Source organism: Neisseria sp., from assembly GCF_030523955.1.
Classification (GTDB): Bacteria; Pseudomonadota; Gammaproteobacteria; order Burkholderiales; family Neisseriaceae; genus Neisseria.
The window spans coordinates 1-41,582 of the sequence record NZ_JAUNHL010000023.1 but is presented as its reverse complement, the minus strand read 5'-3'; the positions used below and the strand labels follow the sequence as shown (position 1 = coordinate 41,582).

The 41,582-nt window shown below is 47.7% G+C and carries 43 protein-coding genes, 1 tRNA gene and 2 pseudogenes; 17 read left to right on the top strand and 29 right to left on the bottom strand.

The annotated features are described in order from the left end of the window. Nucleotides 1-455 precede the first annotated feature (455 nt). Nucleotides 456-1,244 carry a hypothetical protein gene (locus tag Q4C79_RS06605; protein ID WP_303090232.1) on the top strand — a complete coding sequence of 263 codons (789 nt, stop codon included), beginning with the start codon at nucleotides 456-458 and terminating at the stop codon, nucleotides 1,242-1,244. A 248-nt stretch (nucleotides 1,245-1,492) separates the two neighbouring features. After that, a protein-coding gene (locus Q4C79_RS06600) for an IS630 family transposase (RefSeq protein ID WP_303090231.1) occupies nucleotides 1,493-2,346 on the top strand; the annotation gives its coding sequence in 2 pieces (ribosomal slippage) (nucleotides 1,493-1,808 and nucleotides 1,808-2,346; 855 coding nt in all). Nucleotides 2,347-2,501: 155 nt separating this feature from the next. Here the strand turns inward: Q4C79_RS06600 and Q4C79_RS06595 are convergent. From Q4C79_RS06595 to Q4C79_RS06575, 5 genes and pseudogenes are all read right to left on the bottom strand, one after another. Further along, a complete protein-coding gene (locus Q4C79_RS06595; RefSeq protein ID WP_303090230.1) occupies nucleotides 2,502-2,957 on the bottom strand; it encodes a hypothetical protein in 456 nt (151 codons plus the stop codon). A gap of 1 nt (nucleotide 2,958) precedes the next feature. Then, on the bottom strand, nucleotides 2,959-3,306 hold the full coding sequence (locus tag Q4C79_RS06590) for a molybdenum ABC transporter ATP-binding protein (protein WP_303090229.1): 348 nt from the start codon (nucleotides 3,304-3,306) through the stop codon (nucleotides 2,959-2,961). 60 nt (nucleotides 3,307-3,366) lie between these two features. Further along, nucleotides 3,367-4,131, bottom strand: a complete 765-nt coding sequence (locus tag Q4C79_RS06585) for an N-6 DNA methylase (RefSeq protein WP_303090228.1) — start codon at nucleotides 4,129-4,131, stop codon at nucleotides 3,367-3,369. A gap of 69 nt (nucleotides 4,132-4,200) precedes the next feature. Further along, nucleotides 4,201-4,596, bottom strand: coding sequence for a phosphoglycerate kinase (locus tag Q4C79_RS06580; RefSeq protein ID WP_303090227.1), 396 nt, complete (start codon nucleotides 4,594-4,596; stop codon nucleotides 4,201-4,203). A gap of 348 nt (nucleotides 4,597-4,944) precedes the next feature. Continuing rightward, nucleotides 4,945-5,696 (bottom strand): annotated as a pseudogene (locus Q4C79_RS06575) (IS5 family transposase). 496 nt (nucleotides 5,697-6,192) lie between these two features. Between Q4C79_RS06575 and Q4C79_RS06570 the strand changes: the two are divergent. Further along, a complete protein-coding gene (locus tag Q4C79_RS06570) occupies nucleotides 6,193-6,528 on the top strand; it encodes a hypothetical protein (RefSeq protein WP_303090226.1) in 336 nt (111 codons plus the stop codon). A gap of 114 nt (nucleotides 6,529-6,642) precedes the next feature. Here the strand turns inward: Q4C79_RS06570 and Q4C79_RS06565 are convergent, their stop codons facing one another. The 3 genes from Q4C79_RS06565 to Q4C79_RS06555 form a co-directional block, all read right to left on the bottom strand. Beyond that, the gene (locus Q4C79_RS06565) at nucleotides 6,643-6,885 is read right to left on the bottom strand and encodes an AbrB/MazE/SpoVT family DNA-binding domain-containing protein (RefSeq protein WP_303090225.1); all 243 of its coding nucleotides are present in this window, start codon (nucleotides 6,883-6,885) and stop codon (nucleotides 6,643-6,645) included. Between the two features lie 530 nt (nucleotides 6,886-7,415). Further along, a complete protein-coding gene (locus Q4C79_RS06560; protein WP_303090224.1) occupies nucleotides 7,416-8,189 on the bottom strand; it encodes a hypothetical protein in 774 nt (257 codons plus the stop codon). A gap of 5 nt (nucleotides 8,190-8,194) precedes the next feature. After that, the gene (locus tag Q4C79_RS06555; protein ID WP_303090223.1) at nucleotides 8,195-8,413 is read right to left on the bottom strand and encodes a helix-turn-helix domain-containing protein; all 219 of its coding nucleotides are present in this window, start codon (nucleotides 8,411-8,413) and stop codon (nucleotides 8,195-8,197) included. 118 nt (nucleotides 8,414-8,531) lie between these two features. Here Q4C79_RS06555 and Q4C79_RS06550 point away from each other — a divergent pair, with 118 nt between their 5' ends. The 3 genes from Q4C79_RS06550 (at nucleotide 8,532) to Q4C79_RS06540 (ending at nucleotide 11,714) form a co-directional block, all read left to right on the top strand. After that, a complete protein-coding gene (locus Q4C79_RS06550) occupies nucleotides 8,532-9,215 on the top strand; it encodes a S24 family peptidase (RefSeq protein WP_303090222.1) in 684 nt (227 codons plus the stop codon). 568 nt (nucleotides 9,216-9,783) lie between these two features. Continuing rightward, complete coding sequence (locus tag Q4C79_RS06545) at nucleotides 9,784-10,212, top strand: hypothetical protein (RefSeq protein ID WP_303090221.1); 429 nt, start codon at nucleotides 9,784-9,786, stop codon at nucleotides 10,210-10,212. A 1,118-nt stretch (nucleotides 10,213-11,330) separates the two neighbouring features. Then, the gene (locus tag Q4C79_RS06540) at nucleotides 11,331-11,714 is read left to right on the top strand and encodes a hypothetical protein (RefSeq protein ID WP_303090220.1); all 384 of its coding nucleotides are present in this window, start codon (nucleotides 11,331-11,333) and stop codon (nucleotides 11,712-11,714) included. On the opposite strand, the gene Q4C79_RS06535 is transcribed toward Q4C79_RS06540, so the two are convergent. Then, nucleotides 11,662-12,231, bottom strand: a complete 570-nt coding sequence (locus Q4C79_RS06535) for a hypothetical protein (protein ID WP_303090219.1) — start codon at nucleotides 12,229-12,231, stop codon at nucleotides 11,662-11,664. The genes Q4C79_RS06540 and Q4C79_RS06535 overlap by 53 nt on opposite strands. Before the next feature lie 183 nt (nucleotides 12,232-12,414). On the opposite strand from Q4C79_RS06535, the gene gltX reads away from it, so the two are divergent. From gltX to Q4C79_RS06490, 9 genes and pseudogenes are all read left to right on the top strand, one after another. After that, the gene (gene gltX, locus Q4C79_RS06530) at nucleotides 12,415-13,809 is read left to right on the top strand and encodes a glutamate--tRNA ligase (RefSeq protein ID WP_303090218.1); all 1,395 of its coding nucleotides are present in this window, start codon (nucleotides 12,415-12,417) and stop codon (nucleotides 13,807-13,809) included. A gap of 449 nt (nucleotides 13,810-14,258) precedes the next feature. Beyond that, on the top strand, nucleotides 14,259-14,414 hold the full coding sequence (locus Q4C79_RS06525; protein ID WP_303090217.1) for a hypothetical protein: 156 nt from the start codon (nucleotides 14,259-14,261) through the stop codon (nucleotides 14,412-14,414). A 19-nt stretch (nucleotides 14,415-14,433) separates the two neighbouring features. Then, nucleotides 14,434-14,610: a hypothetical protein gene (locus Q4C79_RS06520; RefSeq protein WP_303090216.1), complete on the top strand. Its 177-nt coding sequence runs from the start codon at nucleotides 14,434-14,436 to the stop codon at nucleotides 14,608-14,610. 90 nt (nucleotides 14,611-14,700) lie between these two features. Further along, nucleotides 14,701-15,234 (top strand): TrbM/KikA/MpfK family conjugal transfer protein, encoded by a 534-nt coding sequence (locus Q4C79_RS06515; RefSeq protein ID WP_303090215.1) that lies wholly within the window; start codon nucleotides 14,701-14,703, stop codon nucleotides 15,232-15,234. Between the two features lie 178 nt (nucleotides 15,235-15,412). Beyond that, nucleotides 15,413-16,171 (top strand): conjugal transfer protein TraL, encoded by a 759-nt coding sequence (locus tag Q4C79_RS06510; protein ID WP_303090214.1) that lies wholly within the window; start codon nucleotides 15,413-15,415, stop codon nucleotides 16,169-16,171. After that, entirely contained in the window at nucleotides 16,171-16,611 is a 441-nt protein-coding gene (locus Q4C79_RS06505; protein ID WP_303090213.1) for a hypothetical protein, read from the top strand. Before Q4C79_RS06510 ends, Q4C79_RS06505 begins: the two co-directional genes overlap by 1 nt. Nucleotides 16,612-17,116: 505 nt before the next feature. Continuing rightward, nucleotides 17,117-17,374 carry a lipopolysaccharide heptosyltransferase gene (locus tag Q4C79_RS06500; protein WP_303090212.1) on the top strand — a complete coding sequence of 86 codons (258 nt, stop codon included), beginning with the start codon at nucleotides 17,117-17,119 and terminating at the stop codon, nucleotides 17,372-17,374. A 5-nt stretch (nucleotides 17,375-17,379) separates the two neighbouring features. Then, nucleotides 17,380-17,514 (top strand): annotated as a pseudogene (locus Q4C79_RS06495) (helix-turn-helix domain-containing protein); the annotation flags it as partial. Nucleotides 17,515-17,582: 68 nt separating this feature from the next. Further along, nucleotides 17,583-18,593, top strand: coding sequence for a site-specific integrase (locus Q4C79_RS06490; RefSeq protein ID WP_303090211.1), 1,011 nt, complete (start codon nucleotides 17,583-17,585; stop codon nucleotides 18,591-18,593). Between the two features lie 43 nt (nucleotides 18,594-18,636). On the opposite strand, the gene Q4C79_RS06485 is transcribed toward Q4C79_RS06490, so the two are convergent. The 13 genes from Q4C79_RS06485 to ptsN all read right to left on the bottom strand — a co-directional run bounded on the left by Q4C79_RS06485 (nucleotide 18,637) and on the right by ptsN (nucleotide 30,585). Next, nucleotides 18,637-18,712 (bottom strand) — tRNA-Ile (locus Q4C79_RS06485). 81 nt (nucleotides 18,713-18,793) lie between these two features. Further along, nucleotides 18,794-20,602, bottom strand: coding sequence for a bifunctional chorismate-binding protein/class IV aminotransferase (locus Q4C79_RS06480; RefSeq protein ID WP_303090210.1), 1,809 nt, complete (start codon nucleotides 20,600-20,602; stop codon nucleotides 18,794-18,796). Nucleotides 20,603-20,732: 130 nt separating this feature from the next. Further along, complete coding sequence (locus Q4C79_RS06475; protein WP_303090209.1) at nucleotides 20,733-21,185, bottom strand: chemotaxis protein CheX; 453 nt, start codon at nucleotides 21,183-21,185, stop codon at nucleotides 20,733-20,735. A 6-nt stretch (nucleotides 21,186-21,191) separates the two neighbouring features. Further along, nucleotides 21,192-21,554, bottom strand: coding sequence for a response regulator (locus Q4C79_RS06470; protein ID WP_303090208.1), 363 nt, complete (start codon nucleotides 21,552-21,554; stop codon nucleotides 21,192-21,194). A gap of 51 nt (nucleotides 21,555-21,605) precedes the next feature. Continuing rightward, nucleotides 21,606-23,738 (bottom strand): ATP-binding protein, encoded by a 2,133-nt coding sequence (locus Q4C79_RS06465; RefSeq protein ID WP_303090207.1) that lies wholly within the window; start codon nucleotides 23,736-23,738, stop codon nucleotides 21,606-21,608. Between the two features lie 495 nt (nucleotides 23,739-24,233). Continuing rightward, complete coding sequence (locus tag Q4C79_RS06460) at nucleotides 24,234-25,247, bottom strand: pseudouridine synthase (RefSeq protein ID WP_303090206.1); 1,014 nt, start codon at nucleotides 25,245-25,247, stop codon at nucleotides 24,234-24,236. Nucleotides 25,248-25,459: 212 nt separating this feature from the next. Beyond that, a complete protein-coding gene (locus tag Q4C79_RS06455; RefSeq protein ID WP_303090205.1) occupies nucleotides 25,460-26,095 on the bottom strand; it encodes an SMC-Scp complex subunit ScpB in 636 nt (211 codons plus the stop codon). Between the two features lie 52 nt (nucleotides 26,096-26,147). Next, on the bottom strand, nucleotides 26,148-26,498 hold the full coding sequence (locus Q4C79_RS06450; protein ID WP_303090204.1) for a hypothetical protein: 351 nt from the start codon (nucleotides 26,496-26,498) through the stop codon (nucleotides 26,148-26,150). A gap of 150 nt (nucleotides 26,499-26,648) precedes the next feature. Next, nucleotides 26,649-27,221, bottom strand: a complete 573-nt coding sequence (locus tag Q4C79_RS06445) for an N-acetyltransferase (protein WP_303090203.1) — start codon at nucleotides 27,219-27,221, stop codon at nucleotides 26,649-26,651. 153 nt (nucleotides 27,222-27,374) lie between these two features. After that, nucleotides 27,375-28,310, bottom strand: a complete 936-nt coding sequence (gene ylqF / locus Q4C79_RS06440) for a ribosome biogenesis GTPase YlqF (protein ID WP_303090202.1) — start codon at nucleotides 28,308-28,310, stop codon at nucleotides 27,375-27,377. A gap of 24 nt (nucleotides 28,311-28,334) precedes the next feature. Beyond that, on the bottom strand, nucleotides 28,335-29,189 hold the full coding sequence (gene rapZ, locus Q4C79_RS06435) for an RNase adapter RapZ (protein ID WP_303090201.1): 855 nt from the start codon (nucleotides 29,187-29,189) through the stop codon (nucleotides 28,335-28,337). Next, the gene (gene hprK, locus Q4C79_RS06430) at nucleotides 29,170-30,132 is read right to left on the bottom strand and encodes an HPr(Ser) kinase/phosphatase (protein WP_303090200.1); all 963 of its coding nucleotides are present in this window, start codon (nucleotides 30,130-30,132) and stop codon (nucleotides 29,170-29,172) included. The genes rapZ and hprK overlap by 20 nt, the downstream gene beginning before the upstream one ends. 3 nt (nucleotides 30,133-30,135) lie before the next feature. Then, on the bottom strand, nucleotides 30,136-30,585 hold the full coding sequence (ptsN, locus tag Q4C79_RS06425; protein WP_303090199.1) for a PTS IIA-like nitrogen regulatory protein PtsN: 450 nt from the start codon (nucleotides 30,583-30,585) through the stop codon (nucleotides 30,136-30,138). Between the two features lie 466 nt (nucleotides 30,586-31,051). Between ptsN and Q4C79_RS06420 the strand changes: the two genes are divergently transcribed. Further along, nucleotides 31,052-32,470: a sodium:proton antiporter gene (locus Q4C79_RS06420; protein ID WP_303090198.1), complete on the top strand. Its 1,419-nt coding sequence runs from the start codon at nucleotides 31,052-31,054 to the stop codon at nucleotides 32,468-32,470. Between the two features lie 85 nt (nucleotides 32,471-32,555). On the opposite strand, the gene Q4C79_RS06415 is transcribed toward Q4C79_RS06420, so the two are convergent. From Q4C79_RS06415 to Q4C79_RS06385, 7 genes are all read right to left on the bottom strand, one after another. After that, nucleotides 32,556-33,338 carry a DeoR/GlpR family DNA-binding transcription regulator gene (locus Q4C79_RS06415; protein ID WP_303090197.1) on the bottom strand — a complete coding sequence of 261 codons (783 nt, stop codon included), beginning with the start codon at nucleotides 33,336-33,338 and terminating at the stop codon, nucleotides 32,556-32,558. A gap of 107 nt (nucleotides 33,339-33,445) precedes the next feature. Continuing rightward, nucleotides 33,446-34,351 carry a lysine exporter LysO family protein gene (locus tag Q4C79_RS06410; protein WP_303090196.1) on the bottom strand — a complete coding sequence of 302 codons (906 nt, stop codon included), beginning with the start codon at nucleotides 34,349-34,351 and terminating at the stop codon, nucleotides 33,446-33,448. Nucleotides 34,352-34,458: 107 nt separating this feature from the next. Continuing rightward, nucleotides 34,459-35,235, bottom strand: coding sequence for a ferredoxin--NADP reductase (locus Q4C79_RS06405; protein ID WP_303090195.1), 777 nt, complete (start codon nucleotides 35,233-35,235; stop codon nucleotides 34,459-34,461). Between the two features lie 86 nt (nucleotides 35,236-35,321). Beyond that, a complete protein-coding gene (msbA, locus tag Q4C79_RS06400) occupies nucleotides 35,322-37,073 on the bottom strand; it encodes a lipid A export permease/ATP-binding protein MsbA (protein WP_303090194.1) in 1,752 nt (583 codons plus the stop codon). Nucleotides 37,074-37,176: 103 nt separating this feature from the next. Continuing rightward, entirely contained in the window at nucleotides 37,177-38,586 is a 1,410-nt protein-coding gene (gene thrC / locus Q4C79_RS06395) for a threonine synthase (protein WP_303090193.1), read from the bottom strand. Between the two features lie 100 nt (nucleotides 38,587-38,686). Further along, nucleotides 38,687-39,061 carry a hypothetical protein gene (locus Q4C79_RS06390; protein WP_303090192.1) on the bottom strand — a complete coding sequence of 125 codons (375 nt, stop codon included), beginning with the start codon at nucleotides 39,059-39,061 and terminating at the stop codon, nucleotides 38,687-38,689. A 118-nt stretch (nucleotides 39,062-39,179) separates the two neighbouring features. Continuing rightward, nucleotides 39,180-39,785, bottom strand: a complete 606-nt coding sequence (locus Q4C79_RS06385) for a sugar O-acetyltransferase (protein WP_303090191.1) — start codon at nucleotides 39,783-39,785, stop codon at nucleotides 39,180-39,182. A 284-nt stretch (nucleotides 39,786-40,069) separates the two neighbouring features. Between Q4C79_RS06385 and Q4C79_RS06380 the strand changes: the two genes are divergently transcribed. Next, nucleotides 40,070-41,377 carry a replication-associated recombination protein A gene (locus tag Q4C79_RS06380; protein ID WP_303090190.1) on the top strand — a complete coding sequence of 436 codons (1,308 nt, stop codon included), beginning with the start codon at nucleotides 40,070-40,072 and terminating at the stop codon, nucleotides 41,375-41,377. Nucleotides 41,378-41,582: the final 205 nt, after the last annotated feature.

The following is a 41,582-nucleotide window of genomic DNA, read 5'->3' as shown; positions in this document are numbered from 1 at the left end:
CGGTATAGTCATATTAATGCTTATATCCGGCTATTGCAGAACAGCGGTGTGTTAAGTGTGCCTGAGCGGCAAGACGAGATCAGGAAAAAGCTTTTTCATTAAGGGTTTGCAGCAAATTTCAACGTTATTCACACAGTACAAAGTGTTATCAAAAACAGTGGCGGTTTAATATCAAGCTGACGGGAGTTGATTCGGTATGCAATCAGTTTCCCTTACAGATCGAACCGATGCCGAGTGACGATTATGTGTGCGATAGATCGTATACAGGAAAGGTTTAGCCGCCGCCGCATTTTTTTCGTTTCCAAAAGTCTGTGCACTCAATTAAAAATGATCGCAGCATACTTGGCCTCTGCTATTCAAACAGACTGAACGAGCTGCCTTTGTTATTAAATTAAATATGAATAATTTTGATGTAAAATGAATTTGCATATTTAATTTAATAACAAAGGAGGAGCATGATGTCCAAAGTAATGTATGATGAGTTTTATTTTCCCCCAATCAACGATAACGAAAAATTCGAGGTGCTTGAGGAATTTTATAAAACGTATGATAGCCGGGGAAAGTATGACGGAAATATATTCTGCCCCGAATGCACAAAGGCTGAACTGAAATTTACGCCTGAAGCAAAGAGCCACCGAGCTTTTTTAAGCGCGATTGATGCGAACCAGCATGATCTAGGCTGTTCATACAAATATGACGTATCCTCTACAAGACGTACCAGAGCTTACTTTGAGCGGCTGAGTGATAGTCAGGTTCAGGATAAGATGGCCTCAATCCTGAGAATGTTAAACAGACAAAACAACGTCGGTGGTGCTGGTAGTAGTTATGTCCCCGGGCCTAGTAATAATCCGTTTGTTTTGGAGTTCGACGATAATCAATCCTCCCGTGTTCGCCGCTCTCTTCCGCGCCGGAATCTTGATAAAACATTAAAAAAAGAAGACGCTGATTTACTGTATGCTTTTTATGCAAAAGGAGCAAAACTAGAGGTTGAAATCAAACCTAATGACGATCCTGCGAAAAAAACTATTTTCTATCTGCACATCGAGACTACCAGTGGTAAAAAATATCGAATTTATCGGGGGATTCATCAAGATGATGTTTCTACAAACAGTCTTTATGACGTTGTGCTTATCGGAAGTTTCCAAGAGCAAACGCTATCCTTTGCTCGCAAGCACATCAATCTGATAGAGCGTGAAACTAAGTACGGTCTTAAGCCGAATCAGTTTGCCATTGCTATTCAATAACTAATTCCTTGCTTAACGATATAACAATTCCCGCAGGAGGGGGCAAGTCTGGCTTGGGCTTGCCTTGGAATTCCGATACCTTTTTTTCTGCCTGCCGGTTTAAAACAGAAAGGCCGCCCGAACAGGCCGGCGGCCTTTCTGTTTTTAAGGCTCGATAACACAATCTATCGTCTACCCTGTTTCAGGATATATAGTGAGTTAAAATAAGAGTTCCAAACCTTAGTCCAACCCCCTCACCGGCAAAAAAAATGGCCTACCCAATAGAACTCCGACAAAAAGCAATCGAATATTACCGGCAATGCAAAAATGCAAGCCAAGTCTGCCGTGTATACGGTATCAGCGACAAAACGCTGAGCAGTTGGCTGCGACTCTATGAACAAACAGGTTCACTGGCGCATCAAGTCAAAGGTGGTAATGCCACAAAAATAGACAGGCAACAGCTTTCAGACTATCTCGAACAGCATCCTGATGCCTACCTGCACGAAATCGCAGAACATTTAGGGTGCAGCGCCCCAAATGTCAGCTACCTGCTCAAAGTCATGGGCATCACACGAAAAAAAAGACCACCACATACAAAGAACAAAAGCCCGAACAAGTAGCCGCTTATCAACAAGCATTGAGCCAATATACTGACTATCAAGCAGTTTTTCTTGATGAAACAGGGTTCGACACCTTTTTTTACCGCCCTTACGCTTACTCGAAAAAAGGCGTACCCGTCAAAGCACAAATCAGCGGCAGAAAATACCAACGTATTTCATTGGTTGCGGCACAAATCCAAGGTAAAGGCAGCCTGATTGCACCCATGACCTATTGCGGCACCATGGACGGCAGCCTGTTCGAAGCATGGTTTGAGCAAATGCTGCTGCCCGAACTGACGGAGAAATCCGTCATCATTATGGACAATGCCCGTTTCCACCGTATGGCGGTTTTGACTGAAATGGCGCAGAAGCAGGGACATAAAGTATTGCCCCTTGCTCCTTATTCACCCGAGCTTAATCCGATTGAACAGGTATGGGCGAATATTAAAAAGCATTTGCGGAAAGTTTTACCTGCCGCGGGGGATTTTATGACTGCATTGCTACGGGGTTCTTATTTTAATTGACTATAACGCCCTAAAATCCTCTATTTTTAATTGATTTTTCATATTAAAAACACCCATATCATAAATATATTTTCTCTTTAAATTTTGGAAATGCGTTGCATTTATGCAACTTTTTAGGGTTTGGCTCCGATTTGGAACGCATTTTCCAGCAAAGCTTAAAGTTTGACATAAGGCTGTACCCCCATTTTTTCCATTTCACGCTCGAACCATGCCGCAGGGTCAATATAAAAATCAGCCGGAAAATCCAAAACCACACTAAAATCAACCGGGGTATTTTGCCAAAACCATTTGGCGGTAATGTCCAAATTGCCAAACGAATAAACTTCAACACAGCACCCGATTAAAGCAAATTCAAGCGAACCGCTAATACTTCGAATGGTGGCTGTCATCTGTACTATTCCAAATTCCCGTTCAATCTTCATCAATCCCCTTAAAGCCTGATACAAGTTTATATATCGGTCTACATCAAAAATAACAGTCATGTCCTGAAAACATTCTCCCGTACAGTCTACAATTTCTTCATCACTGGCATCGATGTTATCCAGTTCTTCATCCAATTCAGCTACAAACAAGCGGCGGCCTTTCGCGTCGTATTCAAAATGATATTTCATTTCAGATTCTCCCTATTTCGACAATTTCATGAATGCGCCCGTAAACCGCATGGCGCAAAGCGGTTTTATCTGCCGCGCAAAGTTCGTACCATTGTCCGTATTGGCTAAACAGATAACGCTTAAGCACGGGCGAAAAATCAAACATCCATCCCATCACGGGTATGCCGCGCCGTGAAAAGCTGTTGTTTCTCACGGCTCGGGTTATATAGTTTTTATCTTCACGATTCAGACAGCCGCCGCTGTTCACCTTTTCCATTAAACGCGCCGCATAGCAGTTCGTCGGCGGCTCGGCGGCGGCGGTATCGCTAAAGCGGTAGCAGACTACTTTTTGCATAAACTGATTTTTCATTGTTCCACTCCGGTCATTTTTTCTGGTGGTTTCAGACGGCTCGACGGCCGTCCGAAACCGTCAAAATAAAACAAGCTGTTCCTCAAGCGTGATGAGTTCGGCCGGTACGGCCGCCGCTGTTTCTCCGCCGCGTTCGGCGGCGATTTTTTCCTCCATAGCTTGAGCAATACCGCCCAATATCCAATCTGAAGTACACCACGCTGACCAAAATTCACGGGTTAGGCTGTCACCGTGTACGATTTTTGCGGGAATGCCGTAAAGTTGGCATTGGATAAAACACATCTGCACGCATAAAATATCGATGTCCACGCCTAGCGCTGCCATTCTCTGCGACGGCGTATAGCCCGCCTCCCGCACATGCTCGGCAAAAGCAATCAGATTCGCACCGCTGCCACACGCAGGCTCTAAAACACTGACGAACTTTTCCGTTTTCAGCTTCTCAGCTACATCCAAACCGCCCAAAGCAGCCATTAATTTGCTTATGCTGTACGGCGTAAAAAACTGCCCTCTGTTTTCGTTGCCTAGCCCCAAATCCATATACAGGCGGCCTAAAAAATCATCAAACTCCCCCTGTTTCTGTGCATTGCTTATGGCAATCACCAATAAGCCCAGCATTTCGGGGAAAAGACTGAAAACCGCTTCGGGGTATTTTCGGCGTATTTCGTGATAGCGGCTTTCCCGTTGCTCCCACTCTGTATCAAATGCGTATTGGTTGATTAAGGCAATGGCCGCCAACTCGACAAAATCCCTGAATACGTCGGCTACGCGGTAAGCCGCCCCGAAAGATTGGAAACCTTTGACTAATTCATGATGGATATTTCCCATTTCGTCTTTTCCTTTGTTGTTATTCGGGCGGCCTGTTCAGGCCGTCCGAATCAGGGTTAGAATTGATTACTACCAACTGTAGTAAAAGACGGCCAAGCCGTTCGCCAAAGCCGCGCGGGCGGCGACAATGAATTTCTTGGTTTCCTCTATATCCTTGGGATATATCTCCTTACCGCCGAAGAAAAAGCCCGGCGTATGTTCCAGCTCGTTGTTCTCCAATGCCTGTTCAAGCCGTTCCAAGTCGTCAAGTTCCAACCTGACGGTGCGGCAGTTGAATACCTCAACCCCGCCTTTTTCCCGATAGAGATTTTCCATCCATCCGTGCAGGTGGTTGAATTTCCGCCAGTAGGCAATATCGGTTATCTGTGCCTGCTCGCGCTCTTCTTCGGTGGTCGGCATAACATCGGTTTGTCTGCTTCCCGCAAACTCCGTGCGCATCGTGTAGCCGTACATATCCAGTCCCATAATTCACTCCATTTCTTATGCAAAATTAATAACAATGCTTTACAACCATCGGGGGCGGTAGCCGCCGCGTTGTGATGTCGTGAAGAATTTCAAAGCGCCAAAAGTCCAGACTGGCTTTGTGCGGCTTTCATCTTTGTCCGGTGCGCCCCTATGGCGTGGTGGAAAAGGTGGAAGACGTGCAAAGACACTCGTCTTGGTCTGGACTTTTGGCGCTTTGAAATTTAGACATCAGGAAACAACGCGGCGGCTACCGCCCCCGATGGTTGTTTATGGGACAGCCGCTTTCGCGGCGTTTCCGCCTTTGGGCGGAATTTTTAAAACGCCTTTAGGGTCTGCCGACATTCAAGTTTACCTTAATTTCAATACGGCAGCCGCAAGGTAAATATTGGCAGCAAAAGATTGGTCGGTTTTTTCTGCGCGCATCGCAATCTTCTTGAATTCTTTGAGTTTGCAAAAAAAGTTCTCAATCAAATGCCGCCAGCAATACATCATCTTGTCGTGTTCCCGCTGGGATTTACGGTTGTTACGCGGCGGAATAACCACCTTACTCCCCCTTTCGGTCAGCTCTTCGACCAGCCAGTCGGCATCAAAGGCTTTATCCGCCAACAAAGCATCAAATTCCTTGTCTTTAATCAGCGGCTCTACGCCGCAAATATCATTGCGCTGACCAGGCATTAGTTTGAAATCAATCAGGTTCCCTAAAGCATCCACCATAGCCAAAATCTTGGTCGTCATCCCGCCTTTGGATTGGCCGATGGCCTGATTTCGAGTCCCCCTTTTGCACCCTGACCGTGGCGGTGAACTTTGATGATTGTGCCGTCAATCATGACATACTCCATATCGAGATCACGGTTCAGTTCTTCAAAAATATGATGAAAACGGTCGGCCAAGACCCATCTGCGGTAGCGTTTGTGGATACTTTTCCAATTACCGAACTCTTCGGGCAGATCGCGCCAAGGACTGCCGGTACGGATAATCCATAGTATGGCTTCTATAAATAATCGGTTATCGACAGCGGTTCGGCCGGCATCGCCAACTTTTCCTTGGCATAAAGGCTCAATTTTTGCCCACTGTGCATCGGTAAGAATATATCTGGTCATGTGGATAGGATACACTGAAAACTTGAATGTCGACAGACCCTAGGGCGTTTTTTGGCACCTCGTGCCTATCCTGCGTTTAGTTTAATAATGGTTGTATTGGGCTGATTTTTCGTTAAAAAGCAAGAAGGAGGTACGCGCGTACGGAGAAGTTGCCTTTTTATTTTGAGATATAACGATAGATTTTTGATTGATATTAGTAGATATAAATAGATTATATTAGATAATAATTGGATTTATATTCGATTTTAAGCTGTTAATTATTGATACTATGTTGATATATATAGATAATATATGGTTAATTATATAGTTATTTGGTAGATATATATAGATGGTAAATTTATTAATATAGATTTATATTGTTTATATTAGATATTTATTGTTATTTATTTGGATTTAATTTGGATTATTTATAGATACAAATAGATGCTTTTAGTCTATAATAGTTATAAATATGTTTTTAATAGATTTTTATAGATATTAATAGATTGGATTTTAAATGGCTAAAATATCTGCACAAGAGTTCATGAAAAAGGAAAACCAAACCGGTAGAAAATCAAAACTGGATCCGTTTCAAGATGACATCCTGTTACTAAAAACACATGGCTATACACAACAGCAGATCTTGGATTTCCTGAAAATGAATGACGTTGTCGTCGGAATGACAACGTTGAACTGGTTTATCCGTAACCGATCTGATAAAAAGACACCTCAAAAAAAGGTACAAACAAAAATCTCCCCAGCTGGAGAAAGGCCATCCTCCCCCGGCGGCAATACCGATCAATCTTCATCAGGATGGAAAAATGAAGAATTCAACCTCGATGATTATATTTAACAAAGGCCGTCTGAAAGCGGAAATTATGCTTTCAGACGGCCTTTAAAACTAGCTCCAAGCAATGTAGAAAGTATACGGCGTGCCGCCGATGCCTGCCCTTGTCCGGGACATACATTATTTCGCCACCTCCATGCCAATATCGGACATTTTATCCCAGCCCTCGACACGGGGGATACCATCGGGCATTTCTGCGAGCAGGTCAGACAGTTTGTACTTCGGGCGTTTGGCCGCTTTAATCACAATCGTCTGCCCTTGTATTTCAGTTTCCAGTTCATCGCCGATTTCCAATCCGAGCTGGCTGATAATCTCTTTGGGAAAGCGCACCGCCGCGCTGTTTCCCCATTTTTGTAATTTCATCGCAAGCATCCTTTTAGAGTAATTTATGTATCTACATTGTAGATACATGATTAAATGCTGTCAATCATATACCTAACCCCAATCTATCCACACAAAACGTGAATATCTTACCTGCCAGTCAAGCTAAACGCTTATCTCCACAATAAAAACAAGATTGCTGAAAAAATAATCGCTCGGCGCTCGCGCCGTCTATATTGTATGAAGTGGTCTCTGATAGTGGTCTCTGTCTCTTATATAGTATCTGGCGTTTTCGTACATTGTACTTTGTTATTTTTGTGCATTGTACTTTGTACAAAAAGTACAAAGATATGATTTTAAAAGGTTTTCGGAATAAATATTTTTAACCTAGTTTGCTTAAAATATAAGCAGAATAAACGGTTTCAGACAGGCATTTGTGCTGCCAGAAAATAAGCATCCAAAAAAAAACGGCCTATGCAGTACAAAGGCCGTTGGAAATAAGAAAAAAGCCCGGAAATTCGGGCTTTGAGGGGTGTTTTGGTGATCAGAAGACGCAACAAGGCCATCAGGGCTTATTTGTCTGATTTTTTGATAAATTGAAGGATTGATTTCCGCCCGGGATTTTCAGGGTCTTTTTTGTCCGGCGGCTTGGTTTCGCGTGCCTTTATGTCGGCTTTCAGACCGCTCCAGATTGCTTCCGCTTCGCGTTGGGTATCTTGTTTCTGCGACGGAGCGTTGTAGTCCTTATTTGGCGGATAAAAACCGCCCCAGCCGCCTGCAATGGCCTTTTCCATCACCTGACGCAGGTTGATGTTTTTCTTATGCAGTTCGCTGAGTTGGTTGTAGAGGATTTTTTTCGATGCTTGAGAGACGTGGCGGCCATTCTTCTGATGGCGCATTTTCAGATAGGCATTCCAGAGATCTTCGGGAATCCATTTATTGAGCATAAAGCCGTCGGCATCGGAGTAATACTCGCTCTCGAAGTCGGGCGGCGTTTCGCCACGCACTTTGTAGATTAGCTCGAATAGTTTTTCACGGTTGATTGCCCAAAACATCTTGCCGTGTACTTGGGCGCGTTTATATTTGATGATTCCCAGATTGAGTAACATCTTTCTGGCTTTTTCATACCCGCGCCGAGTCAGACCGATTTCTGCTTCCAGCTGTTCGGCCGTTTTGTAAATCCAACCCTGCCGTTCAGGATATTTTTTATCGGCCACATCCAACCACCAAAACAAATTGGATAAAAGAGATGCCGCCTGTAAGTTTGGCCCGCAAATAGCCATAAACTCACCGTACATTACAGTGAGGTTGGAGTTCATATGGTGGCGCAGGTCGGCTATAAGCATTAGAACTAAACCTTTTTGTTCGGTTTGTATGCTTTTGCAATAGCTTCGACTGTTACTTGGTTCTTGGTGTATGCTGAAATTTTTATGGCGGTTTCAAGTGGTGCTTTCTTTCTCCCATTTGCTATTTGAGATATCCATGTGTAGTTAATATCTAGAGCTTCAGCCATTTCTTTTAGACGCCCTCTTTGCTGTTTCAGCCATTGTTGCAATGTGTATTCGCTCATGCAATTGTCCTAAAAATATTAAAAATACAGCCATTATATTACCTATGGCTAATAAATAAATCAATTATGAGTTAAACCAGTTACCCAAAGGAAAATAAATGGCATAGATAATTAAATTATGAGTACACTTGCCGATAGAATTAAACAACGCCTTTCATATCTGAATAAATCACAAGCGGATTTAGCCAAGTATTGTAAAGTAAAGCCCCCATCAGTATCTAAATGGCTGAATGGGGGTACAAAAACATTACAAGGTCAAAATTTACTTCGTGCTGCACAATTTTTAGAGTGCGACCCTGATTGGCTAGCTAGCGGAAAGGGCTTTTGGGCCAACACGGCTGGAAATATTGGAGCTCATGAAACCGCCCCCTCACCATTTACCATCAAAATGCTCGGTGACGATATTCTTGGACAATACGTTATCAATACATCTGATATCACAGCCAATATCGCATATATTGAATATACTGAAGATCAATACCGAAGAATTTTTACTGCTAAGACTCCTAGTAGTCTAAGATTGACAAATATAAAAGTCGATAATATGTCGGGAACACTAGAAACTGGGGATTTGGTGTTTGTAGATATATCTATAAATCGATACGATGGTGATGGTGTATATCTTTTTATTGTTGGTAACCACCTTCATTTAAAAAGATTACAAATGGCAGGTAGCAATTTGTTGGTTATATCAGATAATAAACAATATAAGAGTTGGGAAATTTCATTAAAAGATAGAGCCAGAATGATAGTAGTTGGTAAAGTTCTATTGGGGCAATCTCAAATATTTCAGAGGTTTTAAATGATATTTAAGCGCAGATTCGATAATTCGAATCTGTTTTTTTATTTCGCTTAAACCAAAAAAACAAAAAAATAATCAAATTGTTATGCAATATGAAATGTAAATTATTAGCTACAGCTAATAATTTACTTGCAATAATTGTTACCTATAGCTAATATAGAGGCTAGTAAAGCTCTTTAAAAGTTTGGTAACGCAGCAACCAGCCTTCGGCGATTCAACGAATCGACAGAAAGAAAAGGCGTGGTAGTCTTTGGGTAAGTCGAACAAATGGTTGCGGGCACTGTCAACGTGCCAAAGAAAAAAGCCGACTAACCGGGTTGCGCAAAGCGTCCGGGTCAAGCGGCTAGTTGAACGGAAACAATCGGGGCGTATCCCCGATGAAGGAGCGATAATCTACGGACAAGCTCCAAACTACATCTGACATTTTTGAGACTGCCTCTTAGCGGGCAGATTTAGGGCTTAAAAAGCCCTTTCGTGTGCCGGCGTTGGCGCACTTCCAAAAGACGGTCTCGCACACCGTCTTCGGTCTGTACCCAGACCCAAGCCCGTTTTAACAGCGGGTTTCAGTATGGGTATTGCCATTGTACACCGATTCGGTGATACAAATAACGAAAGTTACTTTTTTGTGGCAATTAGAATGTTTTTAAAAGGCTGTCTGAAACATTTTTCAGACAGCCTTGTTTTCATAAAAAACTGTGGAGGGTTTAAGGTGAAAATTGAAATCGAAAAGCTGCGAGATAAGGCAGCAATAGTAGTAGAACATTTTGCTAACAGAGCTGATTTTTATGTGCGTTCGGGCAGCGGGATTTTCAATCTGAATCACAATGATTTTTCAGACGTGTTCACAGAACAATCGGTTGCGGAAATGTATCTGCAAAAGTTCCAATGGTATTTAGACGAGTCACCGTTGATTGAAGAGCTTGAGATCGATATTAAAAAAGAAGCCGACGATTTTAAAGAAAGGTTTGCTGCTTTTTTAAGCTCAAAAAATGAATAAGAATAAGAAAGAGAGTGAAATATGAAGTTTGTTTTTCGTTATTTCAAGGATGATTATGGTCTGGATACCACAATTGGCATTACAGTGTTTGCCTTTTGCTGTTTTGCTGTTTTCATGTCCGGCATTGCTTTTATGCTTTCTGATAACTATGAAATAGTTCACTGAGAAGTAAATGTGCATTTTCCCTTGCTTGGTTGGGATTCCTTTTGTTATTAAATTTTTCTTATATGAATTCCGGCGTTCAAAATATAAGTTTTTATGGTACGGACAAACAAAACGTAATGATAAAACGATGCGTGGAAAATCAAGGATATGCACACTCAGTAACGCTTGATGATATCGATTATGTCATGCGTACCTGCCGAGCCGACGATGACAACCAACGGTTAAGAGACAGTATTTTCAAATAGGTTTTAAAATTGTTGGTTGTGAAGGAGTGGAAAAAATGATTTGTAAAATTGGTAATTCGGTTTTGGCTGTTTGTATTTTCGTTGGACTGTTATCGTTGTCTGTCCAATTGTTTTCTACCTACCAAACCTCGAAAAAATATGAAGTAAGACAAGAGATGCTAACAAAAATAGACGTAAAGAAAAATGACATTGCGCTTGGAGTTGCCAAGGTTAATGCACTTCAATCCACGATAAACTGTCTGTTGTACCAAAATCAGAAGCTGCAAGAACGGAACAGTACAATAGCCGTCGGCACAACAACCCATAGTTCCACCATGCCTGACTGCAACAAATATATGAAAACCGTCTAAAAATTTCATTTAGCATGCTTGATTTAGCATTTTTTATCGAACGGCAATCCAGTCCGTATTTTCCGGTCGTTGATACAGGAGATGCTTATGATTTAGAGCGAAGGATTATTGCGAATCGAACCTTAACGGCAGGCTGGGGCTGATTCCCGTTCGGCAGGGATGATGCAGCAAGCGGCTCGGGTGTGGCCTGCCGTTATGTTTTTTAGCACACCGCAGTTCGCCTTGGCACGGCGTTAACGCACTCAATCAGGCCATTTCGGATTCGACCTGCTCCGGCCGAAAAGGGGCAGGAAGACGCTTACAGACCTTGCGACACGGTTCGGGCGGGTGGAATGCCTGCTTTTTAAGGATTTACCGTATGCGATATATCCGTTGTACACCTAAAGACATCGAAATTTTAATATCCTGTCTGCTGCTTGCCCGCGAAGGGTTTACCGCTATCCGCAATTTGGGTTGGGGGCGTTACGGGCTTGACGATCCTGATAATCCTCCTCTTGCCGCAGCATCGGAAGAAGCGATACGGCAAAATCTGAATATTGCCGGGCAGTTGGCCGAAGCCCTGCATAACCTGCCTTACGGAAAAGACGAAACAGACGACTTGGAATATACGCACCGCTGCATGATGCGGTTTTTGTCGCAAAACCCGCAGATTGCCGAGCGGTACCGGTTTCATGATTTTTTAGGAAGAATTAAGGAATCAACCTTTGATATTCCTGATCCAGCACCCCAAAATGATGATTAAGGAAGTCTGCACAAGAATAAATGCTGCATTTTTCTCTTCCTACAATTTTTTTTAAATCTACGGCTTTTGGAAGTGTATTGGTAAAAACAGGAATATATTCCGCTTCATTTGACAGCAGCCAAATTGTTCTTGTTAAGCCATCATTGAAACCTATTCCTGTATGAGCATCATAGAAAAGCCCGTTTATGATGATATGGGAAATTTTTTCCCCTTTACTGAAGCCCGCTTCCAAATAAGAGAATTTTTTGTCTGCTCTCCAGATTTGTTCGTTACCTTGGTGGTAGCCTGAAAAGTAGCTGTCATCTTCAGATTTTCGCCATTCTGATAAAAATCTATATGGGTCAATGAGTAATACGTAACCATCACTAAATAAATCTTTGTAAAACGGGAGTTGCATATACACCGTTCTGTTCCTGATAGGTATGGCAAATATTAAGATGGGTTCGATCGGTGAACCATTATTAAGAATAAATTCGTATTCAATATCCCAATCAAGGTTTAATGGATCAAGTTTCATGGGCGTTTCCTGTTTTGTGTAAAGAGAAGATGTGGAAATCCAATCTTAACACGGGTGGAGAAACGCCCGCCTATCCGCCAAGGCCGTCTGAAAAACAAGATTTTCAGACGGCCTTTAACTTATAGTGCCCCCAAACCCCTTACATTACAATAAAGCCTTTTCGAAATAACCGAGAGCCACATCATGACCGTTAAAACCCGTTTCGCCCCCAGCCCCACCGGCTACCTGCACATCGGCGGCGTGCGCACCGCCCTGTTTTCATGGGCTTTTGCCAAAAAACACAAAGGCGAATTCCTGCTGCGCATCGAAGATACCGATTTGGAGCGCTCCACCGCCGAATCGGTCAACATCATTTTAGACGGCATGAACTGGGTAGGCCTCGATTACGACAACGCCGACAACGTTATCTACCAAACCCGCCGCTTCGACCGCTATAAAGAAGTGATTGCCGAGCTGTTGGCGCAAGGCCACGCCTACCATTGCTATTGCAGCAAAGAAGAGCTGGAAGCCATGCGCGAGAAAGCCGAAAAAGAAGGCACCGCCACCTACGACCGCCGCTGGCGCCCCGAGCCTGGCAAAACCCTGCCCGAAATCCCCGCCGGCCGCGAACCGGTTGTCCGCTTCAAAACCCCGTTGGAGGGCGTAACCAAATGGCACGACTTGGTGAAAGGCGAAATCAGCATCCCCAACGAAGCGCTCGACGACCTCATCATCGCCCGCGCCGACGGCACGCCCACCTACAACTTCTGCGTGGTGGTGGACGATTGCGACATGGGCATCACCCATGTTATCCGCGGCGACGACCATGTCAACAACACCCCCAAACAAATCAATATCTTAAAAGTCATCGGCGCCAAGCTGCCCGAATATGCCCACCTGCCGATGATTTTGAACGAGCGCCGCAAAAAAATCTCCAAACGCAGCGGCGACACCGTGTCCATCACCGATTTCTGCCAAATGGGCATTCTGCCCGAAGCCATGCTCAACTATCTGGCGCGCTTGGGTTGGGCGCACGGCGACGACGAATTTTTTACCATGCAGCAATTTGTCGAATGGTTTGATTTGAAAGACGTTTCCCCCTCACCCAGCCGCATGGATTTGAAAAAACTCTATTGGATTAACGGCGAACACATCAAAATCACCCCCAACGACACGCTCGCCGCGCTGGTGAAACCCCGCTTGGCGGTGCGCGGCGTGGAAGTGCTCGACAAACCCGCGCTGGAAGACGTGCTGGCATTGGTGAAAGACCGTGCCCAAGATTTGAATACGCTGGCCGACGAGTGCGTGTATTTCTACCAAAAAGCCGTACCCGCCGAAGCAGACGTGCAGAAACACTGGAGCGAAGAAGCCCCCGCGCGTATGCACCGCTTCGCCGATCTGCTCGAAGCGCTGCCCGATTGGAATGCCGAGGCCATCCATGATTTATTCAAACCCTTCTGCGAAGCCGAAGGCATCAAAATGGGCCAACTCGGCATGCCCCTGCGCCTGGCCGTATGCGGCACGGCCAAAACCCCCAGCGTGGACGCGGTGCTGGCCCTAATCGGCAAAGAAGAAGTGTTGAAGCGGATCCGCAGTTAAAGGTTAAGGGCGCAAGCCAAACCAAGAGGCCGTCTGAAAAGTTTTTCAGACGGCCTCTAGAATATATACAAAAACTTTCAATGAAACGAAGAAGATGAATGAAAAAGTATGGGTAAGAATTATGAATACCTTTTTATTAACTGAAAAAGTATGGGATTGAAGGAGGTAGCTGAAATGAAAAAAGTAATATTGTCTCAACTAGAGAAAATAGAATTCACTTGGGTCGGCTTGATAGAGTTCGTATTTAGATTCGTACTCGTTGTACCAGGAATTGCTCTTGTTATTTATCTGTATATCGAAATAGAGCCTGTGGTAGATAAGCTAGTGGACTATTTTTTTCCTTTGTTTCCTTTGTTATTTTATTAATAACAACACTATCCGCCAATGCCGTCTGAAAAACAAGATTTTCAGACGGCCTTTTTATCCACCAACTTTAAAGGAGAACCACCATGCTCAATGCCCACGCCCGCAAACCCGTGCCGGTATCCGTTATCGGCACCTACGATTCGCTCGAAGCAGCATCACGGCAGGTTGACCTGTTTATGCTCAAACAAGACCCTGATGCCGGTGAAGAAGAAAAACAAGGAAGCAAATTGAACAATTAGGTTTGTGAAAGGAAAAATCATGTTTAAACGACGTATATCAAAGCCGGTCATTGTCAATGTCATCGGGGTATACAAGACCATTCAGGCCGCATCAAAGCAAGTTGACCTCTATTTGAAACGCCAAGATTCGGCTATCTCGGCCAATATCGTTTCTGGCGAGCACGGCTATACGGCTACTGCCGTTAAATGGCAATGAAAAACCGCTCTGTTTCCAGAGCGGTCTTGTTGAATCGGATAACGATCCATAGGGGTATGGCAATTATCCATTTTTAATCGGAGTAACGCAATGATAAAAAAGATTTTCGCAGTATCCACGGCGGTTGCCGTTTTTTTTATGTCTCCCTTTGCGCAAGCTGAAGAACTCACTGGTGATACGAAGTTGGCTTGTGAAGCCATTCTCTGCTTGTCTAGCGGCACTCGTCCGAGCGAGTGCAACGAGTCTATTCAGAAGTATTTTTCAATCAAGCATAAACGCTTGGATAAAACTCTTTCCGCCCGCCGCGACTTTTTAAATATGTGTCCACGTGACCAGGACCAGAATATGAATTCGCTGGTAAACGCACTGGTAAATGGTGCCGGTCGTTGTGATGCCGCCGAACTCAACCGCATGGGACGGGCGACCTACACCGTCAAAAAATATGTGCGTGCTGGCAAAGGCGGCCGTGAAGGCTGGTATGACGATGTGGCGGTGACCTATATCCGCAACACCAAACCGGCGTATTGCGCCGCCTATTTTGACCACGAATGGACCACTGCCGCGGAACGAGTCAAATACGTCGGTGAGGAAAAGAACGGTGGCAAATGGGTTGATGTTCAATAGTTTCACTCCGACTCCGGTTTTCCTCCTCCAGTATCCAGCCGGGGTCAATTTTTCCGACGGAGTTTTCACCTTTCTCCGTCGGCTTTTTCTTCTGATTTACAGATAAAAGCCTGTCTGAAAAGGCTGATTTTTATGTGTAAATTTGCGGCCATGCCGCGTTTGAAAAAAGGAAATAAAGATGAAAGAAGTACATTTGATCGTGCAGGGCAAAGGCGGTGTCGGTAAATCACTGATCTCCACCATCATTGCTCAATATATGAAAACCAAGTTGCCCGATGAAAGCATACACTGCTATGACACGGATCCGGTAAACAGCACTTTTTCACGCTATAAAGCGCTCAATGCTGAAATCGTCAACATCATGGACGAGCACAACAACATTAACTCCATCCGATTCGACTCGTTGATTGAAAAAATAATCGAGCTTGATGGGATTGGTGTGGTCGACAACGGCGCGGCCACTTTTGTGCCGCTGATGGGATACCTCGCAGAAAACCGCGTGCCGGAATTGCTGCGTGAATCAGGTGTGCGCCTGATTCTTCATGTGCCTTTAACTGGCGGCCAGGCTCTCCCCGATTGTATGGAGGGTTTGGCCCATATCCTAAACAACATCGATAGCGATGCCGAGGTGGTCGTTTGGATCAATGATCATAACGGCAAGGTCGAGCGAGACGGTAAGACGTTTACTGACTTCAAGGTCTATAAGAGCCATGAACAGCGCTTTATTGGCATCGTGCACATCGTCAACCGCAATCCCGACACCTATGGTGCAGACATTGATCGCATGACATCGCTTAACCTGACTTTTGCAGAAGTGCAGCAATCACCTGATTTTACTCTGATGCCCCGCCAGCGCCTTCGCAATGTGCAACGAGACTTATTTGAACGTATGGCCGTATTGCCTGTTTTGGCCAATTCCGACTTAGGCGACGAATAATGGCTGATATGGACAAGGCTAAAGTTATCAGCGAGGTTTTCCGTATCTCGGGTATACGTCTGACGGATGATGATCCCATTTTGGCGGTGTTGCTGTTGCAATTGACCTCCACGCAGGAGTCGTTATCCGCAATGGAGGAGCGTCAGTCGCTGGAACGACAAGCATTTATTGCCGATCTGGCGGGACACATGGAATCAATTAACCGCGACGCGGCTGAACTCCGAGGATATAAAGCGGCGATCTTGTCTGATATTCAAGCACATGCTGATCGTTTACAGTCTGAAGTCGAGGATAAGATTGTGGCCTCTGTGTCTGGGCGTATCACTGCGGAGTTGGGTAAGGTCAACCAACTATTGTTGACCTTGAAACGCTATTTGTTTACTGCAACCGTAGTTTGGGCCTTGTTACTGTTGGTAGCGGTTTTCATTCTTAAGCTGTAAGTGTGGGGTGGTATGGCTCCTAGCGATCCAATCGTTAGAACCTATGCTTACTTGAAAAGTAAAAGAGGGTAGTTAAATGGAAAATTCTGCTGCAAACATTAGATATTTTTTCAAAGGAGTAAAACGATTAATTTTACGAGCTCCTCGATTTCTTTTATCTCTGTTTGTGATGACTGTACTGGCTAGTATTAATATTATTAGATACTGTATTTTATTTTCGTTTCCACTTTTTTTTATAAAAGTGTTGGGTGAAAAATCAAGAAACCTCGATAGTTTTAGGTCTCGATTAACACTAACGGCAGTCGCATTCTTGCCATTTATTCAAATATATATTGTATATAATACTTTGTTTTATCTCGATGTATCGAACATAAAGAATAGTTATCTAGCCATTTATTGTTATCTTATTACAGCCCATGTTGTAATTTTCGCCATTTATTACACAGTTACTTTTTTAATAAAAAAAATTATAGCAATGGGCAAAGTTTAGAATATGGACTCTCAAATGTTAATTGAAGCCACTCCTTCCATTCATCCTATAGCTGTCAGCCCGTCATTTACCCCGCCGGAAGAAAACTATCCACATTACCGATTGCTACCGATACATACAGAAACAGGCAAATATTATTGCCTGTTTTTTTATATATCCGCCAAAGATTTTTTGATTCTGGATCCAAAAATCAAACGGCATTTGGCAATTAAAAAACTGGCTGAATTTTTAAAAACTGCGACGTACACCGTGTACGAAACCAAGTATGAGTAAGTAAAATGAAAACCTACGACGTTGAAGAGGCCGCCGTGTATTGTAAATGTCATCCCGAAACGATTCGGGAGCATATCCGTGAAGGGCGCCTCGCTGCCTCAAAACCCGGTAGGAAGTATTGTATAACCCAGCCCGCTCTTGACGCGTTCCTTATTGGTTTGGAAAATATTCAATTGCAGGCTTCACTCGAAAATAGGAGTGAAAAAAAATGTCGATATATCAACGAAAAAATGGATTCTGGTACGTTGATCTTTCCACAAAGAGCGGCAGAAGAATTAGACAATCGACTGGCACCAAAAGCAAGGAAGAAGCCCTCAGACTCTACGACAAATTGAAGTACGAATTATGGTCTTCCAATCATTTTGACGAGAAACCGAGGAAACTGTGGGAAGAGGCGGCAATACGGTGGATCGATGAAATGGGCGCGAAAAAGAGTATCGATAAGGATTTATCAAGATTGCGCGGTTTACCTGAACTGCGTGGAATCTATTTGCATCACTTAAGTCGTGATTTCATTATGGCCGTAGTTGCTCAAAAAAAGTGTTCCAACAGCACAAAAAACCGTTATCTTGCGCTTATCCGAGCAATACTCAATAAGGCTGTCAAAGAATGGGGTTGGTTGGATAGAGCCCCTCACTTGACACTATACAAGGAACCTAAGAGACGTATCCGTTGGCTAACTAAAGAGGAGGCAAGCCGTTTGATTGCAGTATTGCCTCCTTATATGGCGGATATGGTCGTATTCAGTTTGGCAACAGGATTACGGCAGCGTAATGTCATGGATTTGACTTGGTCACAAGTGGATTTGCCTAGTCGGACGGCTTGGGTTTCTCCTGATGAGAGCAAGTCGGGTAAGGCTTTAGGTGTGGCATTGAACAATACGGCGGTTGATGTGTTGGAAAAACAGAAAGGCAAACATGCCCGTTATGTATTTACCAACACGAGCGGCAATAAGGTTCAGAGTATCAGTTCGAGAATTTGGAGAAATGCTTTGGAGGAAGCGGGAATCTCAGATTTTCGATGGCATGACTTACGTCATACTTGGGCGAGCTGGTTGGTTCAGGCCGGTGTGCCATTAGCTGCGTTACAAGAAATGGGTGGATGGGAGAGTATAGAGATGGTTCGCCGATATGCCCATTTATCAACCGAGCATTTACACGGTCATGCAGCATTGCTTGATGAGATGGTTTTGGTAAATGGCACAAATTTGGCACACTAAAATACAACACCTCAAGATTTATATTCTCAACCTATTGATTTATTGGTGGGTCCGGTGGGTTTCGAACCCACGACCAAGGGATTATGAGTCCCCTGCTCTAACCCCTGAGCTACAGACCCCGGTCAGAAAAGACCGCTATTGTACCACAACCGTTTGAACTGGCAAATATCGGCTGTTCGGTCGTCTTCGGGGCGTTTTTTTCAGACAGGCCTTTCATGCTCCGTATTCAAACTTACCTCGAATACCCCGCGCAGGGCATTACTCAACAAGATTTTTTCGGCGTTTTGCAAATCCGTCAAGGTGATATGGCTTTCCACTACCTTATTGGCCGACAGATAAATTTGCGGATTATCCATTATCTCTTGCCGCATCACACCGTTAAGAATATCCAAATCCAAAGCGGGCGTTTGCCAACAACCGTTTATCAATGCAAACACATTACTGCGACCGCCTTCCAGCAAGATACCGCTTTGGTTGAAGAAGAGGCTGTCGAAAGCTTGCCGCTCAACGGCCTGCTGCCAGCCTCGGTCGTAGGCTGCGCGATGATTGGTCTTAAAACGGCGCAAATAATCACAATCCGGCAAAGATTCAGCGGCAATGATCGTTTGCTGGTGGGCGTTAAGCGGTAAACTGTCGGCCGCTTCGTAACTAAGCTTGCCATCGGCGGCCAAGCTGATTTTCAGGCGGCGCATTTGCGGCGGTTGGGCGGCGACGGCGGCGGCGAAATATTCAGCGGCTTGTTTGGCATCCAACGGAATATTCAAGGCAGCGGCGCTGAGCTGTAAACGCTTTAGATGACGCGCCAATAAAACACATCGGCGGTTTTCAACCCGCAAGGTTTCGAATATTCCGCATTCCGGGCGCAAATTACTGAGAAATCGGGCTTTCCAACCGCATTCCGTATATTCGGCCTCGGCATCACTGTCCCATACGATTCCGGAGCCGACTCCGTATACCCCGCGCCAAGGTGCAGCACCCTCTTCTTTTTTTCGTAATTGAACGGTACGAATCACAACATTCAACACACCGCTAAAACCCAAGCCGCTATCGCAAGATTGCAAATGGCCGATACTGCCTGTATACAAACCGCGCGGGCTGCTTTCCAGCTGCCGGATCAATTGCATGCTCATGCGCTTGGGTGCGCCGGTAATCGATCCGCAGGGAAAGGCGGCCTGCAAAACATCGGCGGCGCCGGTACCGCTTTTGGCTTGGGCATAAATCGCACTGGTCATCTGCCAGACGCTGCCGAACCTGCTGACTTTAAACGGTTCGGGAACATTCACGCTGCCGGTTTCGGCAATTTTGCCCAAATCGTTGCGCAACAAGTCGACAATCATGATATTTTCTGCGCGGTTTTTCGGATCGTTACGCAAAGCTTCGGCGGTATCTTCGCTGTTGTCGCCGGCAGGTGCCGTGCCTTTCATCGGCTCAGTGGTCATGCTGCCGTCGCGCTCTATGCGCAAAAATAATTCCGGCGAAAAGCATAAAGTCCATTCAGCCTGCCCGGCTTTATCGGGCAACGAAGCCAACACGGCATAAGGCACCGGCTGGCGGAGACGGCGGTAAAGCCGGATAGGATCTCCGTATGCTTCAAAATGCAAACGGGTGGTGTAATTGATTTGGTAGCAATCGCCTCGTGCAATGGCGCTTTTAATCTCTGTTATGGCGCGATGATAATCGGCCTTTCCTGTTTGGAAAACCGGCGTGGAAATACCGCTTGGCTGCGCTTGTTCCCGCGCTTGCAGCCACCCCATCGGATCGGATATTTTTTCTTTCTGCCCAAACCAGTGTAATGCCAATCCCCCCTCCTGTTCAGGCAGATTTTGCAGCTGAAAGCCGAATTCATAATCTGCAAACAATACCGCATGTTGCCCTTTTTCCCAGCCTTGCTGCAAACGTCCATCTAAATCTGCCATGTTGTCAGCATGTAAAAATTCGCTGTTCACATAGCGGGAAAACAGGGTTGCACTATCGGCAACGGCATCATCAAGCAAAACAAAATAAGACATATCAGCAAGTGAGAGTTTTCAGTAAGCGGCGATTATAGTGAAATTCAACGCAAATAGGTATGGAAAAGCATAGACGGAAAAAACCGCACGGATGTACTTCGTGCGGTTGCCTGTCTGAAAAGAAAATTCTTTATTCTTTATGCAAAGAAACCACTATAGCCGCCCGATGCATTTTCCACTCCAATGGAATCACAAACGAGCGGTCTTGGCGCGGCAATATGCTTTCATCCGGTGCCCCGTGAACAACAAACGGTACGGAGATTTCAAACCGATCGCCAAATTTTTTGCGCGCATTACCGGCAATCGTATTGGCAACTTCGCCAACCAAATCCATTATATTGCTCTCGGAAACATCAGGCTCACCCATCAATCCCAGCAGGCGGCGCACCATATCGGCCGGAGCAGTAAAATATACTACCCCTTTATGACGGCCGGTAATCGCGATCACCCCGGAATACTGCTGCGCCTCCGGCACGTCATTTTCAATCAAATAAGGCGTACCGACAAAAATTTCTTCCCCTGCCATCTGGGCAAAATAATTTTGAACCCCTTCCAGAAAGACTTGTAACTCATCTTCTTTCATTGTTTATTAATCCTCCAGTAATTCCCGCAACGCACTGAACAGTTCTTCATCACTAAACGGTTTATAGATAAATCCTCTGGCACCGTATTCCAAAGCCCGGATACCTGTAGCTTTATCGGCCAAAGCGGAAATTACCAAAATATTCGCATCTTCATTGATATCGATAATCTTCTGAATACACTCCAAGCCGTCCATCTGCGGCATGGTCAGATCCATGGTCACCAAATCCGGACGCAGTAAATCATATAGCTGTACGGCATCTTTACCGTTACCGGCGGTTGCCACCACTTCCAACTCTATACTTTCCGAACCGCGCGCAATGCGGTTACGGATGACATTGGAGTCATCTACGATCATAATCGTCGGCATGCTTCTTCCTGAGTGATCAAAATTCTCCATCCAATCATTGAAATTCATTCATTAATGATTTTTAGGAACCATAATGGTAACCCGTGTGTATGCCCCTGCTCGCGTAGCGATGGAAATCTTGCCATTCATCTGTTTAACACGATCATGCACAATATCCATGCCTACACCTCGGCCCGCATCTTCATCACTGTGATCACGAGTAGAAAAGCCCGGCACAAAGATTTGCTTAATCAAAGACTTGGCATCCATGTTTCTGATGGTTTCCAACGAGTGGAAGCCTTCTTTTGCCAACTTTTGACGGATTTTTTCCAAATCAATCCCTGTACCGTCATCCTGCACACTCAACAAAACGGAATCATCGTTTTCACGCATCTCAACTCTCAAATGCCCTGCCGGCAGCTTATGTTTTCCGACACGCTCGTCAGGTTCTTCGATACCGTGCACGATCGAATTACGCAGTAGCTGAATGGCCAATTCGCGTAAATTAGTTCGGGTATTGATATTAAACGATATGTTATCCATGCCGATACAGGTAAAGTCAACCAACTTACCATTCCGTTCCGCTACTTCGGCGACAAACTTATTCAGCTGCGTCTTAACCGGCTCGGACTTGGTTGCTGCACTCGGGGAAATTGGTACGTTATTGCCGATAATACGTTGGCTCAAATCACCGATGGTTTGCGTCAAACTGAACAGCTCTTCAAGCGAAACCGTTAAAGGCAGAAAATCCTCTCCCGTTAACTTATTTCTGCTTTGCAGATCCTTCAAGGTATGTTCTAAATTTTCAGCAATCACCACAAAACCTTGTAAACCTAAAGAACTGGCGTCACCCTTCAATCCATGCACTTCGCGGAAAATAAACAGCAGCTTGTTAAAGAAATCGGATTGCACCCTCACCGGCTCTTTTAATTTTTCATTGATACTCTGATTGCGCTTTTCCGTATTCGCGATAAAGTCGGCCATCATATTCGGATCGGTTTTCAAAATGGAGCCCAACATTTCCAACTGAAGGTCGCTCTGCTCACGCTCCCGCTGGATTTTTTCCTCCAATCTCACCGCATCACTCACGTCACTTACACTGACCAATACATGTGAGATCTCTTGGCCTTGATAAACACGGTTGAATTTGAAATCGAGATAACGTGTTTCTTTAACACCGGCATCATTGGTTACCGTCATCTGTGTACGTATCAAAGGATTCAGGCTGCGGATCAAACGCTCTTTGGTTCGCGGGTTGTATAGCTGGTTCACAAAGCTGCCCGCGGTTTCGAGGTTTTCTTGGGAATCTACCATGTCAGACAATACATCCAACATATTTTTACCGCCCAACTCCTTCTTGCCCCACAAACGCTCCAGCTCGGCCGAATACTGCGAACCGATATTCAAATCTTTATCCAATAGAAAAAGACCGTTGTTGACAGTTTGCATAATCTCGTCGGTTTCACGGCGCGCAATTTCCGCCTTTTCGTCCGATTTACTCAAACGACGCATGAAAAAGCCGATAAAGAACAAGAAATAAATCAAGGATGCAGCAATGCCACTACGCTGAACCCAATGCAACGTATCGGTTTTTTTTGCGATATCAGCATTCAGGGCAACAATGATTTTATCGATTTCCTCATAAATCACACCCTGTTCTTCCGGCGTAAAAGTTGTCATATCATGAATCAAATCATGATTGATGTTTGTTGGCTTATATTCGGCCAACGTTTGAATATCCGGCTTGCGCTGCTGCCAGATTGTTTTAATTTTTTGCAATACAGCTATTGTTTCGGAGGAGCTTAAGGGTTCTACCCAATCCACTCCGCGGATAATGTCATAATCACCGCCCTGCTCTAACTTAGTGAACATTTCATCAAAAGACTGAACCGCTTCGGTCAATGCGGCCTGTTGCTCGGCCACAGCATCATCACCGCCCTCATGACGCCTTCCTTTCGACAACTCCTGTTCCAGCATTTCCTGATGAACAGATTGAACCGCCACTAAAACATCATAGCTGCTGTCGCTTAACACACCAGCCGCATCAATCTGCACTTGGTATTCTTGAATTTGCCCGGAAATATGCGTAGCCGCATACATTACTCCCGAAGCAAACAGTAGAAAAACAGCGATCGAAATGGTGACGCTTTTATAGCGTTTAAATGAAGACCCTATATTTTGTGAATCAATCGCTCGCTTAGACATAAATCTTCCTTATCTTTACTTCATAAACAATAGAGGCACCGGCCACATTTTATGCCGATGATCTTGTTTGCCCCGCCAGATATAGGATATAGGCTGTAAAAGCCTATCAAACGTATTCGTTTTTTCCTGGTATCAGCCCCAATAAAATATTTGCCTCAGAAGAAAATATCAAATTAAATAATAACTTTAAATAATATATTTAAATGAAACTTCCATTTTGATTATAATTTTAAAAATTAGAATTTGCAAACTTATCAGATAAGAAGCATGGTTGATTATATGGAAAATCACACATTTCACTATCCAAAAGATAGTTTTTTATATATTAACTACATTTGGCTAAGCACAATAAAACCCTATCCCCAGCGCATAGAAATATTGCATCAACGGTTATTTAGGTGCCATAAAACATATTGATAAAAACAATGCCTGTCTGAAAAAACCATACGGTCTTTTCAGACAGGCATCACAAACCAATGGTTCTGAATAAATTTCTTAACGACGCCGGCTGCCCGGCAGCGGCATATCCGCCCATTTCATGATATTGGCCACTTCGGCGGGGTTCAGCTCGTAAAACTGGCCGCGCTTGAGGCGGTTAGGCAGGCCGATGGGGCCGAAGCCCACGCGCACCAAGCGGCTGACGGTTAGTCCGAAATGTTCGAAAATGCGGCGCACTTCACGGTTGCGGCCTTCTTTAATCACCACGTTATACCATTTGTTCGCCCCTTCGCCGCCCTGCTCGTAAATACGCTCAGCCTTCGCCAAGCCGTCTTCCAGCATCACGCCCTCTTCGGTAAGCGTTTTCATTTGTTCGGCCGTTAATTCGCCGAGCACGCGCACGGCGTATTCGCGCTCCACTTCAAAGCTTGGGTGGGCAAAGCGGTTTACCAGTTCGCCCGAAGTAGTGAGAATCAATAGGCCGCTGGTATTGATGTCCAAGCGGCCGATGGCCACCCAACGGCTGCTGGCGGCCTGCGGCAGGCGGTCGAAAATACTCACGCGCCCTTGCGGGTCGTCGCGCGATACGATTTCGCCTTCCTGTTTGTAATACAAAATAATCCGCGGCAAGCGATCCGGCCATTTGAGCTTGATCACGCTGCCTTTCACCAACACCTGATCATCGGGCAATACTTTGTCGCCCAATTGCGCAGTTTTGCCGTTTACCGTTACCAAACCTTGGGTAATCCATTCCTCCATCTCGCGGCGCGAACCCACGCCCGATGCGGCCAGCGCTTTTTGCAAACGCACCGGCTCGAAGTTATCCAAATCGGCACGTTTTTCTTTCAAATCGCGGGCACGTTCCATGATTTTTTGGTTGGGGTTGCGCACCACCAGTTTTTTAGCACGCGCGGCCTGCGTTTTCGGCGCAACGGTTTTATCCTCCTGCAAACCTGTGTCCTCACGAGTACGCTTTGCTTTCAGGCTGCTACCCTTTTCAACAGTTTTACGCGGGCTTTTTTTGCTCACGCCATCGCGAAATTCGCGCTTACTTAAGGTTTTCTTAGGCATTTTGGAGTCTCCTAACGCGTTTTAGCGAAAAATATAGTGGCTTAGATTCAGAATAGGACAATAGGACAAGGTGCCGAGCCGAAGAGAGTACAGACAGTACGGTAGCTGTACTATTCCGAAATTGAGCCACTATAAAACGGTTCTTCTGCGGCAGGTCGGGTTGCTAAAAAGTTTTCAAAACCGCCGATATTGTATTTCAGGCTTCCTGAAAATCAATTCAAACGGATATCAGTATCTTCGCCTGTTAGCTTTTCAGGCTCCTGTTCAGACGTTTCCGAGGACTCTTCGTTGCCGCTGTCGGCCGGTTCGATTACATCCGGCAGCACCAACTCGCCCAAGGCGGTTAGCGGCGGCAATTCTTCCAAGCTCTCCAGTTGCAAATCGCTCAAAAATACATCGGTAGTCGCCCACAAAGCAGGACGGCCCACTGAATCACGGTGGCCGATAATTTCAATCCAACCTCTGTCTTGCAGCGTCTGCATCACATTTTGCGATACGGTTACTCCGCGTATACCTTCGATGTCGCCGCGGGTAACCGGCTGCTGATAGGCGATAATCGCCAGTGTTTCCATCACTGCACGCGAATAGCGCGGGGTGCGCTGCTCCTGCAGGCTGCCCAAGCGCTCGAAAGCGGATTGGGCAATCTGAAAACGCCAACCTTCATGAGTATGCACCAATTGCAGCGCACGGTTATGCCAGCGTGCTTTGAGATTGGCCAGTACATCGATTAATTTATCCGACGACAATGGCGGCTCGCACAACTGACGCATCTCTTTTTCGCTCAACGGTTCGGTTTGGGTGAGCAGCGCTGCTTCTATCAACGCATCTGGGGAAAGTTTTTCGGTCATGTTTTATTATTTTTCAGACAGGCATAGAAACCCTCCATGCCTGTCTGAAAACTTAATCAATAGAAAATCCGGTTTTATGCTTGGATTCCGGCAACACGGCAAAACCGCGTTTTTGCGCTTCTGCCTGATCTTTGGCCGCAATGGTATACACATTGATGTTCCCGGTTTGGCCGCCGCACACAGTGGGAAACATCACACCGTACAACATCTGTTTTTCAGCGGCATATACGCGTATACCGTGCAACTCTTGTTTCATGGCTTGCGCGCCGATACCGCTGCCTTCTTCGCATTGGCGGGAACCGTCGGGTTTATAAACCCGTATCCTAGCGTCCTCACGCTGTCCGGCCAAAGTGCAGGCAGTGAGCAGACCAATAGCCAAAACCGTTGCCAAAATGGTTTTCATGTTGTTTACCCTCACTTGGAGTAACCAAAACAGCAGGAACAAACAATCAAAGATTATCTGCTCGCAATCATCACGATGTACCTATTCCAAATATTTTCAGACAGGCATTAAATGCCTGTCTGAAAAAAGAAGTATCACGGCTTATCTGATTTATTTTTCAGACAGGCGTTTGTGTAAATCCAATAATTGCAAATCTTTTTCCAAAGGCATACCCCAATGGCCCTCATCCGGGAAAGGGCGCGAAGTACCGGTCAACTCGTAACCGCGGCGCTGGTAATAAGCCACCAATTCGGGGCGCTTATCGACCACACTCATCCGCATCCAGCCCTGCTTCAAATGCTGTACGGCAAAATTTTCCACTGCGCCCAGCATTTCGCCGCCTATACCTTGCTTTTGGACGGCGGGGTGCACGGCCACCATCTCAACACAAGCGGAATGTTCTTCGTCTTCTTGTGATTGCTGCCCCTGCAGATCCAATTCCACCACAATACAGCCGAGCAGACTGCCGGCTTCGGGTACTTGGCCGAAATTGTCGAAGGCAAAGAAATAATGTTTTTTGCCCTCAATCATGGCCGCAACATCATCGCGGCTGATGCGCTGGCCACTGATGATATTGGCTTCGTTGGTCCAACCTCCCTCACCGCGGTAGCAGGTATTGAGCAAGTCGGCGATATCATCCACATCATCCTCATCTGCCACACGCAACAAGAGGTTGTTTTTCATGACATATTCTCCTCGGTATTCTCATGCGGTAAATTCTTACCAATGTAAAATCATATTATGCCTGAACAAATATATTTCAGACAGGCATTATTGCCTTTACCAACCAAAAACATACACTTTTCACAATATTATGCTATTTATTTAGATAAACGGTTAGGATCTACCCCCACCTTTGCGTTCTGCTTTTCTCGCCTCGCGGGCAGCTTTGAGTGCCGCTTCGTTCTGTTGCGCCTTCTTTAACCAAATCGCCCATTGATTAGGCGTTTCCAGCGTGATCCGGCCGATTTGGCCGTCGCGAAAGTCGGTAAGCGCCACTTCGGCGGCTTTCTGATAATTGATGCGGCCGCCCGGTAACAGCGCACCGCGTTTTTTGCCTATCCACTCCAACCATTCTTCGTCACGCCAATGGCTGCTGGCGTCTTTATCCGCCTGATAACGGATTTGTAATTCCTGAAGGTAATGGCGGCGCAAATAATCAAGCAGTTCCAAAGCAACCACTTCTTCATCCAAAGCATTACGGCCGACTGCACCGCTGGCGGCCAGATTATAGCCGGATTCTTCCACGATGATTTTAGGCCACAACATCCCCGGCGTATCGTAAAGCCAGAAATCATCCGCTAGAAACAGCCGTTGCTCTGCTTTGGTAATACCCGGCTCATTACCGGTTTTGGCCGATTTTTTACCGAGCATACCGTTAATCAGCGTGGATTTTCCGACATTGGGAATACCGCAAATCAGAACACGCAAAGGTTTATCGATTCCCTGTCGGTTCGGCAACAAACTTCGGCAGGCACGGACGATTTTCTGGGCAGCTCCCGTATCAGAGGCATCCAGCGCAATCGCCAACGTATCGGGGCGCTCTTGAAGATGAGCCATCCAAGCTTCGGTACGATCCGGATCGGCCAAATCCTGCTTATTCAAAATCTTCAATTTGGGTTTGCCAACCGATAATTTGGCCAACAGCGGATTTTCACTGGAAGCCGGCAGGCGGGCATCCAGCACTTCAATCACCATATCCACCGACTTGAGGCGCTCGACAATGGCTTTCTTCGCCTTGTGCATGTGCCCGGGATACCATTGAATGGCCATAATCTGATTCTTTCGTCCGGTCTATCAACGTTCGGCCAATTTCGCCAACTGGCGGTGGCGGATCAATACATGGTATTTGCCGCGCAAGCGTTCGGCCAAACGCTCGGTCATATAAACAGAGCGGTGCTGCCCGCCGGTACAGCCCAAGCCTATGGTAACGTAACTGCGGCTTTCTACTTCCATACGCGGCAGCCAGCGGCTCATAAAATGTTCGATATCGTCCAATAACTCTTGTGCCAAAGGCTGCTGGTCAAGATATTCCTGAATCGGCTTATCCATACCGTTGAACGGTCTTAATTCGGGATCGTAATAAGGATTGGGCAGGCTGCGCATATCGAATACGAAGTCGACATTCGTCGGCACTCCGTATTTAAAACCGAACGACTCGATAATGACCAGCATGCCCTCATTATGAACATCTAACCATTGCAATACGCTGTAACGCAATTGCTGGGCATTCATCTTGGATGTATCGATGCAATAAGCCAAATCACGCAACGGAAACAACCAGTCGCGCTCTTGCCGCAAACTTTCGAGCAAAGTCAGTCGTTTGCCTGCCAAGGGATGGCTTCTGCGCGTTTCGGAAAAACGCCGCATCAATACATCTTCTGCTGCTTCTAAAAACAATAAATCAACTTCATGACCCAAGCCGCGCAACAGTTCAATCTGGCTCTTAGTCTGCTGCAAGCTGATGCTGGAACGGATATCGACACTGATACCCAGATGTTCTTCACCACCACGCTCCAAATGAAACGTTACCAATTCCGGCAACATCTCCAGCGGCATATTGTCTACACAGTAATAACCTAAATCTTCCAAAAGTTTGAGTGCAACCGACTTGCCTGAACCGGACAAGCCGCTAATCAATACTATCTTCATGGTTGAGTTCGTCTTCCTTCAACATGGTTTGGTGCCGTTCCAAAAATTCTTTGGTACTGTCTTTGCCGCGCAGCTGCAAGATGAAATTGCGTACCGCCGCCTCCACCAATACCGCCAAGTTACGGCCCACCGCCACCGGCAACATGACCGAACGGATATTGACATTAAGAATGGATTCGGTTTCGGTACGTATACTCAAGCGGTCGATTTGTTTCATATATTCATCATCGGCCGGCACCAAATTAATAATTAATTGTAGATTTTTTTTCGGGCGAATGGAGGTTTCGCCAAAGATATGACGGATATTCAAAATACCCAGCCCGCGCACCTCCAAAAAATCACGCAGCATGGCCGGGCAACGGCCTTCAAGCGTTTCAGGCCCAGTACGGTGCAATTCCACCGCATCATCGGCCACCAGGCTGTGGCCACGCGAGATCAACTCCAACGCCAACTCGCTCTTACCCAAACCCGAATGGCCGGTAATCAATACGCCTACTTCAAAAACATCCAGAAATACACCGTGCTTAACCACCGACACTGCGAGCGCCCGCTGTAGATAAATGCGCAAAACATCCATCAGATGCGGGCTTTCCAGCTTAGAGGTCAACAAGGGGATATTGCTGGTATGACAATAATCGCGCAGCATCGGCGGAACCGGCAGACCGTTGGCAACGATTACCAATGAAGTTTGCAATTCGATATTGCGGCCGAAGATGAAATCGCTTTCTCCGGCTTCCAACCGTTTGAAATATTCGACTTCCGCTACGCCCAACACCTGTACCTGATTAGGATGGATAAAATTCAAATGGCCGACAAGCGCCAGCACGGGCTTGTCGGCTTCCACTCCGATACGGTTATCGGCACCCGCCGTTCCTGCCGACCAAGCCAATTGCAGCTTGTGCTGGTTGTCTTGATAGAGACGGCGGACGGAAATACTGGGCATAAATTATTCTTCAACCAAGATACGGTGGGCTTCTTCGGCCGTCTGTGCCGCCAATAAAGCTTCACGAACGGATTTAACGGAAAATTTGCCGGCTAATTTTGAAAGGACTTCCAGATGCTCGCCGGTAGCATTTTCCGGTACCAACAGCACAAACACCAAAGACACAGGCTTGCCATCCGGCGCATCAAAGGCTACCGGTTCCAGAGTACGGATAAAAGCGCCGATGGCTTTTTTCACCGAAGCATGGCGCCCGTGCGGAATCGCTACTCCCTGTCCTAAACCGGTCGTACCGAGTTTTTCACGGGCAAACAGGCAATCAAACACATCGGCTCGCGCTAAGCCGGCTTCGTTTTCCAACAACAATCCGGCCTGTTCAAACAGGCGCTTCTTACTGCTGACCTCCAAATCAAGGACTATATGGGATAAAGGGAGGATATCGCCAATCAGACTCATGGATTCTCTCTATAAAATCAAGCTGGTTTGGGGCAAGATGCCAAACAAGATACAGGTCGGGATTTTACCGACTGTTTATCGGAATCTCAATCTTTACGTTTGAATTTACATTGATCCGGCTTGATTAAAGCGTCCTCCTCCTATCATGCCTGTCTGAAAAAATAAAAAATAATATATTGTTTTATTTAATATTAAATAGAATTTGAACTAAAAACCTCTCCGCACGAAACATCATCTAGGCAATAAAATCAGCCGGTTTTCTAGTTTCCCCCCCGCTTTTCCGCTACAATCAGTCAACCCGGCAGGCGGGTCGCTGTAGAAAAACCTTATCTTTTTCTTTATCACGCCGCCGATTCTGTCTGTAACGGTACTATCTTGATAGATTTATGTACCGCCCACTTACAACAATAACCGATGCCGCTTTTCTCTGCTTTTTGGAAGCTGCACCCACTACAAGGATACCCGAATGCGACTGTCTTCTCTTGTATTGCCTTTATTGTGTTTGATGCCCGGTTTGGCTTTTTCCGCCGAATTGAACGGTGCGGAAATGAGCCTTTTATGGGGCCTGCCATTTGCCGCCATTCTGCTCTCTATCGCCACATTTCCACTGTTTTTACCGCATGTATGGCATCATCATTTCGGAAAAATCACCGCCTTCTGGACGCTGTTGTTTTTATTGCCTTTTATCGCAACATTTGGTTTTAGCGCGGGATTAAGTACCGTTGTTCATGCCTTAGTAGGCGAATATATCCCGTTTATTATCTTGCTATTGGCACTTTATACCATTTCCGGTGGTATTCTACTTTCCGGCAACTTGCACGGCAGCCCGAAAACCAATACCGCCATTCTGGCCATCGGTACGGTACTGGCCTCGATTATGGGTACGACCGGTGCGGCCATGCTGTTAATCCGCCCGCTTTTGCGTGCTAACGATAACCGCAAGCACCGGGTACATGTAGTGATTTTCTTCATCTTTCTGGTGGCCAACATCGGCGGCGGCCTCACGCCCCTGGGCGATCCGCCGCTGTTCCTCGGTTTCTTGAAGGGCGTGGACTTTATGTGGACGGTAAAACATATGTTGCCGCCCGTATTGATCAGCAGCGTGATTCTGTTGGTATTGTTTTACTTCCTCGACTGCTATTTTTACAGCAAGGAAGACGAGCTGGAACCGCTTGACCCTACTCCCGACAGCCCTACTCAAATCCATGGAAAATTCAATTTTCTATTATTGGTCTGCGTGGTTGGTGCGGTGTTGATGTCCGGTCTGTGGAAACCCGGTGTTTCCTTCGATATTTATGGTACGCCTTATGAATTGCAAAACCTTACCCGCGACCTGATTTTGCTCGGACTAACCATTGTTTCACTAAAAATGACTCCGCAACAGGTACGTGCCGGCAACGAATTTAACTGGGATCCGATATTGGAGGTCGGCAAGCTGTTTCTCGGTATTTTTATCACCATTGCTCCCGTACTGGCCATCCTGCGTGCCGGTGAAGCCGGGCATTTTGCCCCCCTGATTTCTCTGGTGCACGATACTGCCGGAGATCCGATTAATGCACGTTATTTCTGGATGACGGGTATCCTGTCGGCCTTCCTCGACAACGCCCCAACCTACCTCGTGTTCTTCAACATGGCTGGTGGCGACGCACAATCCCTGATGAGCGGCCCGCTTTTCCATACCCTGTTGGCTATCTCCATGGGTTCGGTATTTATGGGGGCACTCAGCTATATCGGTAATGCACCGAACTTTATGGTGAAGTCGATTGCCGAGCAGCGTAAAGTAGCGATGCCGAGCTTCTTCGGTTACATGCTCTGGTCGTTCGGTATTTTGGGCCCGTTGTTTGTATTACATACTTTTATTTTCTTTATCTGGCAATGGTTCTGATGATTTAAACCAAACAAATGCCTGTCTGAAAAGTTTTCAGACAGGCATTTTTAATCCGGCTCACGGTTACCCGTTCCGAAATGTTTTATCCCTCCAGTTCACGACTGGCGAACACGCACTCCACCCCGGCATCCTCCAGCTTTTTGGCCAGCACATCATCTATCGGACTGTCGGTAAACAAAGCATCAAACTCGGTAATATCACCCATGCGCACCAGTGCCGGCCGGCCGAACTTGCTGCTGTCGGCAGCCAGATAGCGGGTACGCGCATTGTGCATCATCGCCTGCATCACGCTCACCTCTTTGTAATCGAAATCGAACAGCGTACCGTCTTCTTCGATACCCGAAGCGCTCAGCACGGCGTAATCGACTTTGAATTGGTTGATGAAATCCACCGTGGCCACGCCGGTGATGCCGCCGTCGACCGGACGCACCACGCCGGAAGTAATCATCACGGTATAATCGCTGCGCGCCGACAAAATCGAGGCCACATGGATATTGTTGGTCACCACGCTAAGCCCGTTGCGTTGTTTCACCAGTGCATTGGCCACCGCTTCGATAGTGGTGCCTATGCTTAAAAACAGAGTGGCTCTATCGGGAATATGCGCGGCAATCGCATCAGCGATGTGCGCTTTTTCGATTTGCAACTTGTTTTTTTGCAACATGAAATCTTCGGTTTCCAGCGCTTCGCCCAAAGCCGCCCCACCGTGGTAACGGCGCAGCAGGTGCTCTTCGCACAAAAGATTGATGTCGCGGCGCACGGTTTGCGGGGTTACATCCAGCTGGCGCGCCAACTCTTCGATCGGCATAAAGCCGTTTTCGCGTACCAATGCAATAATGCGTTCGTGTCGTTTGATTTTCGGAGCCATCAGGTTGGTTTCAATAATATCGGTTTATAAAAATCTTTCGAAAACATCTGTTTCAACGGAGATATTCTTTACATGATAACACAGCCGCCATCCTACTTTCCGACCGTTTAAAAACTGGAAAAAAACACCATTAAAAACGGGGCGGAGACATTAATCACAAAGCCGAAGCTGATGGCCAGCGGTACCACCGCCAAGCCGCCGGAACTTTGTATTACCGGCAAGGTAAAGTCCAAACTGGTTGCACCGCCGACACCGACCGCTGCGCTGGGATAACGGCGCATCAGCAGCGGAATAAACATTAAGGCGAAAAACTCACGCGCCAAATCGTTCACCAACGCCACACTGCCCCATACCGGGCCGTAAGCGCCGGTCATCACGATACCGGAGAGCGAATACCAGCCGAAGCCTGATGCCAGCGCCAATCCTTGGCTCAGTTTCACCCCCGGCATCAACAATGCAAACAATGCGCCGCCGATTAAGCCGGACACGGTAATCAGCACAAAGGTTTCCACACCGCGCCGGTTAATCAGCACTTTGCGCAAAGTAATGCCGCTGCTGCCCAACTGTATGCCCACCAATAATACCAACAGCATCAGCGCATAAGTATTGGCCGATTCCGGCGGCAGCCAGCTCTCTTTTAACGCCCGCCCCAATACAAAACCGGCCAGCACGCAAGCGATCTGCTTCAAACTGCCGCTAATGCTGACGCGCGCCTTGCGGCCGCTCCCCTGCAAATCGTTCTGCCAGGGCCGTTTGCGGTCAAACAGCATCAAGATCAAGAGATTCATGCCGATAACGCAAGCAAAAAGCAAAGCCCCCGCCCCTGCGATAAAACCGATTTCGCGACCGATATTGTCCACCTGCGCCAGCGAAATACCGATCAGGCCGAGAATGATATAAACCAAAGCGTTCAAGCCTTTGTCTACCAACCGTAAAATGTGTTTCGGCACACGGATAAAGAAGCCGATAAACAGAGGCGTGAGAATCGAAATCAGGGTAATCAGGCTGTCCATAAATCTTTCTTAGCGGCAAATATGGCAAAAGCCGCAACAGCGGCCTACGGCAGGGTTCGACAGCCTGCGCGCCTTAATGCGCCGGCCGCCGGACTTCCTCCAAACGGTTATTGGTCGACAAATGCACGCTCGATCAGATAATCGCCGCGCTGGCCCATTTTCGGCGACACTTTCAAACCAAAGCCGTTGAGCACTCCGCTCACGTCTTTGAGCATCGCCGGGCTGCCGCACAACATGGCGCGGTCGTGTTCCGGATTCATCATCGGCAAGCCGATGTCCTGGAACATTTTGCCGCTCAACATTAAATCGGTGATGTGGCCGCGGTGCGGATATTCTTCGCGCGACACCACGGGATAGTAAATCAGTTTTTCTTTGACCAATTCGCCCAGATATTCATGTTCCGGCAGCTCTTTGGTGAAACGGTCGTAATAAGCCAAGTCTGTTTCATAACGCACGCCGTGCACTAAAATTACTTTTTCAAATTGATCGTACACTTCCGGATCTTTGGTGATGCTCAAGAACGGTGCGATACCGGTGCCGGTGGAGAGCAGATACAGGTTTTTTCCGGGATTCAGGTCGCCGCAAATCAAGGTGCCGGTGGGCTTTTTACTCACCAATACCTCATCCCCTACTTTCAGGTGTTGCAAACGGCTGGTCAGCGGGCCGTCCTGCACTTTGATGCTGAAAAATTCGAGATGCTCTTCCCAGTTGGCGCTGGCCACGCTGTAGGCACGCATCAGCGGTTTGCCATCCACCATAAGGCCGACCATCACGAATTGGCCGTTTTCGAAACGCAACGAATCGTCGCGGGTGCAGGTAAAGGTGAAATAGGCATCGGTCCAGTGGTGGACGGATAAAACTTTCTGTACGTTAAATGCTGCCATTTTTATCTTTCAATCATGATCAATTTTTTAAACAGGTTTTCAGACAGGCATTCCGTTATATATGCCTGTCTGAAAAATCGGAAATCTTATTCTTGAAACTGCAAGCTGTGCAAATCGGCATAGCGGCCTCCTTTGGCCAGCAATTCGTGGTGGCTGCCCTGCTCGACGATACGGCCCTCGTGCATCACCACGATATTGTCGGCATTCTCGACAGTGGAGAGGCGGTGTGCAATCACAATGGTGGTTCTGTCCTGCATCAACTTTTCCAAAGCCGCCTGCACCAAGCGCTCGGATTCGTTGTCCAGCGCGCTGGTGGCCTCGTCCAAAATCAGAATCGGCGCATTTTTCAGCAAAGCGCGCGCAATCGCCAAGCGCTGGCGCTGGCCACCGGAGAGCTTCACGCCGTTTTCGCCGATTTCGGTTTGCAAGCCTTGCGGCATCGCCTGAATAAATGCCCAAGCATTGGCTGCCTTAGCCGCCTGTATGATCTCCGCTTCGCTGCTCACCCGGCTCAACTGGCCATAGGCAATATTATTGGCCACCGTATCATTAAACAGCACCACGTCTTGGCTGACCAGCGCCATTTGCGAGCGCAGGCTTTTCAAGCTGTATTCGCGGATGTCGGTACCGCCGATTTTCACCGCTCCTTCGGTCGGATTGAAAAAGCGCGGTAACAGATTAACCAAGGTCGTTTTACCGCAACCGGATGCGCCAACCAAAGCCACCACCTTGCCGTGCGGCACGGTTAAGTCCACGCCCTTGAGGCTGTCCCTTTCGGCATTCGGATAGCGGAACACCACGTTTTCAAAACGGATATCGCCTTCCACCCGGCTCAAATCCATCGTACCGCCGTCTACTTCGTCGGGTTCGTCAAGGAAACCGAACACGCTCTCGGCCGCGGCCAAACCGCGCTGCAACGATTGCATGATACCGGTCATCCGCTTAATCGGGTCGAACATCATCAGCATCGCCGATAAAAACGACATAAAATCACCGGCGCTGAAATCGGCGCTGCTGGCTTGGCGTGCGGCAAAATAAAGAATTAAAGCGAGCGCAATCGCAATCATCAGCTGGGTAATCGCACTGCTGGCCGAACCGGCAGCGGTTTGTTTCACCAGATTGCGCTGCACGCCGTCGGCGGCGTGATCGAAACGGGCGCTTTCGCGCTGCTGGCCGCCGTAGATTTTCACTACCCGCGAGCCGTCTATGGTTTCGTTCAGCACTTCGGTCATCATGCCCATTTGCTGCTGGTTCTGGCGCGACAGGCCGCGCAACCGCTTGCTGACGATGCGTACGCACAAACCGACCACCGGCAGGGTCACAAACGTAATCAGGGTCAGGTGCCAATCAAGGTACAGCAGCAAACCGAGCAAGCCGATTACGCTCACGCCGTCTTTAGCCAACACGGTAATCACGCCAAAGCCGGCATCGGCAATCTGGTTGGCATCGTTCAGAATACGCGACATCACGCGCCCGCTGGCGTGTTCGCCGAAATAACCGGTCGGCAGCCGCAACAGCTTGGCAAACATTTCGTCGCGCATACGCTTGACCAAATGGCTGGCCAAATAGCTGGTGGCGTATTCGTTGATAAAATTGAATAAGCCGCGCACCAAAAACAACCCGACAATCGCCAAAGGCAGCCAGGTCATTTTTTCCATATTTTTCTCGACGAAGCCCTCGTTAATCAAAGGCTTGATCAGATAGGCGAACAACGGCGCCGTTGCCGCTACCACCAGCATGGCCAATACGGCGGCGGAAAAGACTTTCCAATAACCTTTCAGGTAAATGGCCAGGCGCCGGTAAAGCTCCCACGCCGAAGTTTCGGGCTGGCGTTGCATAAAAATTCTCTTATTCGATGAAAGCGGGATTGTAGGTGAAAACCGCCGGAGCAACAATGCGGGCGGTTTTCAGACAGGCATGAGCCGGTATGAACAACTTTTATCAGGCCAGCGTGTCGCGAATCAGTTGTTTCACCGCTTCGGCATTGGCCGGCATCACCGTTACCCGCTGCGGCAAATCTTCCAAGCTCGCCAGCTTGGCCGGGCGCGGAATCTCCACTTCGCCGACGGCTTCGGCAATCGTTTCGGCAAACTTGGCCGGCAGCGCGGTTTCCAAGCAAATAATGGTTTCGCCCGCTTCGCGCAACTCTCGCGCCACCTTCACGCCGTCGGCGGTATGCGGATCGAGTAATTCGCCCTCTTCCTTGTACACCTGGCGGATAACTTCCAAACGGTTCCGGTGCAGGCTCTTGCCGGAAACGAAGCCGTATTTTTCATGAATGGTATCGAGCATAAAACCCAAATCAAAGCCTTTGCCGACGCCGACTTCCGCCCACAAGGTTTGCACCTCGTCGGCATCACGCTCCATCAGATCAAAGATGAAACGTTCGAAGTTGGAGGCTTTGGAAATATCCATCGACGGGCTGGAGGTAACATAAGTATGCGAGGCGTTGCGCGGGCGGTATTCGCCGGTTTTGAAAAACTGGTCGAGCACGTCGTTTTCATTGGTCGCCACAATCAGACGGTGAATCGGCAAGCCCATTTGGCGGGCGATGTGGCCGGCGCAAACATTACCGAAATTGCCGCTGGGTACGCAGAAGCTCACTTTTTGTTCGTTGCTGGTGGTGGCGCGGAAATAACCGTAGAAGTAATACACGATTTGCGCCAACACGCGGCCCCAGTTAATCGAGTTAACCGTGCTGATGCGGTATTCTTCTTTAAAGTGCGCATCGTTCTGCAAGGCTTTCACGATATCCTGGCAATCGTCGAACATTCCTTCAATGGCGATATTATGAATGTTTTCGTCTTGCAGGCTGTACATCTGCGCGCGCTGGAAAGCGCTCATTTTGCCTTCCGGCGACATCATGAACACATTCACGCCGTCCTTGCCGCGCAATGCGTATTCCGCCGCCGAGCCGGTATCGCCGCTGGTGGCGCCCAAAATATTCAGCGACTTGCCTTCTTTGGCCAATACATATTCGAACGCATTGCCGAGAAACTGCATGGCGATGTCTTTAAACGCCAGCGTCGGGCCGTTGGACAAAGCTTGGATACGGATGCCGTCGCGTAAGGTGCGTACCGGCGTAATCTCGTCGCTGCCGAAAATTTCGGCATTGTAAGTACGGTCGATAATATCGCGCAAATCCGCCGGCGGAATATCGGTGGCAAACAGGCTCATGATGGAAAATGCCAGATCCGGATAGCTCAAGCCGCGCCATTCGTGCAAAATGGCCGGGCCGATTTCCGGATAGGATTCCGGCAGCATCAGGCCGCCGTCGGGCGCCAGGCCCATCAGAAGAACTTCGCTGAACTGTTTGCGTGCGGTTTGGCCGCGGGTGCTGATGTATTTCATAAAACCGTTTCCGATTAATTAAAGCGGTTGATCAATAAAGTGATAATGGTTTCAGACAGGCATTCTGCTATCTTTAAATATGCCTGTCTGAAAATTTTTTTTAGCGGTATAAACGTTTCACGCAAGCAGTAACCGTTCTGGCAGTAATACCGGCCACCGCCTGATTGCGGGTGGACGTATTGACCATCTGCATCATATCGTTGGCGGTAATCTGCTGCATTGCCTCTTCGCTGGCACAGCCGCAGATTTTATCTTCCCATTCGCGCTGTTTTTCCGCCGTCATTGCCAAAGCGATCACGCGCCATTCGTTGCGATTGGCCAACTCGGTGCGGCATTGGTTGTCCACCGCCATTTTCACCATTGAATTCACGCCCAAACCACCGCCGCTGTTGCCGCCGAACACATCGGTGCCGCTGCCGGAAGCGCAAGCGCCCAAAAACAAAGAAAGAGATAAAGTTGCCAAAATACGTTTCATGAATTCCCCCTAATCCGGGTTAAATATACATTAAAAAACAGCGGATATCTTCTGCTTCGCTACCGCCGCACCTTGCCGTAAAGCCTAAAGAATATACAAAAACACGCAACCGCCGGCTTTATCCGGCATCGCATATCCGCGCCAAATATTGTTCGCGGTCCGCCTCCGTAATACTGCGCACTACTTTGCAAGGCGAACCCATCGCCAGCGAGCCGGCCGCAATATCTTTGGTCACCAAGCTGCCCGCCGCAATCACGCAATCGTCGCCTATGCTTACCCCACCCAGTATGATGCTGTGCGCACCGATCCATACGTTGTTGCCGATGGTAATCGGTTTGGCATCTTCCCAAGCCTGGTTGCGCAAACCGGCATCCAGCGGGTGGCCGACGGTATACAAGCCGACATTGGGCGCCAGCAAGACATTATTGCCGATTTTCACGCCCCCCGCATCCAGAATGGTGCAGTTGAAATTGGTGTAAAAATAATCGCCAACCTCGATATAAGTGCCGTAATCGCAATAAAACGGCTGGGTAATGAAGACATCCTTGCCCGCCTTGCCCAACAGTTCGCGGATAATACGGTCGCGCGCCGCCATATCGCCCGGGCGCGTCATAACGTTGTAGTCATGCAGCAGTTCTTTCGCACGGTCACGCTCTTCCGTTAGCTCTGCATCCATCGGTTTGTGCGGCAAACCGGCCAGCATTTTTTCACGATCACCCAACATCGCCCATCCCGTTTACAAAAAGGAAACATTGTACAACATCGCGGCATCGTCGGCATCATTTGTACGGCATACCGCCGGTACATCGATACGCGCTATAATCCCTCTAACCGTTTTCAACATGCCTGTCTGAAAACATATGCTTGAAAATGTAGCAGTCTGTCAAAATTTAAACGCCAGCCCATCAGCCTCCCCAAGCTTGATCCGAATGTTTTTCCAAACGATGTAGGGGGGGTTAACATGCCGATGCCTGTCTGAAAAACCTGTCTTAAAAAGAAAGAACCGCCATGCCAGACCTCTTCTCCCGCCAGCCCGATGCCCCGCTCGCCGAACGCCTGCGCCCGCACTCGCTCGATAACGTGATCGGCCAGCGGCACTTAATCGGCGAAGGTAAGCCGCTGCGGGTGGCGGTGGAAGGCGGCAAACCGCATTCCATGCTGCTGTGGGGGCCGCCGGGCGTGGGCAAAACCACGCTGGCGCGGATTCTGGCGCAGAGTTTCAACGCCCAGTTTCTGCCCGTGTCGGCCGTGTTTTCGGGCGTGAAAGACATCCGCGAAGCCATTCTGAAAGCCGAAACCGCCCTGCAACAGGGGCGCTCGACAATTTTGTTCGTCGACGAAGTGCACCGCTTCAACAAAGCCCAGCAGGATGCGTTTCTACCCCATGTGGAAAGCGGCCTGCTCACCTTTATCGGCGCTACCACCGAAAACCCTTCGTTCGAAGTCAACCCCGCCCTGTTGAGCCGTGCGCAGGTATATGTGTTGCAGCCGCTCTCGGCGCAGGATTTGCAGCAACTGATCGATAAAGTGCTCGCCCTGCCCGATTACCAAGGCTTTGCCATAAACGATGAAGCCCGCGAACTGTTGTGCAACACCGCCGACGGCGACGCGCGCCGGCTGCTGAATCTGTTGGAACAACTGCTGCGCGCAGCCGCCACCCGCCGCCTGAACGAACTCACCCCCGAGTTTCTCGCCGAAAGCCTGGGCGCGCAAATCCGCCGCTTCGACAAAGGCGGCGAGAGCTTTTACAACCAGATTTCCGCCCTGCACAAATCCGTGCGCGGCTCCCACCCCAACGCCGCGCTGTATTGGTTTTGCCGTATGCTCGACGGCGGCACCGACCCGCGCTACCTCGCCCGCCGCATCGTGCGCATGGCTTGGGAAGACATCGGCCTGGCCGACCCGCGCGCCATGCAGATGGCCAACGAAGCCGCCGCCACTTACGAGCGGCTAGGTTCTCCCGAAGGCGAACTCGCGCTGGCGCAGGCCGTGCTCTATCTGGCCGCCGCCGCCAAATCCAACGCCGGCTATATGGCCTACAACCAAATGCGCGATTTCGTGAAAAACAATGCCAGCGACGAAGTGCCCGTGCATCTGCGCAACGCCCCCACCAAAATGATGAAAGAGCTGGGCTACGGCCGCGAATACCGCTACGCCCACGACGAGCCGCATGCCTATGCCGCAGGCGAAAGCTATATGCCCGACGGCCTGGCCGAGCCGGATTTCTACCAACCCGTGCCGCGCGGCCTCGAAATCAAAATCGGTGAAAAACTCGCCTGGCTCAAACAGTTGGATGACGAGGCCGGTGAGCAATAAGCTTAATCCCAAACTGCATCGGATTCCGGCCTTTTGAAACATCAGCCGGCAGCATACAAAATTGCCCGCAACAGAGGCGGGCAAACCAATCATTCGTTTTCTTCGATTCTTAAAGATCTATCGACAATGGACGCAACGGCAGTGTTTTGTCTCTTGAATTGACAATCTAAGTGCAACAAATGCGAAGAGGTGCCCATAAAGCAGT

Bases quoted from the DNA above. Each gene is read 5' to 3' on its own strand.
- Q4C79_RS06605 (WP_303090232.1), top strand. From the start codon at position 456: ATGATGTCCAAAGTAATGTATGATGAGTTTTATTTTCCCCCAATCAAC.
- Q4C79_RS06595 (WP_303090230.1), bottom strand. From the start codon at position 2,957: ATGAAATATCATTTTGAATACGACGCGAAAGGCCGCCGCTTGTTTGTA.
- Q4C79_RS06590 (WP_303090229.1), bottom strand. From the start codon at position 3,306: ATGAAAAATCAGTTTATGCAAAAAGTAGTCTGCTACCGCTTTAGCGAT.
- Q4C79_RS06585 (WP_303090228.1), bottom strand. From the start codon at position 4,131: ATGGGAAATATCCATCATGAATTAGTCAAAGGTTTCCAATCTTTCGGG.
- Q4C79_RS06580 (WP_303090227.1), bottom strand. From the start codon at position 4,596: ATGGGACTGGATATGTACGGCTACACGATGCGCACGGAGTTTGCGGGA.
- Q4C79_RS06570 (WP_303090226.1), top strand. From the start codon at position 6,193: ATGGCTAAAATATCTGCACAAGAGTTCATGAAAAAGGAAAACCAAACC.
- Q4C79_RS06565 (WP_303090225.1), bottom strand. From the start codon at position 6,885: ATGAAATTACAAAAATGGGGAAACAGCGCGGCGGTGCGCTTTCCCAAA.
- Q4C79_RS06560 (WP_303090224.1), bottom strand. From the start codon at position 8,189: ATGCTTATAGCCGACCTGCGCCACCATATGAACTCCAACCTCACTGTA.
- Q4C79_RS06555 (WP_303090223.1), bottom strand. From the start codon at position 8,413: ATGAGCGAATACACATTGCAACAATGGCTGAAACAGCAAAGAGGGCGT.
- Q4C79_RS06550 (WP_303090222.1), top strand. From the start codon at position 8,532: ATGAGTACACTTGCCGATAGAATTAAACAACGCCTTTCATATCTGAAT.
- Q4C79_RS06545 (WP_303090221.1), top strand. From the start codon at position 9,784: ATGGGTATTGCCATTGTACACCGATTCGGTGATACAAATAACGAAAGT.
- Q4C79_RS06540 (WP_303090220.1), top strand. From the start codon at position 11,331: ATGCGATATATCCGTTGTACACCTAAAGACATCGAAATTTTAATATCC.
- Q4C79_RS06535 (WP_303090219.1), bottom strand. From the start codon at position 12,231: ATGAAACTTGATCCATTAAACCTTGATTGGGATATTGAATACGAATTT.
- gltX (WP_303090218.1), top strand. From the start codon at position 12,415: ATGACCGTTAAAACCCGTTTCGCCCCCAGCCCCACCGGCTACCTGCAC.
- Q4C79_RS06525 (WP_303090217.1), top strand. From the start codon at position 14,259: ATGCTCAATGCCCACGCCCGCAAACCCGTGCCGGTATCCGTTATCGGC.
- Q4C79_RS06520 (WP_303090216.1), top strand. From the start codon at position 14,434: ATGTTTAAACGACGTATATCAAAGCCGGTCATTGTCAATGTCATCGGG.
- Q4C79_RS06515 (WP_303090215.1), top strand. From the start codon at position 14,701: ATGATAAAAAAGATTTTCGCAGTATCCACGGCGGTTGCCGTTTTTTTT.
- Q4C79_RS06510 (WP_303090214.1), top strand. From the start codon at position 15,413: ATGAAAGAAGTACATTTGATCGTGCAGGGCAAAGGCGGTGTCGGTAAA.
- Q4C79_RS06505 (WP_303090213.1), top strand. From the start codon at position 16,171: ATGGCTGATATGGACAAGGCTAAAGTTATCAGCGAGGTTTTCCGTATC.
- Q4C79_RS06500 (WP_303090212.1), top strand. From the start codon at position 17,117: ATGTTAATTGAAGCCACTCCTTCCATTCATCCTATAGCTGTCAGCCCG.
- Q4C79_RS06490 (WP_303090211.1), top strand. From the start codon at position 17,583: ATGTCGATATATCAACGAAAAAATGGATTCTGGTACGTTGATCTTTCC.
- Q4C79_RS06480 (WP_303090210.1), bottom strand. From the start codon at position 20,602: ATGTCTTATTTTGTTTTGCTTGATGATGCCGTTGCCGATAGTGCAACC.
- Q4C79_RS06475 (WP_303090209.1), bottom strand. From the start codon at position 21,185: ATGAAAGAAGATGAGTTACAAGTCTTTCTGGAAGGGGTTCAAAATTAT.
- Q4C79_RS06470 (WP_303090208.1), bottom strand. From the start codon at position 21,554: ATGCCGACGATTATGATCGTAGATGACTCCAATGTCATCCGTAACCGC.
- Q4C79_RS06465 (WP_303090207.1), bottom strand. From the start codon at position 23,738: ATGTCTAAGCGAGCGATTGATTCACAAAATATAGGGTCTTCATTTAAA.
- Q4C79_RS06460 (WP_303090206.1), bottom strand. From the start codon at position 25,247: ATGCCTAAGAAAACCTTAAGTAAGCGCGAATTTCGCGATGGCGTGAGC.
- Q4C79_RS06455 (WP_303090205.1), bottom strand. From the start codon at position 26,095: ATGACCGAAAAACTTTCCCCAGATGCGTTGATAGAAGCAGCGCTGCTC.
- Q4C79_RS06450 (WP_303090204.1), bottom strand. From the start codon at position 26,498: ATGAAAACCATTTTGGCAACGGTTTTGGCTATTGGTCTGCTCACTGCC.
- Q4C79_RS06445 (WP_303090203.1), bottom strand. From the start codon at position 27,221: ATGAAAAACAACCTCTTGTTGCGTGTGGCAGATGAGGATGATGTGGAT.
- ylqF (WP_303090202.1), bottom strand. From the start codon at position 28,310: ATGGCCATTCAATGGTATCCCGGGCACATGCACAAGGCGAAGAAAGCC.
- rapZ (WP_303090201.1), bottom strand. From the start codon at position 29,189: ATGAAGATAGTATTGATTAGCGGCTTGTCCGGTTCAGGCAAGTCGGTT.
- hprK (WP_303090200.1), bottom strand. From the start codon at position 30,132: ATGCCCAGTATTTCCGTCCGCCGTCTCTATCAAGACAACCAGCACAAG.
- ptsN (WP_303090199.1), bottom strand. From the start codon at position 30,585: ATGAGTCTGATTGGCGATATCCTCCCTTTATCCCATATAGTCCTTGAT.
- Q4C79_RS06420 (WP_303090198.1), top strand. From the start codon at position 31,052: ATGCGACTGTCTTCTCTTGTATTGCCTTTATTGTGTTTGATGCCCGGT.
- Q4C79_RS06415 (WP_303090197.1), bottom strand. From the start codon at position 33,338: ATGGCTCCGAAAATCAAACGACACGAACGCATTATTGCATTGGTACGC.
- Q4C79_RS06410 (WP_303090196.1), bottom strand. From the start codon at position 34,351: ATGGACAGCCTGATTACCCTGATTTCGATTCTCACGCCTCTGTTTATC.
- Q4C79_RS06405 (WP_303090195.1), bottom strand. From the start codon at position 35,235: ATGGCAGCATTTAACGTACAGAAAGTTTTATCCGTCCACCACTGGACC.
- msbA (WP_303090194.1), bottom strand. From the start codon at position 37,073: ATGCAACGCCAGCCCGAAACTTCGGCGTGGGAGCTTTACCGGCGCCTG.
- thrC (WP_303090193.1), bottom strand. From the start codon at position 38,586: ATGAAATACATCAGCACCCGCGGCCAAACCGCACGCAAACAGTTCAGC.
- Q4C79_RS06390 (WP_303090192.1), bottom strand. From the start codon at position 39,061: ATGAAACGTATTTTGGCAACTTTATCTCTTTCTTTGTTTTTGGGCGCT.
- Q4C79_RS06385 (WP_303090191.1), bottom strand. From the start codon at position 39,785: ATGTTGGGTGATCGTGAAAAAATGCTGGCCGGTTTGCCGCACAAACCG.
- Q4C79_RS06380 (WP_303090190.1), top strand. From the start codon at position 40,070: ATGCCAGACCTCTTCTCCCGCCAGCCCGATGCCCCGCTCGCCGAACGC.